Below are 57,671 nucleotides of genomic sequence, written 5' to 3'. Positions count from 1 at the left end.
CGTTTTCCCCTCTGAAAAGGGAAAAGGACGGTCTTTTGCAGACAAAGCTTCTGGGTGGGGACTACATCCCGAAGTCGGTCGGGGAATCGAAGGGACCCACCACGGTGATCGTGCGAGGACGCGAGGCCAGCAGCGCAGCCAGTTCCTGCACCTGGGCCGGGGTGACGGCCTTGACGCGGTCCAGGGATTCGTCGATGTCGTGGAAGACACCGGTGACCAGCTCGGCGCGGCCCAGGCGCGACATGCGCGATCCCGGATCCTCCAACGCCAGCACCATGCCGCCGGAGAGCTGGCCGACGGCCTTGCGCAGTTCCTCGTCGGTGATGCCGTGCGCTGCGAGCTTTTCCAGCTCTTCGGCCAGCAGCTTGATGACGCGCTCGGTCTTTGCCGGGGCGCACCCGGCATACATGCCGAAGTATCCGGCGTCCGAATATGCGGCGGAGAACGAGTAGGTGGAGTACACCAGTCCGCGCTTTTCGCGGATCTCCTGGAACAGGCGCGAGGACATGCCCCCGCCCAGGATAGCGTTGAGCACGCTCATCACGTGGCGGCGCTCGTCGGTGGCCACGATGCCGGGGCAACCCATGATGATGTTGACCTGCTCGACCGGTCGGCGGATCACGTCGATGCGCTCGGAGCCGGTGATTTCCACCGGAACCGTGGAGCGGCGCGGTACCGGAGAGGCGCCCTCTTCCAGTTCCCAGCCGGCGGTGCGCAGCGCGGCGAGCACCTGCTCGCAGACCTCGTCGTGGTCCAGGGAGCCGGCCACGGTGATGACCAGTTCGTCGGGGGTGTAGAAGCGCTGGTAGTGCTCCCAGACGGCCTCGCGGCCGATGCCGGTGATGGCCTCGGGGGTGCCACCGATCGGGCGGCCCAGGGCGTGTTCGCCGAGCACTGCCTCGACGAAGCGCTCGTGGGCCACGTCCCCGGCGTCATCAGCGTCCATCGCGATCTCTTCGAGGATCACGTCGCGTTCCTGTTCGAGCTCATTGGGGTCGATCACCGCGGAGGTGACCATGTCGGCAATGACGTCGATGGCCATGGGAAGGTCGGTGTCCAGCACGCGGGCGAAGTAGCAAGTGCTTTCCTTGGCCGTGGCGGCGTTCGACTCGCCTCCCACCTCGTCAAAGGCCGAGGCGATCTCCAGCGCGGTGCGGCGCTTGGTGCCCTTGAACAAGAGGTGCTCCAGGAAGTGGGTCGAGCCGTGTTGCCCGTCCTGCTCGTCGCGGGAACCCACTGCCACCCAGAAACCAATGGTGGCCGAACGCTGGCCGGGCATCGCCTCAGTCAGCACGCGGACGCCGCCGGGCAGCACGGAGCGGCGCACCAGCGCCCCTCCGGCTTCCCCGTGGACGATGGTGGGGTCTCCCGCCTCGATGGGTGCTGCGGTGTCGGAGACACCGCGCTCCCCTGCCTTGGCAGGGGTTGCTCCAACGCCGTCGAGCGGCAGGGGAATCATGACCACTGAGAATGTCCTTTGCTCTACACAGAAAATTTGGGGGCGGATCGCACCTTCAAAAACGCGAAACGCATTCATCCATTCTTCCACAGTGGCGCCGTTAAGCAGCCGAACTATGAGTTGACTCCCATTTGCGTACCTGGCGTGGCCACTACTCCCCCATGGCCTTGGCCGTTAAGAGAAAAATCCCGGCCCACCAATAAGGTGGGCCGGGATTTTCTAGCCTAGAAGACCAGGGACTGGTTACTCAGCAGCTTCGACGAGGTCATCCTCGGCTACAACCGGGGCAAGCGAGAGCTTTCCTCGATCGTCGACCTTGGTGATCTCGACCTGAAGCTTCTGGCCAACGGAGACGACGTCTTCGACGTCGTCGACGCGCTTGCCACCGGCGAGCTTGCGCAGCTCGGAGATGTGCAGCAGGCCGTCCTTGCCCGGGGTCAGCGAGATGAACGCACCGAAGGTTGTCAGCTTCACGACGGTGCCGAGGTAGCGCTCGCCAATCTCAGGAACCTGGGGGTTGGCGATGGCGTTCACCGCGGAGCGCGCGGCTTCTGCCGACTCCCCGTTGGTGGCGCCGATGAGGACGGTTCCGTCGTCCTCGATGGAGATATCCGCTCCGGTATCTTCCTGGATCTGGTTGATCATCTTGCCCTTCGGGCCGATGACCTCGCCGATCTTGTCGACCGGGATCTTCACTGAGATGATCCGCGGAGCGTAGGTGGAGAGCTCGTCCGGGGTGTCAATGGCCTGGTTCAGGACATTGAGGATGTGCAGACGGGCTTCGCGGGCCTGGGTCAGCGCAGCTGCCAGGACCGATGCCGGGATGCCGTCAAGCTTGGTGTCAAGCTGGATGGCGGTGATGAACTCGGAGGTACCTGCAACCTTGAAGTCCATGTCGCCCATGGCGTCTTCGGCGCCGAGGATGTCGGTCAGTGCCGCGTAGCGGGTCTGGCCGTCAACTTCGTCGGAGACCAGGCCCATGGCGATGCCGGCAACAGCAGCGCGCAGCGGGACACCGGCGTTGAGCAGCGACAGGGTCGCGGCACAGACCGAGCCCATCGAGGTCGAGCCGTTGGAGCTCAATGCCTCGGAGACCTGGCGGATGGCGTACGGGAATTCCTCGCGCGACGGCAGCACCGGCTGGATGGCGCGTTCTGCCAGGGCACCGTGGCCGATTTCGCGGCGCTTGGGCGAACCCACGCGGCCGGTTTCACCGGTCGAGTACGGCGGGAAGTTGTAGTTGTGCATGAAGCGCTTGCGCGTCACCGGCGACAACGAGTCGATCTGCTGTTCCATCTTGAGCATGTTCAAGGTGGTGACGCCCATGATCTGGGTTTCGCCACGCTCGAAGATCGCCGAACCGTGGACGCGGGGAAGAACCTCGACCTCGGCGGTGAGCTTGCGGATGTCGGACAGGCCGCGGCCGTCCATGCGGATCTGGTCGGTCAGGATGCGCTGGCGCACGACCTGCTTGGTGACTGCACCGAAGGCCTTGGAGATCTCGCCTGCGCGGGTCTCGAAGGCGGTGCCCTCTGCGGTGAGCTCGGCAACGATCTCGTCCTTGAAGGTCGAGGCTGCGGTGTCGCGCTCCTGCTTGCCGGCGATCTGGTAGATCTTGGCGAGCTTGGTGGCGGCCTTGGCTTCGACGGCTGCGTAGGCGTCGTCTTCGAAGTCGCGGAAGATCGGGAACTCGACGGTCGGCTTGGCGGCGCGTGCTGCCAGGTCAGACTGTGCCTCGCACAGTGCCTTGATGAACGGCTTTGCAGCCTCAAGGCCCTGGGCGACAACCTCTTCGGTCGGGGCCGTGTGGCCCTGTTCCTTGATGAGGGTCCAGGCGTTGTCGGTTGCTTCGGCTTCAACCATCATGATGGCGACGTCGTCGCCAGCGATGCGGCCGGCAACGACCATGTTGAAGACGGAGTTTTCCAGCTGGCTGTGCTTCGGGAAGGCAACCCACTGGGCACCGTTTCCGTCGTCAACCAGGGCAACGCGGACGCCGCCGATCGGGCCGGAGAACGGAAGGCCCGAGAGCTGGGTCGACATCGAGGAGGCGTTGATGGCCACCACGTCGTAGAGCTCGTCCGGGTTGATTGCCAGAACGGTGACCACGATCTGGACCTCGTTGCGCAGGCCCTTGACGAAGGTCGGGCGCAGCGGGCGGTCCATCAGGCGGCAAGCCAGGATGGCTTCGGTCGACGGGCGACCTTCGCGGCGGAAGAAGCTGCCCGGGATGCGACCGGCAGCGTACATGCGCTCCTCGACGTCCACGGTCAGCGGGAAGAAGTCGAAGCCTTCACGCGGGTGCTTGCCGGCAGTGGTTGCCGAGAGCAGTGCGGTCTCTTCGTCGATGTAAACCATGGCTGCACCTGCAGCCTGCTGGGCCAAACGGCCGGTTTCGAAGCGGATAACGCGCTTGCCGTACCGACCATTGTCGATCACGGCCTCTGCGAACTGAATTTCGGGACCCTCCATTGGGGCGTGTCCTTTCGATCAATATCCGCAGCACACTGCGAACAAGCCACACATGCGGTGCAACCTGGTCTTCGATCGAGACTCGCGCTCTTCTCTAATTAGGAGAGCGAAAGCCACTACCGAGGACCGCGACTGTCTTCCGGTGGGTCAAGTGCGCGAGGTGCGCGGATATTTCGTCTTGTTTCTGTGCTGGTCATGCGAAATTGCAAACCATACGTACACCAGCCTACCGGGTTAACTGAATCGGCGCAGTGAGGACCGGCACTGGACGATTCCCCGCATCCGTCGCCCCGCGCCGGGTTCGCCCCGGCATCGTATGCAATGACAGTTTGGGCCTCAAGGAAGTGGACCCGCACGGAGCCCCACGGTGCCGAGTCCTGCGTGGTTACCGCTTGTTCGGCGCACGGGGTACGACCTCGCACCCAATCCACATGCGCTGTTTGGCACCCACGCTGCTCCACTTCCTGGTTGCCCGGATTTCGCCGCGACGAGCCACCTCCGCTGCATACGGCGGACGTTGTCCAAGCAACCGGAGGAAGCGGTGGGTTTTCGGAGCAGCGCGGGAAAGGTCACGGGAATCCACTCGCTGAACGTTTCGGGGTTCGAGCTTCTGCCTCCAACGAGGAGGATGCCTCCGTATCGCCTGGTTTCTTCTTCCGGGTGAGAGTCACCGGGACTAGGATGCTGAGGAGCCCTCGGACAACTCCGGGTTCTCGCGGTCAAGCCCCCTGAGCCGGGCAGGCGCCGAGACGTTGGTTTTCGAATCCGACTCCGTACCCCCATGGGCTTCCTTGTGTTTTTTTCAGATCAGTTGCGCAGCTTCTCTGAACCCGCGCCGCATTCGGTCGAAACGGAATTGATGGGTCTGGACGATTCGTTGACTTCGCGGCACAGTTCATCCTTGAATTCGTGGCTGATCCTGCGTCGCGCCGATGGCATTGAGGTGCGTCCTCATTCCAGCAAACCCCACCAGTTCATGGCGTCCCACTGTCCGAAAGATGCGAAGAGGCCCCGGACACGGAACACTCCCGGGAGGAAAGGATGATGGTGCCCACGCGTCTTGCGGCTATCGAGCCGGCAGCGGGGAATCGCCGGCGGAGTCAGGCTTACGTCCTTAACGGAGTGCCGGCTCCTCTTCGTCCCCAGGGGCCGAGTTCTCTCCCGGATCCAGTTCCTGCTCCGTGTCGCCTTCCCGCCGATCCTCCAGCAGCACGAGCCGCTCGCCGTCCTGCCACGTTTCGGTCTCGGGCCCATCCACCGCCCTTACATCATCCGGACTGGTCGCCTCTTCGGCAAGGGCCTCGGCATCCACTGGGTCCAGCGGATCGAAAACATCACCCATGGTCGTCCTCCTACGTGGCGCTATTCCAACGCTTGATGGGATACCAACATAGAACCGGCAGGGCCCATACTCAAGGCGGCGCGGGGCTTGGGGCATTCGGCACGGTGGTGGGAGAGCACCCCCCCGCAGGGATTCGTTCTCCGTCTCCAAATCCAGGACCAGTCCGATGCCCGCAACATTCACTGCCTTGCAAGGCGTTCTGCAATCCGCCGCAACATCGCCGCATCCTCATCGCGGTGGAACGGGGTGCCGCCCTCGATGCGCCCCGGTTCCAGCAACTCCTTGTGTTCACGCATCCAGGCGTCTTGTCGGCTCATCCCCACCGCGTCAGCTGCCACCAAAATCGAAGAAACATCCCGGGGCGTTACCCGGGCCGCCATGACACGTCCCTCCAAAAGTTCTCATTAAATGATTCTTGCCCCATCTACTTGTCTGTGTTATAAAAAATCTACCTCCATCGATACAGACATCGAGGGGAGGGCAACAACCAGAGATGGCTCCAAATAACACTGTGAAGGAGTGCGATAGCCATGTTGATGCGTACAGACCCGTTCCGCGATCTCGACCGGCTTGCCGAGCAGGTTTTCGGGACCCCAACCCGGCCGGCGGCCATGGCCATGGATGCCTGGCGCGACGGTGATAGGTTCGAGGTGGAATTCGATTTGCCCGGCGTAGACCCTGAGACGATCGATCTGGATGTCGAACGCAACGTCGTGACCATCAAAGCCGAACGCCCGGCCCTGGACAAGGACTTGGACATGCTGGCCTCCGAGCGGCCCCGCGGCGTATTCAGCCGCCAGCTTGTCTTGGGCGAAAATCTCGACACCGAACACATCGAGGCCGGCTACGACGCCGGGGTGCTTCGCCTGCACATCCCGGTGGCCGAGAAGGCCAAGCCGCGCAAGATTGAAATCACGTCCACAAACTCCGATCGTCACGCGCTGAACACCTAGACGACCGGACAGCGGGAGTTGGCCTTTGACAGCTCCCGCAACGCCGGAACTGTCCGGCGGCCGCCAACCTATTGGGAAATGGGCGTGAGCCGTTACGGCCCGCCACTGCGCCCGATGGCGCAAGCAAGGGCGGCCCCACGGAAACGTTTTCGGCGCCGTTGGTCCCGGGCCGTGGAGCCCGGGACCAACGGAGTTCACCAAGGGCCACCCAGGGCGTTGCCCGGCTTGGCCGAAGCCTGACGAGCCGGCAAAGGAAGTACGGTGTTCGGTTGTGATCGGTGTTCCTGATTTCTACTCGATGCTGGGCTTGGAACCCCAAGCCTCCCCCGCGGACATTGCCCGCGCCTACCGGACCATGTTGCGCCGCCACCACCCCGACACCCTCCAACCAACGGCATCGCTGGAGGAAGCGAGGCAACATGGCGAGCGGCTGCGACAGGCCATGGAGGCCCATGCGGTGCTGGCCGATCCAGCCCGGCGGGCCCGCTACGACCGAGAACGCCACTGGCACCCAGTTCCTCCCCCGATCCCGGAGCCCTTCGGTGCCCCGTTTCTTTCGGTCTCCGCACCCGGGCTGAGGCCGGGTGGCCGAGATTCCTTGAGGGTTTCCACGCTTCGGTGGGATCCCCCGACCCAGACAGGGAGGCGCATCTAAATGAGTGCATGGCGACGGTACGATTCGCCGCTACTACCTGCGTTCCACGAACGCTTCGAGGAACGCTGGGGCAAGGGCAGCGCCCCGTTTCTGGACCCGGAAGTCTTGGACCAACCCATGCCGCGGGCCCAGTGGATCAACATCGATACCGGGGCCGCGCTGGCTGTGGTCCCCATCTGGGCACAGGACGATGCCCACCGAGCCTTCGCCTTGTTTTACTTGCCGCCAGCCGGGGACATCTGGCTGCTGCGCCCGGGCCTCAACGGATACGTCGAGTCCCACCACCTGCAGGACATCACCTTGCGCAACGACGCGTTCACCAAGGCCGTCAAGCATGCCGAATCCTTCCTCTCGGGCGCCACCGGACCTTAAGCTCGCCACAGCCAACGTCCGGCGAATTCAGGCAGTCGTCGCACCACCCCGTTCATGGTGAGGTGTTGTGCATGCATTCGAAGATGGAACGGATTGCCAAGGAAGCCCAGTTCCGGGTGCCGATGTCCCAAGGCGCGACGTCGGGTTTCGTCCTGGGACCAACAAGGGTCTCAAGAGAAGCCTCCGCACGGCTTTGGGGAGACGACGCGGCGGTGGGATTTGGTCCAGACTAGTTGGCGAAGCGGTCGAACTCGTCCAAGGCGGAGGCCAAGGCACCGGCACCCGAACAACCGAAGAACATCATCCGGCAAAGTTCGGACACGGCATGCGGCTTTCCCGCAGCCATGGTCGCTGCGTCCAGGTACGCTTCGGCACGCGCACGGTGGCGGCGGCCGGCCGGACTCAAAGACCCTTCGAATCGTGCAGCGTCCCGTGATCGGACGGCCTTTTCCAAGATCGCGTACACGATGGAAGTGGTGGGTGCCTGCGCGGGGACCGGTGCCTGGAAGTTGATGACATGCACGGGGCGGCTCCTGGGTGCGGTGAAATGAAGTTGATATTCGTTTTTCGGAAAGAGCCCCAGCGCCCGCCGTCATCCGATCCTAAAGCCACCTTCGTGCCATGTCGATGGTTCTGCCAACTGTTACCTGGGCAAACGACCCTGCACTTCCCGAACCGCTTCGGCGTGCCTGCCGCCCGAGCTGAGTGCATCCTTGGACCACACGGGCAAGCCGTGGACCACCATCGGAAATGCACCTCTGGTGGCTCGGGGGTCTGGTGTCTACGATGGGAATCACCGTTGCATCAGTGGTTGAAGGTGCACGTGGCATCAACCGTCCTTGGGGGACGGCCGACACAGTGATTGGGGAACGCAATGGTTGACCTGGCAAGTTTCGAGGACGCCCATTACCTCACCGTGGCCGAGGTGGCCCTGGCGATGCGCGTGTCAAAGATGACCGTCTACCGTCTGGTGCACGCGCAGAAACTCGCGGCCGTGAGTTTCGGTCGATCCATCCGAATCCCCGCACAGGCCGTGAAGGAGTACGTGGTGGCCGAACGCCGCGCTACGGCACCGGCAGCACGCACCGCGGTGACCTAGCCAGGGACGCAGCCGTTCGGGTCTTTCACTGGCTTATCATTGACCGGGGCCGTGAAACCACCTCAAAGGCGGCTGGCAGCATTCGTGGCGCGCCTTCCCGGGTCGGACGTACGGTGGACGTAGGTCCGGCAATGCCGACCCGCGTCTGTTCGGAACCGAAGAGTTTCACGGAACCAACCAATAAGGAGAAGCGCAATGCCGCTCTGGGTGCAGGCCCTGCTATGGGGAACGGTGGCGGGTGCTGCCCTCGTCCTGGGCGCGGCCGTGTCGTGGAAGTGGACGATGTCTTCCAAGGTCGTCTCCTCCATCATGTCCTTCGGGGCCGGCGTGTTGATCTCCGCCCTGGCCTTTGACCTGGTGGACGAGGCGGAGCAAGGCGGCGGCCTGTGGCCGACGATGGCGGGGTTCCTGGCCGGCGCATTGGCCTATGTCGGCGCCAACGCCCTGCTCGCCCGTCGCGGTGCCAAGCACCGCAAACGCTCGGGCGAAAAGCAACCCTCCGAAGACGGACAGCCGGGCAGCGGGACCGCCATCGCCGTCGGCGCACTGCTCGATGGCATCCCGGAATCCGTGGTCCTGGGACTCGGACTGGTATCGGGAGGGACGGTGAGCACGGCGGTGCTCGCGGCGGTCTTCATTTCCAACGTCCCGGAAGGCCTGTCCAGCACGGCGGGGATGAAGAAGTCCGGCCGCGGTGCCGGCTATGTCTTCGGCGTCTGGGGAGGCATTGCTCTGATCTCCGGGATCGCTTCCCTCATCGGCTATCTCAGCATGCAGAACGCCCCGGCCGAACTGGTGGCTTTCATCACCGCGGTCGCCGCCGGGGGTATCCTGGCCATGATCGCCGACACCATGATTCCCGAGGCCTTTGAGGAACACCACGTCCTCACGGGGCTTATCGCCGCCCTGGGATTCCTTACAGCCTTCGCCATCAGCAGGGCGGGAGGCTAGCAGCCCACAGCGAACAGCTCACCGGGCCACCCTGTCGCCGCCTTTTCCGTGCAGGGCCTATGGCGCCCTCAGCGCAGACCGCCACTTTTGCCGTCGCTTTCTGGCCATCATGGAAAGGTTTTCCTCTCAAGCCCCGTGGATGAGGGTTGTCTTGAAAAAGTGAAGGCTTCCAAGACACAAGAGCCGGGCGAAATAACTGAGGGCACCTTCTTATGCTTCAAGGACCCGCTTGTCTGAAGGTGCAGTCTCGTCCCCATGAGGATGGCCCGTAGGCCGATCCCCCACCGCGACAATCCACAACCAAGAATCTAGAATTCAAAAGCTGGAAATGCGGCTCGCCCGGAACCCTGGATACCCTGCCCGCAATAATGCCCGGTGAAGGTACTTCTAACGCCCACACTGATGACTTGGCACTGATCGCCTAATCGGCTTCCAAGTCATCGATCCCGGCCCGTTCGTTGCCATTGTCCTCCCACACCTTGAAAATATCTGAACCAACCGCCACTACTAAAGATCCATAAAGCGCTCCGAGTCAAAGACTCCCTCTTGGCTCAGCGTTGCCTCAGGCTGGTGCGGCACCACGGTGACAAAGCAACTCCACCAGATCACGTAGGGCTTCGGCAACGGTGACTCTGAATCTAGTTGGATGACTATGCATGATGCTGCTGATTGCTAGATATAGGAGGATCTTGATAAAGGACTCATCATTTCGAGAGGCAGGTAGAGATGTCGGATAGCGATATGCCAGAGGCTTTTCCTGATTTCGTTTCGGGGCCTACAGGTGACGCTACACCTGATGAGGACATCCGCAGATCTGATCAGGCGGAGAACCCGAGCAATACGGTTTTCAAGTACATTGGTCACGGCCATCGTTGGTACGACCCCGTCTATATCGTGCTTCAGTTCTTTCAGTATTCGCGGCTGGGAAGAAGACTGCCGACAGGTTGGCGTCGTCGTTTCTATTACATGAGCAACTACCTTGTTCAATTCAATGCGGTTCAGCGCATGCGCGCTGGAGGGGGCAGCAAACTGGATGGGCCCCTGAATTTGCCGGAGGATGAACATGTAACCATTCCTGGCATCTGGGTTGTTGATTACTTTCCACCGAGCTTGATTGATGATCTGGATAAGGCGATTAGGCACAATCATTGGGATTTTCGTCCCCACATAGGTATGGGCGAGTCCAACAAGGAGGAACTTACTAGTTCTCGGCGGGGCCAGGGTCGGGCATGGTGGCGGATAACCGACATAGCGCAACCTCGGAACGGGCACGGTGGCGCAAATGACGGCCGAGGAAAGCTGCCGCGCGAGTTCAGCGCAGTTGAATTGAAAGGTGTGCCAATCGGCGAGGGGATCACAGCGGTGATCGCCTTCTTCCCTCTCAGCAAGTCGGGCTCCGCGATCGTAGACGAAGTCTGGCACGATGCCCATGAACCAGCTCTTGCGAGGTCCAACGATCGTCTGGTGGTGGCTGAAGATAAGAGATGGGTAGCCTTCCGGCAAACTCAGGCAGCACGGGCCAAACTTCACGGTCTTGCACGCACGTGGTTGCAATCGCGTTGTCCTGGCGCCTTCGCTCAATCGCAAGAAGAGCAACCCGTAATGGATTTCCTGCTGCTTGATCAGTTCGATCCTTTTGTGGGGGAGAACGTCGATCGCGAAACGGAAGACTGCATGCGAGCCTTGGGACTAACCGAATCCAAGATGACTTGGCAGACGTCCCTCGAACTTCCGGGCCTGCTGCTGGAGCGGTCGAATCCGGAGTTTACACCGGCCTTGCAGGGGGGCCGTACCTGGGCGCTTTGGGGCAACCGCGACAGTACTATGGCCAAGAATCTAGATTTCAAACATTACGGAATATCAGATCAAAGTAGTGCTCTTGCACATTACGTTGATGACCGGATGGGTGACCTCGTTGTTCGCCTAGGTCTATCCGAGTTCTTGGATTTGCTCAAAGCAGAGAGCGCCCTCATGCGCGACGGGGCCCGTACACAGCACGGAAAATTTGGGCGAAAGGACTTAGAACGGCTTCGTCGGCGCTTTCTGACAGCCAGCCTGGATTTTTCAAGCATCGAACTTGATGTGAGGCAGTACAACAGCCGTCGCTGGAGGGACCGTGAAGCATTGTTCGTGCTTGATTACACTCCGTGGATGCGCAGAAGCGATGAGGAGGCCGGCTGTAAAACTCCTAAGCCCGTACAGGTCAATAAGGTTCTGCGCAAACGACAGAACAAGGCAGCTCGAGATCTCGTGGTTTTCGACCGTAGCTACCGGGAAATACTCTCCACGGTAGCCTCGATCGGGGCTTCAATTGATGCGTTCAAGATTCAGCGGTATGCAGTCTGGATAGCGGTCAGCTCAGCGATTCTCGCACTGGTATCCCTTTTGGTTTCACTGAGTAGGTCTTTCTGAGGTAATTAGGATCCCTGAGGAGGGCACGGCTGGCACTATCCACCCTTGATGGCCGAGGTCCAGATTGCTGGTAGTGCAGCTCCATTGGATAGGGAAACGCCGGATAAGGGACCCCGAACGCGAAAGATTCAGGACCTGCGATACAACTCTTAGCCGCAATGCGCTCACATAGGCTCGACAGAGGCCTTGCGATAAATGCCGGACCTACTGAACCGACAGCTCAGCGCGACGGAGGTATTGATATACCGTTTCCCGGCTCAGCCCGTATTCCTTGGCCAGCTGGGTCTTGGGAACCCCGGCAGCCGCCCGGGCAACCAACTCTTCAATCTTCTCCGGCCCCAGGGCACGTTTCCGTCCCTTGTAGACCCCGCGGGTTTTCGCCAAGGCGATGCCCTCGCGTTGGCGTTCTTTGATCAGGGAGCGTTCAAACTCAGCGAAGGCCCCCATGACCGAGAGCATCAAATTCGCCATCGGGGAATCCTCCCCCGTGAACACCAGCCCCTCCTTCATGAACTCGACCCGGACACCCTTGCCCGTCAAGGTCTGCACCACCGAACGAAGGTCATCCAGGTTCCGCGCCAGCCGGTCCATGGAATGAACCATCACGGTATCCCCGGCACGCGCGAACCTGATTAGCTCATCGAGCTTCGGTCGTTTCGTGTCCTTGCCCGAGGCGCGATCGGTGAACACCTGGTCCAGGGCGTTGCCTTCGAGCTGGCGCTGCTCATTTTGGTCCAATGTGCTGACCCGCACATATCCCAGCCGCTGCCCCACCATGGACTCCCCCAGCTTCTCTATCACTATCCATTGCTTGTCAGGTTAGAGTCTAAGAGCTTCGAAGCGCTATGTCCACAAATGAGAAATTGGACTCCAATCTGACATTCTTTGATATATGCAGCTGACGTCAGGCTGGGGTATACCCCAACCAGGCACAATAGAAATATGGCCGGGCCGAGATCGGGATCCCGGCCCGGCGTCAGCCGAACGGGGGGTGAACGAACTAATTGGCTGGTGCGGGGACGACCCCGACGCTCCATTCAAAAACCGGCAGGGTGCCATTGATGCGGTGGTCCCCGACACTGCGTTCCTTGTAGATGATCGGGTTGTGGGCGCTGATAGTCCGCGCGTTGCGCCAGTGCCGGTCGAGGTTCCGGTCGCGGTCCACGGACGAGGCGCCACCGACCTCGAACAGCCGGGTTGTTGCATCCAAGACGAGGTCGGCAACCACAATCAAGGCCTGCTGGGCGTCCAGTTCGGCCGCGGCCAGGGCTTGGGCCAATTCGTCCGGGCGGTCGTCGCCTGCCAGGCGCAACGCCCGCTGCACCGAGTCGACGACTGCCAGCACCGTGTGCCGTGCCGCGAACGCGTTGCTGGCCATCCGGCCGACGACTTGCTGCACCATTGCGTCGTCCTTTGGCAGGGCTGCGAGCCCGTGGCTGAATGAGCGTTTGCGGTCCCGGACGTAACCGGCGGCGTCGTGTGTTGCCGCCTCGCCGATCCCGGCCAGGCAGGCCAGCAAGACAAGTTGGAACTGGGCCGTCATGAACGTCTCGGCTTCACCTCCGAAGCGCAGAACTTCAGGGTGTACCAGCGGGACATTGTCGAAGCGGGTCGTGCCGCTGGCTGTCAGTCGCTGCCCGAAGCCGTTCCAGTCGTCGAGCTTTTCCACACCCGGGTGGGCTGCGTCGATGAGCGCGTAGACACATGCTTCGTCGCGGTAGCCGGCAGCTACCGCGATGTAGTCCGCATAAAGGGTGCCGGTGCTGTAGAACTTCTCGCCGTTGAGTAGTGCCCCGGCGTCATCGACCCGGGTGCGAAACCCACCGCTGAAGCCTGCGCCCGCCTCGGTGACCCCATTGCCGAAGACCTTGCCCGCGCCGGCTTCGCGCAGCGACCATTTGCTCACCTCGCCCTGCGGCGCGGCGAGGTGGTACTCAAGCAGCGAAATATGCGAGCGCAGGGCCTGCGGGATATTGGGGTCCGCCGTGGCCAGGGAGATCAGCAGATCGAAGAACTCGCGGTAGCCCACCCCGCGCCCGCCGAATTCCACCGGCACACGTAGGGCCGTGAAACCGGAGGCCTTCAGCCACTCCACCTGTTCATAGGGCAGCGCACGGTCCTGCTCGCGGCGGGCAGCGCCCTCGGCAATGGCGTCGAACAGCGGCTGGAACTCGTCAGCAAGGGTACTCATGCGGGAAATCTCCTGTGGCAGATGGGGGATGTCAACAATATGCGCACTTGTTTCGGTCACCGATGGCCATCGTGACGATCCATGAAGCAATATGAAGATCATTCGTCGCATGTGGCGTTTTTCGGGTCGTCATGAAACGAAACATGACGATTTATGCAGTCACGCTGCCGAACCTTCGACATGTGGAACCAAGCTTGATGAGGCGGCTTCACCGCCCGAGGCCGCGCACCCGGCCAGTGAACAGATATCCACGAAGGATCTCCCATGAACACCCCTTACCGACCCGCCGTGGCACCGGCCCGGACACGCAAATCCGTCCGGGTCCTCGCCGTCGTTGTGCTGGCCGCCGGATTTGTCGCAGCGCTGCTACCCGTCTTCCACTGGTCCCTCGGCACCGCTGCCACGGCCATGACCTATCTTCTCGGCACGGCCACACTCATCACGGTCGGCACCGTCGCCGTCTATCTTGCCGAACGCACTTCGCCGAGCGGCACCGGCCCGGAAGGGGAAGGCGAATGAACCTCGTTATTGGATATGGTGCCATCGCGCTCTTCCTGGCCCTCGTCGTAGTGGTCCTGGAACGCACCCGGGTCCGCTCCGCGGGCTTCAGCGACTACACCACCGGCGGGCGGTCGTTCGGACCATGGTTCCAAACCATGTCCTTCCTGAACACCTGGCTGGCCGGCTCCGTGTTCATCGCCTTCGCCGGGATGGTTGCCGGAGGCGGGATCATCGGCTACTACCTGGTGTTTTACTCCCTGTTGGCCCTTGCCCTGATGTTCTTCATGGCCAAGCCCGTCCACGTCTGGGGCAAGCGGTTCGACCTGCGCACGCAGGCGGAACTGCTGGGCTTCCGCTACAACTCCCGAGCGGTCAGGCGCACCGCCGGTTTCATCGCGCTGGTTGCCGCGTTCCCGTGGATCGTGTTGGGCATGCAGTCCTTGGGCCTGGTGTTCGTCCACCTCGGATTCGGTGCGGTTCCCGCCGTCGCCGCGATCGTCATCAGCATCCTGGTGCTCTCCTTCCGGCAGATCTGGACGGTACGGATGGGAATGCGCGGGGTCGTCATTTCCGACATGGTCCAGGGCATCGTCGCCTACGGCGTGGGACTGGTGGTCATCGTGGGAATGCTCGTCTACCTGCTGGTCCACGGCTACGGGTTCGACGCCGTGCCCGAGGGTTACTTCCTGCTGCCCGGCCCGGACAGCGATGCGGGTCCGTTGTACTTCTTCTCGTTGGTGCTTGTAGGCGCCCTGGGCGGCTGGTGCTGGCCGGATGTGTTCGTCCGCCTGTTCACCGCGCGCAGCACCGAGGCCATCAAGAAGTCCACCGCCATGTCGGCACCGATCCTCCTGGCCTTCTCCACCGGCCTGTGCACGGTGGCGCTGCTGGCTGCTTCCTTCCCTGGCGTGGCAGAGGACCCCAATGCGGTGTGGTTCACGGTCGCCGCAGTCGGCGGCCCGTTCCTGGTGGCCCTGGCAGGAGTGATCGTGTTGGCGGCGACGATGGGCAACATCGACGCACTGATCCAGGCCTCCAGTGCCCAGCTCTCCAACGATTTCACCAAGACCGTCCCCGGTGCCGAGGGACAGGGCGAGACGAAGATGGCGAAGATCGGCACCGCGCTGATCACTCTGGCCGCCGCGGTGTGCGCGTTGATCTGGCTCGATGCCCCGGCCCTGTACATGCTGGCGATCATCTCCTACGCAGGAATCGTGCAGCTGGGCCCCACGCTGTACTTCGGGCTTTTCTGGAAGCGCGGCAACGCGGTGGCCGCGGTGGCCTCCATGGTGGCAGGCATTGGAACCGCCGGGGTCCTGCAGGTCCTCTACCCCACGTCCGTGCCGTGGCTCGCGGGTGCAACCCCGGGTGTCGCCGGACTCGTGGTCAACGCTGCCGTCTACACGGCGTGCGCCTATCTGGTGCCATCCGGCGCCGAGGAACGACGGCGGGTTGAATCCTTGTTCGAGCAGCTCTCCGCCGCTGGCGAGGAGCCAACAGGAGCCACTGCCGCCACCCGGGAACCGGCGCTCGAATCCTCACGTTCCTAAGCCTCTCCATTCTGCCCGCCTACCTGCCCAGCCCCACCGGAAGGACCACATTCCATGCCCACCCCCCTGGCCTACAACGCCTTCGTCATGAACACCGCCTCGCACATCCAACATGGACAGTGGCGCCACCCCGAGGCCCGACAGGGCGACTTCAACGACGTCGAACTGTGGATTGGGCTGGCCAAGACGCTGGAGGAAGGATTGTTCGACGCGATGTTCTTCGCCGATGTGGTCGGTGTTTACGGTCCATCCGGCGGCGGGTACGAGGTCTTCGCCAAGGAGGGGCTGCAGATCCCTAGCAACGACCCGTCCGTGTTGATCTCCGCGCTGGCCGTGAACACCAAGCACCTCGGCTTCGCGTTCACCTCCAACGTGCAACAGGAACACCCGTTCAACTTTGCCCGCAAGGTCTCCACCCTGGACCACATCTCCCGAGGCAGGGTGGCCTGGAACATCGTGACCGGGCTGCAGGAAAACGGCGCCCGGAACTTCGGAACCGACGGGTTGGTGGACCACGACAAACGCTATGACTGGGCCGAGGAATACGTCGACGTCGCCTACAAGCTGTGGGAAGGCTCGTGGGATGAAGGAGCCCTGCTCAAGGACAAGGAGAACGGCGTGTTTTCCGACGCTTCACGGATCCACAAGATCAACCACGTGGGCGAGTACTACCGGGTCGAGGGGCCACACCTGCCCTCGCCCTCGCCGCAACGCACCCCGGTGCTGTACCAGGCCGGTGCCTCCCCGCGCGGACGGCAATTCGCCGCCGAGCACGCCGAAGCCGTCTTCCTGAGGGCCCCCTCACCCAAGATCGCCCGCGAGGGCATCGAGGACACGCGCCGCCGGGCGATACAGGCCGGGCGGCGGGCCGAGGACATCAAGTTCTTCCAGGGTTTCGCGTTCATCATCGGCCGCACCGCAGAAGAGGCACTGGCCAAGGCCGAGGAATTCGACGCCTACGCAAGCGCCGATGGCTATCTGGCCCACGCCAATATCGGCACCCGCCCCGACGGAAGCGTCTATCCACCCGAAACCCCGTTGTCTGAGCTGGAGACGAACTCGAGCATCGGCTTGCTGGACTGGATCCGCCGTGGGATCACGGACCGTGAGCCCACGGTCGCCGACATCTCCGACAGCCTCCTGCGCAACGGACGCATCGTGGGCACACCCGCGCAGATCGCGGACCAACTCGAGATTTGGCAGGACGAAGGCGGTATCGACGGGATCAACGTGATGAACTGGCGCCTGCCCGACTCCTACACCGAATTCAACGAACTCCTATTGCCCGAGCTGCAGCGCCGCGGCCTGGCCAAGACCGAGTATGTGCAGGGCTCGCTGCGCACCAAGATGTTCGGCGCGGACCGGTTGAACGAACGCCACCCGGCAACCCGGTACCGCGGAGCATTTGCCGAAGCAGTGGTGGAAGCGTAGGAATCAAGGGCGCAAGGACGCGCCGACGGAGCCCCTGGGCAACGCCCTACCGCGCACCCGTCCTGCAGGCAGCCTGACTGGCCAGTCCCGGCTCCAAGGTCTTGTCAAAGGTTGAATCCCCTATTTCCTAAGCAAGGGCAAACGAGACACATTGTTGAGAATTCAGGCATCCCCGAAATTCCGCGATTCCTGAATGCCTAGATTTCGGCGCTTCGACAAATGGACCGAAGTCTCGCCAAAGGATCCTTTGATGCGAATATGGACTAATCAGCGCACCGTTGACAGCTATGCGTTTGTATTCAGTCAAACTGTCACAAGCAAAGGTCGACCGTCCAGCTGCTGGGGGTTGGTTGTCCATGGCCAGGGATCGAAGCGTCCATCCAACTAGCCGGTTGGAGGTTCTGATGTCTCCAAGGAAGCACCGCTCCAAGGGTCGTCAGATATGGTCCCGGGAGGAAACTCTATCCAGTTAGGTTCTGTCACCCCACCGCCAACACTAAAGATCTTCCAGCCGATACCAGCATAAAAGACCAACGTTATGATCTGAGCCCGAATCTCGATGGCTTCGTCGCCCTGAGACGGATTTGGTGGATCTTCCTCACGAACGAGCCGGACATAAGCCACTTGAGGCGCCGGAAACCAGGCATGTGCTGCCATGCCATAATCATCCAGGTCTTTACCCAGTGACTGAATCATAGCGTCATCGAGAACGTCCCAGCCGGGGGATCTTTCCGCAAGTAACGGCGATAATTCAGCACGAGTAATCGGCGGTTCCTCGCGCCGGATGAGGTTGTGGAAAGCCAAAGCGGCCCAAATCGGATTGAAAGTATTCGAGGGGTCGCCGAGCTGACGCAGTCCTTCGGTGTCGTCTGGCCTAGGTTCGTTTCCGTCAGCGCTTTGCTCACCGAGCTTCCCTTCGAAGTCGCGATTCCAGCGGACTTCATTGACATCAGTAAAGGCGAGTTTTGCAACCGGGTCCGAGGGGAGCTGCAGGCCTCCTCCAAAACCTAACAGTCCTAGGGAAATATCCCAGGAACGATGGTGCCGGGAAGGAAGAACCGGAATTGAGTGAGGAACCGCCAACGGCCCAATCTGAACAACTGGCCTTCCGATACCCACTAATACCTGGACATTGAAGACAGGCTCGTTGCTCTCGTTGGCAAGGTGCAGGGTTCCCCGTCGCAAATAGTGCGTGCTGTCAGCGGAGGGTTCGTGTGTCGTTTCAATCCACGCCGATATTAATGACGCGGTACTGACCCTGTCCGACTGCTTTCTCTGTTTCCGCTCCGAAGCAAGCGCCGACTCTGCTCTGCGGGCCCTCAACCCCTCAAACAGCGCTAGAAAAATCGCAATCGTAACGGCACCAATGGTTCCAAACGCCTGCCATGCATCCCACCAGTCCGCTCCCCACACATCAGGCATATTTTCCTCTTCGCTGTGGGTATTTCCCCATATCGTTCACAATAACGGTTGGCTGCGTTCGGCAACTCCGGGCCGAAGTGCGGTTGCGCCTAACATACTTGGGTAGCCGCGACGCAAGACCAATTCTCCTTCGTTCGTCCCACCCTTCCGGAAGATGAGAGGGGCGAACCATTTAATCGTCGAGTCTGAATGCCTCGGAGACCTGGTCGATAGTGAACTGGTTGCGCAGCTTCGTAGCCGTGTTCTGGTTGGCGAACATACCGGGCTTCCAGAATCCCTGCTCACGGGGGACGGCGTGCGTCCATTCAACCGGCACAGCCCATTCCGCGACGTCGTCGTCTCGATCGCCGTCGTGGCGGTATGTCCCTGTCAAAGGAAGCGCTATCAATGCAGCCTCGCTGCCGTCATGCAGGACTGTGGTTTCGTCAAACCGCTTCGCTGAGCCAAGCACAGTGCCGACGCCGACATAACCAACCTTGGGGATGCAGGCAAAGACGCGCGATCCAGGGGTGAGGTTTTTCAGCGTCCGAGAGAACCACTTGTCACCGCCGCCGGAGATAAAGCCATATTTCATGCCGTCGGTCCACTGTCTGCCGTCAGGAGAGTCTCCGAACGAGACGTACCAGTCTTGGCCGTTCCATGGCTCGCGCGACTTCGTCTTACGTATTGCCCCGGTCGGGGTAATGGATTGTGCATCGTGCTCGACGAGCCACGTTCGGGCAAGGTATGCAGATCCATTGTCGTGGAAGTGTCGGAAGAAGACCACGTTGATGGGGATACCGAAGTCCTCGTTGAGGAACCGGACGATGCGCTCGGTCGCGGCATCGACGGATGCTGCAACGATCTTGAAAAACTGGGCTGCATTAACTTCTTCCGGCAGCGTACCTCCGAACTGTTCGACAAAGGCTTCCTCCAGCGCGATGCCCGGCCGATAAGTGGCGAAGATACTGATGACCTCGGCGCGGCCCAGAGCTGCTACCCAGGAACCATAGTCAAGAGTTTGTGCGGTGACATCGCGGGGCGTCTTGTCACGCTTGAGCTCGATTACATGGACTGCCGCGTTTTCGTCGATCGCCAAGAGATCTATGAAACCGCCATGTGCCGTCGGAACCTGTCGCCCGACAATAAGAAGGGGTTCGCCCAGCATCGCCGGATCGGATTCGATGTAAGACTCCAGATGAGCTTCCAGACCGATCGCCGTCGGTGTGATCCGAGTGAGCTTTTCGCCGTCGGCACGCCACAACCCCATTTCAACGCCCATCAGCCACGCTCCACGAATTGGTGGGTCGCATCGTCGTAACTGTAGTCAACGATGTCGCCGGAGATGATCATGTTGATTGCTTGGTCAATGACCTTCAACGGTGCGACAAACCATTCCGCAGGGTCATACCGTTGCCCTTTTCCGTCAACCTGGTTGATATCCAGCCGCACTTTTGCGAAGACGCGATGCAGGAGGTCCTCAAGAGCAGATACCTTGAGGTTGTAGGTTCTATAAGTGGCAACGATCTGGACCGGGGCCATCAAATAGGTTGCCTCTTTCTCGGCATTCGCGATCCGCTTTTCCACGGAACCGCGAGTGAAGCCAATCTTGTACAGGTTCTCCCTGTTCGAGATTAAGGGATCTTCACTGAACGAACGCAAGACGTAGACGTACCCGGTGGCCTCATCATCGGGGAAAATCTCGGCGGGACCCGCGTCCACGACGGCATAGCCATCCTGCTCCAGTAACTGTCCGGCCAGGGAACGTCGAAAGAGTCCCGACTCTGTGCCGTTCTCAAAGACCGTCCGGGTGCGTGGCTTGTACCGGGTCCGCACACCTAGAGCCGGCTGAGGATCCGTAATTTCCGCCACGAAAAGCATGACTCCGGAAAGAACGAAAAATCTCCCTTCCCGGATTGCCTGCTGTCCACCAGCCTCGGCAAATCTCATGAGCTTCGACGTGCCAGCCTTTAGCTCCGCATGCTTCTGCACAAAGAGGTGCTTATACTGCGCAAAGTCTTCGGACCGAACTCTCGTGGCCACTTCTTCCGGTGCAACGCGGCGCGCGCGGGCCGGCAGATCGGAGATGTCCAGCAACCCTGAATCATCGCCAAGCAGGTCAAAGTCATCGCTGTCGAGCAGGTCGTCGATCGAAGTTGGGGTATCGGGAATCTCCAGGAGGCCAGACTCATCCAAATGCTTTAGGGCGCCGCTCTTCTGCTCGTCGGCGAGGATCCCGTCAAGTCGGGCCCCGAGTTTGCGCTCGGCAATTTCACGGGTCGTCGAACTGGGGATTCTGTCGTGCATACGGCGGAATTCTACGATCTCAAGGAAGGCACGCTCCAGCCGGTCGTTGGAGGTCACTTTCTTCGGTTTCTCGGGAAGATCCAGCAGCCCGTCGACGTCGGAATCGATGATCCACTGCATGTCCTCCCCTGGTGCAGGGGCTCCGTTGTTGGGATTTTCTATCTCGGGGGTGCTCATGACTGGTCAACCATCTGTGTTGCTCGCTGGGCCGCGAGGAGCTGTTGCTTCTTCCTCTGCAGGAACAGCAGCGCTTCGGCATACCGTTTCTCGATCGGATCGTCGCTGCGTACGTCGGGCTTGCGACCATTGACCTTGTGCCAGATCTGGATCTTGGGCCACAGCACCCGGGCTTCCTCCTCGTTTATCTCTATGCGGGTGGCGGTGATCGTGTCGGAGATGATCCGCAGCACGCTCGGCGTGACCGACTTGCTCATGACCTCGAACGCACGCTGGAAAGGGTTAACGGAGTCGATAAGATTGATGTCGATGTCGTCGATGTTGACGAACTTTTCGGCCATCTTGATGAATCGTTTGTCGCCGACCTCACGGACTTCACCGTTCTTGATGACGGAGTCCACGACGACCTGCTGGCGTACCTCTTCGACCTGGGCGTCGTTGAGGTCGGGGTATCGCTCGCGGATGATCTTCGGGATCAGTACCTTGTTGGTCACCTCGGGGTCTAGGCTGCCTGCGGCGGCCTTGGCGAAGGTGTCGTCCTGCAGGATCGTGGCCTTGAGATCGTTCAGGTCGGTCTCGACGATCTGCTTGACCCGCGCGGTGGAGGGCTCCTTGAAACCCTTGATCCGCAGCTCGCCGGGCTTCGGGGCGTCGTCGTTGCCGGTCTTGGTCTTGAACGTGAAATTCGGTGCCAGCACCTGCTCCATCAGCAGTGAAGCGGTGATCGCCTTGAGGATGTTGTTCACCGAGTATTTGACTTCGTCGGTGGCCGCGTCGGGCTGGGCGATGAGGTTAGTGAACTGGGCATGCGCCTTGTCCGGGCTGTCGCGGGTGACGCGGCCGATGATCTGGATGACTTCGGTTAGTGAGGCTCGGTAGCCGACGGTGAGGGCGTGCTCGGCGAACGGCCAGTCGAATCCTTCCTTCGCCATTCCCAGCGCGATGATGATGTCGACTCCGTCGCGGTCTTTGGAAGCAACAGTGGAGAGATAGTGCTGGGTTTCGGCGCGCTTCCTTTGGTCCGCGTCGTCGACCAGGTCCGCGACCCGGAGGATCTCACCGGTGTCGCGGCGTTGGATCCGGATGATCCCAGTATCTTCGGTGTCGATGACCTCGCCGATCGAGTCGATGATGAACCCGACCTCTTCGATCTTGTCCTTCGTGGATTCACCCGAGTTCACGTTCGGGATGTGGAGAATGGTCTTCTTATCGAGATCAAGAACTTCGCCGATCGCGTCGGTATACCGCCCCTGGTAGAAGTGGTGACCGATGCCAAGCGACTTGAGGTGCTCATACCCATTGAGCTGGTCATAATAGTTGAATGTGACCGGAGTGAACTTCGCCTCGTCATCCGTGGAAAGCACAGGAACAGAGTCGCCACGGAAGTAGGAACCGGTCATCGCGACGATGTGCACGTCGGAGCCGTTCATGACGTCACGCAGCAGCGCCCCGAGCCGGTTGGCTTCGGTGTCGGCAGAGACATGGTGGAACTCGTCGATCGCGAGCACGGTTCCGTTGAAAACTTCGGGCGCGAGTTTCTCGAACGCGAACCGCAACGTGGCGTGCGTACAGACCAGCGTCGCGTCCGGACCCTCAAGGAACTTCATGAACGCGGCGACCTTGCCCAGAGAGGAGCCTGGTGTGCAGAGGTTGTGCTCCGGCTTGATCTCCCAATCAGCGAAGAATCCATGGGCAGTAAGGTTCGTCGAGGAGAATGAGGCGCCGATCGATCGTTCCGGTACCGCGACGATGACCTTCTTGCGGCCCTGGTTGTAGAGCTTGTCCAAGGCAACAAACATGAGCGCACGGGATTTACCTGAAGCGGGCGGCGCCTTGACCAACAGGTGCTGGGCATCTCGCTTGACGAAGACGCGCTGCTGCATTTCGCGCATCCCCATCGCATCCGTGTTCACCGACGCGCCCGTCTGGGCGTACGTCACATCAACAACATTGAGTGGCTTGTTCACTTCTTCTTGCTCCCCTTCGATGCTTCCGCTTGTGTCATCGCCTCATACATACCGAAGAGGTCCGACAATCTTTGCTCATCCAATTCATATCCGCGCTTGGAATAGATTGAGTCCACAATCGAATCCACATCAGCGTGCGCGGTTCGAAGATCTGCGGGCATGAGGTCTGGGTCATAGAGCTCAGCGAGTGTCTTTTCGCAGTGGTACTCACGCACGTCTAGTACTCGAAGCGCCGCAACTGTGAGTCTCTCCTTAAAGGAGTCGGAAAGTGGCGGCACCGGGAAAGTGTTGTAGACGATGTAGGCGCCGTACCGGTAGTCAGTCTTCATCCGTCCGCCGACAGCTGCAAGCCACGCCATGTGCATCTTCGACGTCAATAGGGCGAAGAGCCAGGGCTCAGCGTCGTACACGGCATTGGCCAGATCAGAAATGATCGTCTCAGCATCGAGAAACCCGATAGGAACATAATCACGGCGTTCGGAAGAGACGCGTGGCACGATAACCGATTCTGTTGGCCTGAATGAGTTCTGCTTGAACCGATTCGGGAATGCCGCATAGTCACCGGTCGTCGCCGCCACACTCTCGCGCCGCCATAGCGAAACAGATTCGAGACGTTTAGCGATCAAGGAAATTGCTTTCGCCTCACCCAGCTCACGGTCGGTGATCCACAGACAGTAGCGCTCGATGTCGTTGATGAACTCCGCGGAGCCAACGTAGCGCTTTACGAACTTCTCCGCGTTGGGGACATTCGCCAGAAGGTCTTTGCGTTCGTGCGGGTCGAGTATAAGATGCCCGCCGTCCTTTGGCATTGAGCCCAGAACCATACGAGGCATCGATGCACTTAGAGCGCGTGTTCGGCGGTAAATGAATACCGAGGGTGCATCAGCGAGATAGCCGTTGATGTTCTCCGCCTTAATCTGGAGGCCTCCGGTGAAAATGTACTTAGCGCTAGGACGGGTTACACGCAGGTTGATGACAACGACAGTCACCCCTGCGTTTCGTTTAGCGTTGTTCTGCCATTTGAACGAAGTGTAGGCGTACCCGATTTCGAGGCCCATCTCGAAGATCATCGGGAACATCAGGCCAACATGCTCGCCTTGAGAAACCGAATTTGTCGTGACGAACGCCAGCTCGGCCTTTGTACCCTTGATGTAGTCGGCTCCCTTTATGAACCAGAGTGCAATGTAGTCGAGATCCTTGGAGTATGGACGCTTCCCAAAAACGAACGGGTAATCACTCTTCATTTCCTTGTTCTGAGATTTTCCGCCCTTGTAAGGTGGGTTCCCGATGAGGTAGATCTCCTCGGACCCGTCATTCGGGCAAACTTGCAGCCAGTCGACGCGAGTGGCGTTGCCCTGCTGGATCCGCCCAGTCTCTTTCAGCGGAATCAACGGGATGGCGAGATTGAACTTTTCTTTGAACTCAGAGTTCATCTGGTGCTTGGCGATCCAGAGCGAGAGGATCGCTACCTCAACAGCGAAGTCGTCGATCTCGATCCCATAGAAATTCTCAATGTTGATCTTCGACTCGGCGTAGAGCACCTGGTGCTTGGCATCAATGTTGGTGAGTTGTTGCAGAATCGCGTGTTCCAAGCGTCGCAATTCCTTATAGGCAATGATGAGGAAGTTCCCCGAGCCACAAGCGGGATCGAAGATCTTGATTTTACTGATGCGTGCCAGGAGCGCTTCGAGCTTTTTCGGCGCGTTGTAGGCAGCGTCAAACTCTTCCTTGAGCGAGTCGAGAAAGAGTGGCTCGATCGTCTTGAGGATGTTCGGCACCGAGGTATAGTGCTGCCCTAGGTCCGAGCGCTTTCCAGGGGTGACGATCGCTTGGAACATCGAACCGAAAATGTCGGGGTTGATCTCTCGCCAGATCAGCGTGCCTGACTCAATCAGCAGGTCTCGAGCTTTCTTGGTGAACACCGGGACCACGTGGTCGGGGTCCATGGTGAAGAGTCGTCCGTTGACGAACGGGAAACCCGACAGGTAAGCAGGCTTGTCACTCGCATGCTCAGTGTCGAGAGCGGTGAAGAGCGCGGTGAGGAAATCAGCGACGTCGGAGCCGTCGGCCTGGGTGTGGGAGCCGACGGCGTTGGTGAACTGGCTCTCGGTGAAGATCCCGGTGTCTTCGGCAAAGAAACAGAACAGCAACCGGGTGAAGAAAATGTTGAGTCCATGGCGCCCGGGCGACGCATCAAGCAGATGCGGGTTCGCAGTCAGCAGCTCGTCGAAGAGCTTGCCCATTCGCTCGGCAGCCTTGACGTCGGCGTGGGCTTCACCAACGTACTGAGCTTTCTCCATGCCCGCCCAGGGCAAGAAGAACGTAACGTGCTTGTCGATCTCCCGGATCGGGATCATGAGGTTCTCGCCGGTCTTCGTGTCGACGGCGAGCAATTCGGTGTAGTCGGTGACGATGACGAAGCGGGTGTTGTAGCGCACCACGGTCGGCGAGGTCCGCAACTCCTCGATCACGGCAAGCGGGTCGCCTGTCGTTTCGTGGAAGTAGATGACGTTCTTTTGAGCAACTTCGCACGACTTGTCGTTGGCGACGTTGAGTGAGCCGTTGCGAAGTCGGGTGACGTTGCCTTGGGAGCGGCCGTAGGCGAGCAACAGCTCGAAGATGAACTCGCGGTCGTATGACTCGCGCCTGCCCAGCGGGGCGACGCGCTCCTCGATCGCCTTGAGGTTGAGCTTTACCATGCCACTCCTTCTACAACGTTCCTCATCACAGCAGTGGCCACGGACATTGATCGACTCATTCTCGTGTTTCACGTTCCGGCATTGCCGCCCCGCCGCCGCGCACCCAGTCGTCGACCTCGCTGACCTGGAACTTCCACAGGCGGCCAATCTTGTGGGCGGGCATGCTCTTTTCCGCGATCCACGTGTAGACAGTGTCTTTTGCCACGCCGAGGTGGGCAGCTATGTCGTCGGCTGATAACCAAGACGCGGTCACAGGTGTCCTCCCTTTATTACTCCACCCGAAAGCGGGCGCATACCTCGATTGTAACGGTCAGACCCGGTTAAGCCGGGTTTGACCGATCTTATGCAGCCTTCAAGGTGTCCTGTAGGGCTCCCAAGTCAACGTTGCCAAGAATATTGAGACCGGACAGGAGGCCATCAAGTTTTCTATTTACCCTTCAAATCAGCCAGAGAACCGCATAACCCATTTCGGCTTGGTGAGGTTTTGGTGGATTTTTTCAGTAGAGCATCTGCTGGCGCGCCATCGCTTCCTTGAAAAATATCAAGCGGACCCCGAAAGGCCGATCGTTTACGGCCAGAAAGCTTGCCACGCAGCCGCCCACGTAGCATCGGGATAGAAGGCAGCCAACAAAGCGGAGATGGACCCAACGATTACAGAGCACCACCCCCAGAGGGTGTAACTATCCTTCTTTAGTTCCCGCTCTTTAAGTTCCAGTTTTGCCGGGTCCGACTTTGCTTTACGTGTCTTTTTGTTGCTCCCACGAGGTGATTGCGCGTCTTGCAAGACCTTGTCATGATTCCTCTTGAACCAATAAAGGGATGAGGCACCAATCGCACCCAAGATACTGCCCAGGAGGATCATCCCGGCAGAATAAACGGTCCATGGATTCAATTCGCTCATTACAGTTTTTTCTCTATTCGTATTTGGACGTCTTTGATTCAGCGGTATGTGCTTCTCATTCTCAGCACGCCGTGCACCTCACTGCATGAACGCGATGACGATTTCCCGTTGGGTTTTGCCTTGCAGTGCCGCGTAGGCCTTGAACTCGTTGGCGAGTTCTTTGGGAACGTCGAAGTTCAGCCGTTTTTGCGGTGTTCCGTCTGCCGCCGGTTTTGCGCTCACCTGACTACCGCTTCCTTGGCCAGTTTGATGGCCAGGTCAATGTTGTTTGGGTTCAGGCCGGACCAGTGGAAGTCGTCGTCGACCACGACGACGGGGGCCTGGGAGTAGCCAAGTTCCTCTGTGACGTATTCCAGTGCCGCCGGCTGCTGGGTCTCGTTCACTTCGGTGAAATCCATGTGAGCCTCGGTGAATTTCTCCGCCGTCTTGCGGCATCCGAAGCATGCCGGTTTGGTGTAGATGGTGATCGACATTGCTCTGCCCTCCAGCTCTTTCGATGTACCATCACTCCACCCTCAAATGAGGGTCTAATGCTTTGCATTGATATTCCGTGGGTTTTTTCCGTTTTCCATGCCCAGTGAACGTCCGAGATTTGGTGCCTATTTTGGCCGTCAATGCCCGCTGTTGGACTCTGTTGCTGCCCAGGTTGGCCCGGTTCAGGAGGGTTGGCTTATGTGTGCCGGGTGCCGGCCGCGGCAGGTTATCGAGGCCCCCCGGGGCTTCGGTTGCCTTGCGTCGCCTATGTGCGGCGGTTAACCGAAGGATGGGACGTGGCAGCACGCTAGACGCGGTCCTGCTGCATCATGTCCCACACGTCTTGGCGCGCCGCGGGGAAATCGAACTCTCGGCCGGACAGCAGCGAAGTGACGTGTTCGAGAGGCCACTCGGTCAGCGTGCCGTAGCGAGCCGAGTAGATGCCCAACCGGTCGATGTTGTACTGGTTGGTGTAATCCAGCAGTGCGTAGCCCAGAAGCTGATAGACGTTATCCGGTTTCAGTACATCGGGGCGGAGCCCTGCCTTGTTCTTGGGAGCGAGGATGGTTTTGATGTCGAGCAGCAATCCTCCTGCTACAAGGTCACCTTCCGCGGCGATACGTTGGTTCGGGCCGGGTTTGGAGAGATCAAAGGTGGGGCCGAGGCTAAACGGACCGCTGAGTTTCGCCATGAGGCGTTCCTCTGTGAGCTCCTTCAATGCAACCAATTCCGCGACGGCTGCATCATCGGCTTGTTCAAGCATCATGTCCACGGTGAATTCGCCGCCATGCACCAGATCAGGGACGAGCGGGGCCCATGCCGCACCGGCCCGGTATGCACTGACGCAGAGCGCGAGGCCCCAGGCGGCCCGGGCGGCGAGATCACTGTCGGCCGACCGACCAACGATTGTCGCCAACTCGTTGACAACCTCGTGGTAATTCGTATTCAACGGAAAGAGGATGAGGGCCGACATCGGCGTCTCGTCAGGCTCGATGATCAGCCGGATGATCAGATCGAGAGCCGTGCCGACGTTGCTTGCGTTTGCTCCCATCGAGTCGATGGCGAGGTCGCCGGCACGGGCCTTGTATTCAGCCTGCAGTGGCTTCACATGGGGAAAGGTGCTGCGCAGGTACTGGCCAAGAGAGGTTTTGGGGTATTTGACGTCCTTGCTGAGGCGCCCTGTTGTGTTGTACATATTCAGACCATAACCGGGGGATGGTTCAACCCTGATGGATTGCCGGTAGCGTGACAGCAGGATGAAACATGTTTCTGGATTGGAGATCGTATGTTGACTCATTGGGCCAGTAATTTGAGCTTGGCTTTCCGTGAAGGTCCAGAGGCAGAAGTTGCGGCATCGGGTGGGGTAGATATTGGCACCCTTAGTGTCTTCATAGTCATAGCTATTGTGATCGTAGTGGTTTATATGACTAAGGCCGATAGCAAGGCAGCTAAGAAGCGTCAGGAAGAAGAGCAGGCGTTCTATATGAGGCAAGACGAACGGAATAGCCGCTCTAATGAGGCAGACGGTAATGATGGCAGGTAATCAGACCCTTCATCACCTGGACCATTGAGTGTTCTACCTCGGCCAGGGCGTCAAAGATCCCGAAGAGTAGCGTGCATTGAATTGGGGATCCATGTTCTGTGAAGTACTCGCACTGGAAGAGGTCGCCTCCGAGCTCAGGGGCAAGACCGAATTCGTCTCCCTGGACATCGAGACCACGGGATTGTCGCCCAAATCCGCACGCATCATCGAGATCGGCGCCGTACGATTCAATGGCTCCGGACGTATCAGCCAAAAACTGTCTAAGATCGTGTTCCCCGGATCCGGATACGTCCACTGGGGTGCACACATCCACGGCATCACCGAGGCAGAAGTCAGAAGAGCGCCACCCATCGCCGGCGTCCTGTCCGAACTCATCGCCTTCATCGGCAACCGAGTCGTGGTGGCCCACAACCTGTCCTTTGAAAATCGTTTCCTCACCGAAGAATTCATGGCAGCGGGCCTCTCCCCTGCCCCGTTTAGGGGTATCTGCACGTATCGCGCGGCGGCCCGCTTGGTCAAGGATGCACCCAACCACAAGCTCGCCACCCTCGCCGCCTATTTTGGCGTCAAACAAGAGACCGCCCACCGTGCCCTGGCCGATGCCGAGACCTGTGCCCAGGTGGCGGTCAAACTCGTTCGATCCGCCGAAGAACCCCAAGGCAAGAGCCCCCAGCCGGGCCCGGGCACCAAGCCGGCCCCCCAGCCGAGTCCGGGCACCAAGCTGGCCTCCCAGGCGGGTCCGGGCACCAAGCCGGTCCCCAAGCACCGCCACAAGTCCAAGTATCCGCAACCAAAGGGCCTCGACGGAGGGCCGTCGTGGAGTCCGAGCCGCGAACAGTTGGCGATCTACGATGCCTTCCACAGCGAGGGCGACATCAAGGTCCTGGCCGGCGCAGGAACCGGAAAGACCTCCACGCTCCAATATCTCGCCCAATCCACCACGGCCCCCATCACCTACCTGGCCTACAACCAGGCCATCGCCCGAGACGCACAGGGAAAATTCGGGCAGCACGTGGCCGCCTCAACCATCCATTCACTGGCCTTCCAAACCCTCAAGGCCCAGGCCCAGTCTCCCCTGCTTGATCGGCTCAACCTGGGTTTTGAACCTCCCCGGCTGATCGCCCAGCGCCTCGGGACCACGGACCGAAAACTGATCCAGGGGTTGGGCGGCGCGGACCTGTCCGCAGCATGCGGCCCCCAGGAACTTGCCCGGATGGCCATGGAAACCGTGGCCTACTTCTGCCAAAGCGACAGCACCCAAATTCTGCGCAAGCACGCCACCAAAAGCCTCGAACGCATGCCGGTTTCACTGCGCAAGGACGCCGGTCAGCTGGTGCTCCTCTTTGCCCAGGAATACTGGGACCAAGCGATCGATCCACGCAACCGCCACGTCCCCATTACCCATGACCACTACCTCAAGCTCTGGCTTCTCTCCAGGCCCAAGATCGGCAGCCCCGGGGGGATGCTTTTCGTCGACGAGGCCCAGGATCTCAGCCCCGCGGTGACGGGCTTCCTCAAGCGCCAGACCCACCTCAAGAAGGTCTTTGTCGGTGACTCCAACCAAGCGATCTATGGATTTGCGGGTGGAGCCGACGCACTGCCCTCCATCAAGACCCGGCACGAGCTGCCCCTCACAACGTCCTGGCGCTTCGGACCCGAGATAGCCGAAATAGCCAACAAGTGGCTCACCACATTGGGCGCCAAGCACTTCCTGCAGGGAAACCCTGGCCGCATCTCAACGCTCAAGAGTGCGTCACACCCGGCGGCACTCCTGACCCGTACCAACGAGGGTGCCCTCTACGAGCTCCTGGAGATGCAGAAGCGCGGTAACCAGGTAGCACTTCAAATGGATACGGCCCATGTTCTCGGTTTCATCAAGAGCGCAGAACACCTGAAGGCCGGACAATCGGCAACCCACCAATTTTTGCGGAACTTCTCCACCTGGACCGAGGTCCGTGAATTCACCCTCCGGGGACGAAGCGATTTGACCACGTGGGTTTCCCTGGTTGAAGGCCACGGAACAAGGTTCCTCGCCGAAGCCATCGCCAAGACCGTCCCCGTGTCCCCAGGCATCCCGGTGATTTCCACCGCACACAAGGCCAAGGGCCTCGATTGGGAGTCGGTGCAAATCTCCCAGGATTTTGAGGGGTCTGTGGAGATGGCAATGAAACGTGGGGGCGACAAAGCCGCGGCCGACGAAAGACGACTGGCATACGTGGCGGTGACACGTGCGCAGAGTTCCCTCGGGGCAGGGTCGCTGGAATCCCCTTAGCGCGGCGTATGGCGCTTCTTAGTTTATTTTTGTTCTAAGACGCCAGTACGTCGGGGCTAGTGGAACTCCCTGTCAATCGGCAGGGAGTAGCTGATGCGTTACTCCGGGGTCAGGTTTCGGCAGGCAGAGACTCGGCGTACTCTGTGGCGTTCTTGTGGTTGGTCAGCGTCTCGTATTCAATTTTGTCTCCGCGCGGACACTCTCTCCCGGCGCATCGCCCAGTCGGGGCCGGCCTTCATCCCCTCCCGGCATGGCCCGCCGGCGTTCACGCCGTGGCGCTGCTTGATCCTTTGGATTGGGAGCCGACCTCCTTGGTCTCGGGCCGGTTCGTGAACGGCGTACAGATCTCCTGGGCGTCGCCGGGGCGGAGGTCCGCACAAGGTAAGCAATCCCTGTGGGCGGCTGCCAACTGTACCGATCACGGATTCTGAAGACGGTCTTAAAGCGCGAACAGCATGTACTTTCGCTTCAGGACATGCTTTTCAGGATCAAGATGCTTCAGAGTATTTTGGGAGGATTCGTTAAGCAATATCCGCCACCTATCGAAAAAGTTTGGATATGAGTATGCAGGAGTCTGTTTCCAGGGCCATTACTACAGCGTCCAACGAGTGGCGCACGTCCCTGATTGACGTTGGTGGAAACAACCGACTTCTTTATTTCCGTCCGAATGCGTCGACGATACAGTTCGACGCAATGCCTGAATCGGCATCCGCCAAGCTCTATTCCGGCAAAACGGTTCGGCTCAATGAGCTCTTTGTGAATGCCGAATCTCTGCGAAAGGCGCAACGGGCCTGCACTGCGCTTGCCCGAAAGCAGCGCGAAGCCCAGGAAGAATTCGGGGTTCCCGTGGCATTCATGGCCGTGGGGACCGCCACATGGGATCCGACGGCAAGCGAAGCCATCATTGCTGCAGAAGCCGACCAAGCAGCAAATCCGGGAGAGGGAAACGCAAAGAAGCGAAACTACACGCTTCCCTCCGCCCCGGTGCTTCTGCGCGCGCTGGAACTTTCACGCAAGAGAGGTGCCCAAGACTCGTGGGAACTGCGTCTTGATGAAGACTTCTCACTGAATAGCGTGCTCGTACACGTCATGAATGCGGACCGCTTTCGCCTGGACGAAGAATCAATCCTTGACCTCGACAACGGATCCCCACAGAGTGCGAATGAAATGCTTAAGGCGATAGAAGCCGCGTGCAGGGATGTTGCTGATTTCAGAATCGAGTCCCATCACTATCTGGGCGCATTTACCTACCTGAAGCAGCCCATGGTCGCTGACATCGACAACCTTGAGGCTCTCGCATCGTCCGATCTCGTTTCAGCCCTGGCCGGAGATCCTGCTGCAGCTTCCCGTATCAGGGGCCAAAAGCTGGATCTTCGCGAGTCGGGACCTGATTACTCCCCGGTTGATGCCGAATTTCTTATTCTCGATGCCGACTCCAGCCAGAGCTATGTGATCAACGCTGCGGTTGGCGGCAGCAGCCTGGTAGTTCAGGGCCCCCCTGGAACAGGGAAAAGCCAAACAATCGCCAACACCATTGCATCGTTGGTGGCCGCAGACAAGAAAGTGCTCTTCGTAGCCCAGAAGCGGGCGGCCATTACCGCTGTCTTGGACAGGCTCAAGGGCGCGCACCTCGAGCATTTGGTGCTCGATCTATTTGCAGCTTCCTCGTCCCGACGCTTTGTCGCAGATGAGCTCCGAAATGTTCTGGAGTTGCAACAGAACACGGGTGTACCCGACGTGGCCGCCTTGGAATTCACTATGACGCAGTCTCGCGACCGTCTTGTGAGCCACAATGACGCACTTTCCAAGCCCACCCGAGGGTGGGGCGTTTCTGTTTCATGGTTGCGTTCGCAACTTCCCGGCATCCCGCCCGCTGCCAGGAGCCAGATCCGACTGCCAGCGACAACGTTCACCACATGGACAGCATCAAGCCTGACCGAATTTGAAGCGGCTCTCGATAATCTGTTGGAGCTCGGTGCCCTTGAACCGCAGTGGCACCTGTCACCGGGCTGGAATCCCCAGGCCGTGAACACCCGCGAGGCTGTTAGCAACGGAACCGATGTTGCTCGGGACATGTCCGCAACCGAAGTTCCCTCGCTTCTCGCGTCGCTGGCGAAAACCTGTGCGGACATGGGGGTTCCGTCCCCTTCCAAATGGCCCGAAATCGATGCCCTGGTTTCACGGATCGAAGAGCTGGCTGCTGTCCAGAATGCCGTTCCGGAAGCACTTTCCTTGGAACGCACCAGCGACGAACTTCACGGTCTGCTGTGTGCCACTGACAGGGCGTTCAAGAAGGCGTCCGCGCAACGATTTAGTTGGAAGGAACGACGCCAGTTCAACAAAAAAGCTGCAGCGTTGAACCCAGCCCTCGACCGTGCAGCGATTCACCAATGGATTATTCGGGCAGTCCACATTCGAGACACGTGGAACGGCCACGGCGTAGCTCAAGCAACACCTGACCATCTCCTTTTTGTGGACGCTGCAAAGTCGCTCCGGGGCAGGCTCGCCCGGCTTCAGGCAGCACTTCAGCACATCGATTTCGATGAGATGCTCCTCGCTGACCTGGCACCGTTCCTGCAGTCACTTGCAAATCACCCGGCGCGCATGAATTTCCCCCGCGCGTTCGATCTCGAAGCCCGGCTTTCACAGGCGGGGCTGGCGACTGTTGTCGGGAGCATCCGTGCCGACATGGCGCAACACGGACACCTGGGGGGCCGGCCCTCTGAGGTCCTGCGCTGGGTCGTGTACTCGTCGATTCTCGAAGATGCGGAAATGACCGACCCCGGGCTCGCTGGTGTCTCTGGCCGCGAGCTGGAGTCAGCGAGAAGAAAATTCATTCGCTCCGACATGGACCACATGGCTGCAAATTCTGCCCGCATTCGGCGCCTCGTCGCGGAGCGCCTAAAGACTGCCCTGGATCATCACCCAGAGGAACACGCCACACTCAAGACGGAACTGACGAAAAAAAGGAACTTTCGTTCCGTCCGAACGTTCTTTAGCGAGGCACCCACCGTCATCCGTGCAGCCAAGCCCGTATGGGCGATGAGCCCGCTGCAGGTTTCGAGGCTCCTGCCCGCTGAGCAGTGTTTTGATGTCGTGATTTTCGACGAGGCCAGCCAGATCAAGCCCTCCGACGCGATCCCTGCTCTGCTGCGCGCCAACCAGGCCATCGTTGCCGGTGACAGTCGGCAGCTTCCCCCCACCGAGTTCTTCAGCAAGGTTCTTGAAGACCTGCCGGAACTACCAAATGGAAACGGCCCAGATGAATCAGGCCCGGAGGAAGACGGCGCTCTGAATGCCGTTGAAGAACCGGCGCTCAAGCCCAGCAGGCCAACGGGTTCCCTTACGAAGGACGCCGAGAGCATCCTTTTCGCCATGGAGCGGCTCTTGGTGGGCCAGTCGAGGAGTCTTCTGTGGCACTATCGTTCCCGGGACGAAAGGCTGATCGCGGTTTCCAACGCGCACGTCTATAGCGGTTCGCTCACGACCTTTCCGGCTGCGGACGCACTTGATGCCCTCCGGCACGTTGCCGTCGAGCCCAGTGAGGGCATTGGCCAAACGACCAACAGTCCTGTTGCGGAAGTTGAAAAAGTCGTTCAGTTGGTCAAGGAGCACGTTCGAGAGCGTCCCACGGAATCACTGGGCGTGATCGCGTTCGGTATCAAACACCAAAACCGCATCGAGATGGCCCTCGATCGTGCCCGGGTTCAGGATCCTGAATTTGAAGCAGCCCTCTCTGGCTACGATGAGAGTTTCTTTGTCAAGAGCATTGAAAGGGTCCAGGGCGATGAAAGGGACGCCATTATTCTCACCGTGGGATACGGCAAAGGCATAGATGGAAAAATGCGGTACTTGTGGGGTCCGCTCCTTAAGGAAGGAGGAGAACGCCGGCTCAATGTGGCAATCAGCCGTGCCAGGCGCCGCATGACTCTCGTATCCAGCTTTACCCTGGACGACATCGCCGAGGACGCACATGCTTCTGCAGGTTTCAAACTCATGTACCGCTTCCTGCGCTTTGTCTCTTCCGGAGGCAAGGAACTCCATGGCGGACCGGATAACACCATGCCGCTGAATCCCTTCGAAATTGATGTCCGGGATCGGCTCACGGAGGCAGGCCTCCAGCTTGATGCCCAAGTAGGCGTGGGAGCCTATCGGATTGATTTTGCAGTTCGCCACCCTGATTTTCTCGGTCGGCACATTCTGGCTATCGAGGCAGATGGCGCTTCGTACCATTCGGGGCACGTTGCCCGTGAACGAGACCGCCTGCGACAGGATCTCCTGGAACGGCGAGGTTGGACTTTCCATCGCATCTGGAGTACCGACTGGTTCAATAATGCCGAAGCCGAGGTTCGAAAGGTCCAAGAGGCGGTAACGGCAGCCCTTGCCCATACACAACCTGACATAAAGGTTTCGATAAGCACCCCAGACCCATCGAACGTTGCTGAGAAAACCTGGAGGGTCATTGAGCAGTCGAGGACCAAGCCAAAACCACATTTCACACCCGGAAATCCGATACGAACCTATCCGTCCGGCGTGTTGCTAGACCTCGTGATGCATATCCGAAGCGACGGAAAAATCCGCAGTGCAGAAGATGAGCTTCTGGCAACAATGAAAGAACTCGGTTTCTCCTCCCGCGGCCGTAATATCGTCGCTGCCATCGAAGGAGCACAACGAAACGCCGACCTTCTGGAAAGCCGGCCATAGCCATTGCGCCTTACAGCCCCACCTGGCCCCTCCCTGAAACAATGCCGCCACCACTGTAAGTGGGCCATATGACAGGGTGCTTTCCTCCCGTCTCGGGCGAGCCACTACCCATTCAATAGTGGCACTTCCGTTGTTTCACCAGGGTGATATCTTGCCCTGTGCGCATCACGGCAAGAACCAACGGAGACGTGGCCTGCCCCTTGCATCGCCGTTCGCCCGTAAAAGATCGATCCCCCTGAGTAGGTTGTGGTCCAAGACAGTGGACCACAACCTACTCAGCTTTTTTGCTCAGAACGGTCACACGCTACTGCCGGCACCCCTCCTCACCGACGCTAGCAGTAGTAGAAGTCCCGTCCGCCAGGGTAGTAGCAGCGGTTCGGGGCCTTGCCGGAGGAATGCCCGCCGGATCCGCCGGAATCGGGGGCCGGACCCCACGCCACGACAGCCGTATGGCTGGTGCGCGAAGTGCTCGAATAGTGGGCACGTTTCGCGGCGACCTTCACGGTCATGTCGCTCCCCTCGTCGGCGGCACGCAGCTTGTAGGCCTTTTTGGTGGCCCCCTTGATGGCCTTGCCGTCGCGATACCACTGGTAGGAGTAGGACGTCGCCTGTGGCGAGGCAATTCCGGGCTTGGCGGTCAGCGTATAGCCAACCTTCTTCGTGCCACTGATCTTCGGCCTGCCCACTGACTTGAACGCCGTGCCGGCCGCCGTCCGCGCGGCGGTCGTGGCCGACCCCGTCCCGAAACCGTGACGCTTGGCGGACACCTTCGCCGTGATCTTCCGGCCGATATCCGTGGTGGTGATTTTGTACTTGGGCTTCGTCGCGCCCTTGATTGCCTTGCCACCGCGATACCACTGGTAGGCGTACGACGTCGGGGTGATGTTCCAGGACCCCTTCGTCGCCGTGACCGTTGACCCCCGGCGGATGGTCCCGCTGATCTTCGGCTTGCCCACCGGCTTGATCGCCGCACTGGACACCGTCCGCGCGGCAGTGGTGGCGGATCCCGTCTTGTATCCATACCGCTTGGCGGTCACCTTCGCCGTGATCTTCCGGCCGACATCCGTGCCGGTCAGCTTGTAGGTGGGTTTCGTGGCACCCTTAATCGCCTTGCCGCTGCGGTACCACTGGTAGGAATACGACGTCGGGGCAAAGTTCCACGACCCCTTCGTCACTGCGACTGCCAACCCCGCGCTGGCGGTCCCGCTGATGGTCGGCTTGCCCTTGGCCAACAGGCTGCCGCCGGAAACCGTCGTCGTCTCCCCTGCCCAGGTTGAGATATTGGTGTAGCCGTGCGCGAACGCCTCCATCGTCACGTACATCCGCTTGCCGGCATCGGCATGGGTCAAGGTGTATGACCTGCTGGTGGCGCCCTTGATCGGTTGCCCGTTGCGGTGCCACTGGAAATGGTCCAGATGGACCCCGGCTACATTGAATTTGCCATCCTTTACGGTGAGCTTCGCCCCGGTGCGCAGGGCCCCCGTGATTGTGGATTCAGACTTGGCCACTAGGTCCGCGGGGCTGACTCCGAACGTCTGGTAAATTCTCTCCACAGGCCATGCACCTTGCTTGGTGAAAACGGCACGCAGGGAGAATTCCTGGTCGTAGTGCTCCAAGCCGAGTCGCAACCGCGACGCGGTGGAAATCAGCTGCCCGTCCCCGACGCGGGTCCAGTAATAGTCGACATGGACGCCCGGACTGATGTGGCCGTCTATCTCCACGGTTCCACCGACAACGCTGCTTCCACCCACCGATGCATAACCTGGTGCTACGGGGTAAGCCGCGCAAGGCTTGACCTCCTTCTTGGTGCCCGCAGCGCGAGTCGTCACCGCACCGGTGTTGGAGAACAACGGCTGCGCAATGACTTCCACCCACAAACGGTGTCCCAGATCGACACCCTGGACCCAATATTCGTCTGTTCTGGCCCCGGCAATCGGGGTGTCATCGCGGTACCACTGGTAGACGAGTTGCGGTGCGGCCGTCGGCTCCCACTGCCAGTAGTCCCCGAGTTCTCCGGCGGTTACTGGCTGGTCCGGGCAGAAGAAACCTTTCGGATCCGGGTTTCCCTTGAACCGCATCTGGCTGCCGTCATCGGCTTCCACTGCGGCCGGAACCGCCGTTACAGCAATGGGAGCCGCTGCCGCGGGAGCGCCCAGGCCCATTCCCAGGCCCAGGACGAGGGCAGTGGCGGATATAGCCGCAAGTACGGTCTTGGCCCAGCGTGGGCGTACTTCTATCAAGTTTGGTTCCCCCAAGGATTGGGGACGGATCAACCGTCCCACGTGGTCTTTTCGGCCAGTCTACTGCGCGTCCGGGTCGAATTTGTGCCTTCGGACATGAGCATGCTCGGCAAGTCCACAAGGCGCCAAGATTTTAGATTCCATGGCCGGGGACACCAGTATGCCAGGGACCCCCACGACCACCGTCGGCATCGTCCTGTACGCCCACCACAACACCACGGCTACCACGGGTACGACGACGGATCGATGCTACGCCACAATTCCGTGCCATCGCCCGCGATCTGCAGACCACCAGATAAGTTTGGTCCATGCCGCAGAGAAAAATTGCCATTGAGTTTAGCGACGAGAATGTCACCGATGCCCGAGCACTGGCGCGAGCCATGCAATTTGTCTTCGAGGCCAGCCGCGTCGGAGACGGAACCGTCTACGTGGAAGGGTTCGCGATGAATCCGAAAGACGGTTGGCAACACGGGGACCACCGCATCGACATCGTGAAAAATCCGTAGAAAACTCACGTTGGATCTGGAGTGAAATGGGCATCAGCGAACGAAATATTCCCCTCCAATCGCCGATAACAGCACATATGAAATCGACAATATCGGCATCGTGATTCCTTCCTTTCCTGTCAACCCTGCTGAAGCGACGACAGCCGAGGAGCACTTACCGGTGCTCCCGCCTACCGAGGCTACGCGCGGTGACCTTACCGATGATGCTCGAGTTCTGATCGGACGGCTGGTAGTGGCGGGATCCCTCCCCGCTCCACGTTGTGTCCGTTTGCGCCACGTTGTGGGCCGATGTGTGGTTGCCGGGAAACGGCTCCCCTTCGGTCACAGTCATCGACGGCGGCCCACCAACGAAGGCGTTAGCGAGGGCTGCACTGCACCCTGTGGATCGGGGTCGACAGTATCGATGCGCCCATACCGGCCGGTCCGCCTGCAATGTGGATCTTCAAAAATAGCGGGCACGCTCGCATACTGGGTTGACAAGACCGTTTGCGTCACGGGCGGCCGAAATGCTGGACACGTCAACGCAGGAGTCCATCATGCGGTGAAAGCCCATCGGCGAGATCGAGGAAGAGAACAAGCACAGCGGATTGCACAAGTCCCTCGGACGCTGGCAACTGACCGCAATCGGTGTCGGCGGCATCATCGGCGTCGGCATCTTCTCCCTGGCAGGCCTGGTGGCCCACGGCAGCGGCACCGAACCCGGCGTCGGGCCCGCCGTCCTGATCTCCTTCCTGATCGCCGGGCTGGCATCCGCGGCCGCGGCCCTGTCCTAAGCGGAGTTCGCCGGCATGATCCCCCGCGCCGGCTCCGCCTACACCTACGGATATGTGGCCCTCGGGGAAATCATCGGCTGGTTCATCGGCTGGGACCTGATCCTGGAATACATTGCCATCGTGGCCGTGGTGGCCATCGGCATCTCCGGCTACTTCTCCGCCTTCCTCGCAGGCATCGGCCTCAACATGCCCGACTGGGCAGCCTCCACCGCCGATGAGGGACGCGGCGGCATCGTCAACTTCCCCGCCATCGCCGTCTGCGTCCTGGTCACCTGGATCCTCTCCCGCGGCTTCAAGGCCTTCGGACGCTTCGAACTGGTGGCCGTCGCGATCAAGGTCGTGTTGATCTTGTTCATCATCGGACTGGACATCTTCTACATCGACACCGGGAACTACAGCCCGTGCATGCCTTCCGGATTCGGCCCCGTGATGGCCGGAGCCGCGACCGTGTTCTTCGCGGTCTTCGGCTACGACGCCATGAGCACCGCGGCAGAGGAATCCACCGACGACAAGAAGCACATGCCCAAGGCCATCATCTTCTCCTTGGTCATCGCCATGCTGCTCTACGTGGCCGCCACCCTGGTGCTGACCGGAATGCAGAACTACTGGGACATCGACCCGACCGCCGGCTTCGCCTCCGCGTTCAACGGCGTGGGGCTCGGAGTCATTGCCACGATCATCTCCGTGTTCGCGGTCCTGTCCATCCTCACCGTGATGCTCACCTTCCTGCTGGGTGTCACCCGCGTCTGGTTCTCCATGAGCCGCGACGGGCTGCTCCCGGGCTGGTTCTCCAAGACCGACCGCCACGGAACTCCCCAAAGGGTCACCTGGATCGCCGGCATCGCCTCCGCACTGCTGGCGGGAGTCTTCCCGATCAAGGCCGTCGCCGACCTGACCAACATCGGCATCCTGGCCGCTTTCGTGGTGGTCTGCCTGTCGGTGATCATCTTCCGCTACAAGAGGCCCGAAGCCCCGCGGACCTTCCGGCTCCCCTTCATGCCCGTGGTCCCCGCCTTCGGCATGTTGGCCTCCGGGTTCCTGATGCTGCAGCTGCACTGGGAAACCTGGCTCCGCTTCGTCGTCTGGCTGGTGATCGGCCTGACCATCTACTTCACCTACGGACGCAAGCACTCGCTCATGAACCCGGACAGCCCCCGGCACGACGAGCGCGTGGTGCTGCCGCACTCGGAATCTTGATCCTTGGCCTGGTGAACTAAGTCTTCGGTAAACGAAGGATCTGTGGCTTCGATGCGTCCTCTAGTTATGAAATCCTGCAGGGTAAGAGTGGACGCTCCCCGACGTGGGAAACTGAGGTGCAGGTAGTTTGCGCATCATCTCGTTCAGTTTTTGAACTCTTTCAGGACGTGAATACCTGTAGTTAGCGTTGAAGGCATTGACATGATGCTGGAGATCTGCCCGTTGGAGATACAGCCGATAGAGCTGGCCTTCGTCGCCACCGTGACGAATTCTTGCCTTAAGGCTACGTATCTCCGACAGGAGAGAATTATATTGCCTTAGCTGCTCGTCATAATATGGGCTGTAATCATCTGCTACCGAATTTTGGCGCTCAGCCGGCGGTTGGCTCAACGTTTTCGGTTGCAGTTTGTTCTTCAGATCTTCAAGGCCCTTGAATGACTCCTGATCTATGTTTAAGATAGTCCACCCCCATTGGTATGAAGCGGTCAGCTCGATGTCTAGTAGCCTCACCGCATGCGTCCAGCATCTGTCCGGGCTCATGTGAAATCAATAGTCGATTGGCACGCGTATTGACATGGACACGGCCTATTCGAAAGGGTTGGCCAGCAAAGCACCCCGACCAATGCGCTTGTAATCCAGTGTGAGAGCCCCCATCATCGACAGGCCAGCATATGGCACTCCCGGGTTCTGGCAGGAAACGGGTAATGGTGCATTGAGGCCCACCCAGTGAAACGTACGTTTGTTGGCTAGCGTCACACCGGAAAGGATGCGATGCCGTCTGCGGAAGCCACTGCGCCTAAACATGTTGAGCGCAAACAAATTCCCCGGCATTCTGTGTAAGGAACTAGGGAATCTCAATCAACATTCGAGATGCATGCAGAAACACCAATCGGCGCACAGTTGCTTCGTATCCCTCGAAGCATGGTTTTGCCTCCGGCGTCCTTCCCACCCCACCTCGCGGTAACGCCATCTTCTTCGCGCTGGTCATCGCCATGCTCCTCTACGTCGCCGCGACCCTGGTGCTGACCGGCATGCAGAACTACCGGGACATCGACCCCACCGCCGGATTCGCCTCCGCCTTCAACGGCGTGGGGCTTTCGGTGATCGCCACGATCATTTCCGTGTTCGCGGTCCTGTCCATCCTCACCGTGATGCTCACCTTCCTGCTGGGCGTGACCCGGGTCTGGTTCTCCATGAGCCGCGACGGACTGCTTCCGGGCTGGTTCTCCAAGACCGACCGCCACGGAACACCCCAAAGGGTCACCTGGATCGCCGGCATCGCCTCCGCGTTGCTGGCGGGAGTCTTCCCCATCAAGGCCGTCGCGGACCTGACCAACATCGGCATCCTGGCCGCCTTCGTGGTGGTCTGCCTGTCCGTGATCATCTTCCGCTATAAGAGGCCCGAGGCCCCGCGGACCTTCCGGCTGCCCTTCATGCCGGTGGTCCCCGCATTCGGCATGCTGGCCTCAGGGTTCCTGATGCTGCAGCTGCACTGGGAAACCTGGCTGAGGTTTGTGGTCTGCCTGACGAGCGTTGTACAGCCTTAGTTTCAATAACGGCACTCCCTGTTGGGCAAGATCGAGTTGATGCATCATAGGCTCGATCGCCATGTAGAAGATGTAGTCCCTTGCTATATGCCGATTGGTGATTTTGGACGACTTCCTGATCCCTGCGAACAAGTTGACTTCTTAGTTGCTTGAAGCTCGATTAGATGGAAAGCTTAAAATACTCGTTGATTCGCATTCGCCATGGTGCGGGATTAGTCTAGGAATCACATTCGTCCACGAGCTCAGATCGCCGGTCAACGCGTTCATGGCAAAAGGTTCGGATTGGGGCAGCAGCCCGAACGACGTCCTAATCGGCGGTTGGCAAGGATTATTACCCCGGGCGTCGAGGCCTACCTGCCAGGACGCCTTCTCCCCTCCAGAGCGTCAGCCCGCGCCTGCCATCCTATCGAGAGTTGGCAAGTGAGCACAGAGCGTCAACCGTCTTCTGGATAGCGTCTTGCGAGAGAGTGGATAACGGTACATTCGGCTTGCGGCTCGCAAATCTGCTGGATCTAAGGTTTGAAGCTACTTCCCGAAGCGCTGGGATTTCGTTCAACTGGCGGAGAAACGAATCCCGCGAGACAGCGTCCGGGGATTCCTCGTCAGACATTTTTGACATTCGAGCGAGGTTGAACTCCACTGATGTTCCCTGACCCGTGAAGTAAAAGAAAGACACTGTGCCTAACCTGTGGTTTCTTTTGTCGAATAGAGGCAGGCTTCCCGCGGGGCGCACCGCGGTGGAACCTCTATACGATAAGCCTGCCGCAAGGGCGGCTGTGAGAAAGAAATTGAACCGTTCAAGATTCCTGCTGTCATGTTCTTCCAGCCATGAGCGGTATGTGTCTTCATCCCAGTCAATCATGTCCCTGCTGTTCGGGGCGGACTTGGCTTCGGCTAGCTCTTGCCCATACACATGTGGAATAAGTATCTCGATTGAACCTTGTCTTAGTCGAGAATATTCAACTGCGATTACCGAGGTCCCCGAGCCGGCGATAGAGTTGAGATACTCGATCATCCTCTTCATCGCAGGGTTGATGATGTCAATAGCGAGGACGATGCGAAACCTTCCGTCCGCAAGATTCCGTGCCAATGACTCTCTCATCGAGATTCCCCCGAACTCTTCATCTAAGATCAGAGGCTGGGAAGTGCGAGTCCGCCATTTTGAGGCAAAGTCATCGACATCCATCTTCCACAGGTGAGCCGCATAATCGAACATTTGCCCGACGACTTCTCGCCTGATTTGGGGATTGGAGGCCAACTTGCATTCGACCAGCGTTAGCTCTCCCAACGAGTCCACAACGACAATGTCAGCGGGACCAGCATCAGACGGGAACTCACGGCACGTTTTCGCGGCCGCACTAACCCCCGGAATGAGCTCCGGGTGAGCGGCTAGGATCTCCTGCAGCTCAGATTCCAAGGCATAACCATTATCAGACGGTTCAAGCCACGTTCCATCATCCTGACGAATCAATATTCCACTCATGACTGCATTCACGTCCTCAGAACATACGATCCAGGAAACCCGGTAAACGTTCTTATCGCTCCTTCCCCCCAAACATCTCAATCTGGAACTTACTGGTCAATACCTCACTGTGAGTTGAATGTGAAAGTCACCGCGGAGAACTCCGGCTTTCACCATCTGCAACGAAACCCTCATGACCAGCTCATCGGGTCTCACCTTCGATTTGCGCGACCGTCAAATTCCTTTGGCGGCTAAGCCACGGCCTCGGCCAACGGCCTCCATGTCCAACTCGGTGAACCATTCCCCGAGGAGTGGTGATCGACCGGTTCCCGGTGGGTCAAGCCGATGGCGTCGGTGACGACGTCTGCCAGTCGCCCGTTTTGTTCGTAGGATTGCCGCTGCCGGTCGGCGCCTGTTCCGTTGCCAAGGACCCTTGTAAGGCCTTCCTCGACATAGGCCTCGTCCCCGGACTCGACCAGGGCGTCCCGCACATGGTCGTGGAGGGCGGAAATGACGTGTTCTGCGGTGTCCGGCCTGTGGGTTGCGGGGTGGAGCAGTTCGCCGCGGATACCCCACCGGCTGGCCATCCAGACACCTTGGCGCAGGACGATGGCCGGAACCCTGTCCGGTTCCACTCCCGCTTTCCACTCCCGGGCGGCGGTCTCCACCAAGGCCCGCACCAGCGCTGCGATCAGGACGGTGTCCCTGGGATCAAGGCAGACATCGGACACCCTGATCTCCACGGTGGGGTGCCGGGCGGAGAGACGGGCGTCAAAGTCCGGGTTGATGACCACCCCGGTCGCTGATATGACCGCCACCAGCGCGTGGTAGGCCCGCGCCGACCCGAAGACCTCCATCGGACCGGCGGAGGACCACCGGTTCCAGGCCTGCGTGCGGAAACTGGCGTAGCCGCTGTCCTGGCCGTTCCAGAACGGTGAATTCGAGCTCAACGCCATGAGCGAGGGCAGCCAGGACCGGATGCGATCCAGCACGGCTACGCCCTCCTCGTCCGAGTCGACGGACACGTGGACATGGAGTCCGCACGTCAGCTGCTCGCGCGCCGTCAGGGCATACTTTTCCACCAGGGCGTCGTAGCGTTCGTTCCTGGTGGGATGGGGCGAGACCGCCAGCGGAGAGGTGGCCAGGGCGACGATCCGCGCGCCCGCCTTTCGGGCGAGCGCGTCGGCATAGGCGCGCCCGTCAAGGATCTCCTCGGCGAGACCGGCCAGGCTGCCGTGCGGGTGCGTGATGACCTCGAGTTGTTCCTGGTGCAGCTCTGCGGAGAGCATCTGCCGGGCAGAAGCTCCTGTCGCCCGCGAGCTATCACCGTGGAGGCCCATCACCTCCGCGGACAGGGGCAAGGGGACGCCGTTGACGGGGTCCACTATCAGGAATTCTTCTTCAACACCAAAGGTACGCACCTGCTAAGTGTGGACCATTAAATCGACAGCGGATTCCACCCCTGGATGCCTGGACGACAAGCCGTCGCGGGTCCGGCGCCTGGACGATGAAATACTCCATGTCCAAGACAAATAGTCCCTCCACCAAAACTAAGCACCCGGTGGTAAAACAGGTAGCAGGAACCAAGAACCGGGTAGGACGACTCGCCCGATGATTTTCGTCCGCGCCAAGGCTCGACACCACGGATTCGGCCGCCTAGAGTGTGCACTATCGATTCGGCCACCGTGGCCGCATTTTCATTGTCCTTGGGGGGACCAATGCTCAATCCGTCGAATCACTCTGCCTTCACGCGCCGTCTGGCCGCCGCCATCGTCGTGCCCGGCATCCTGACCAGCATGCTGCTGTTCGCTCCACAAGCAACAGCGGCCCCAGGCTCCAGCGGCACGGCCGCCGGCATCTGCACGGGTGTGGTGAACCAGTTGGCCCACCGCGGTTCCGTGCAAGAGAACCTGCTCAAGGCGGCTTCCAAGAAGAATGCCGACATCATCACCCGGCTCCAGGGCGAGCGCACGCAGTTGCAGGCCAACGCCGACAGCCTGACGGCCCAGATCGCCGAAACCGATTCAGCCATTGCGGCGCTGGACGCAAAGGGCCTGGAACTTGATGCGCAGCTCAAGACTGCCGGTGATAACCTCGCAGCAGTGCAGGCCGAGCAAGCCACCACCAACGACGCCGTTCTCGCCGCGCAAGGCGCGCTCGAGGAGCTGCAGGCGCAAAAGCTGAGCACCGAAAACCAGCTGGCACCGCTGCAGGAAGCGGAAGTGCTGGCCAAGGAGGCCGCCGCGCAGTTGCAGCGGAGCGCCGATGACGTCGAGGCCCGGATCGTTGAGAAAAAAGCCCAGATCAGCGCCGCGGAGGTCGAACGAGCAGCACTCGAGGCCGCCGCAACCGCGGCAGCAGAAGCGCTTGCGGGGAAAAACACCGAGATCGCCCAGGCGGGGCGCGAGCTGACGGAACTGTCCGACACGGCAGAAGCTGCCGCGGCCGCCGTTACCGGCGCACAGCAGGCCGTCAGCGACGCCGAGGCCGAACTGCAGGACCTTGAGGGGGCAGGCACCGCCGCCCAGGCGGAAGTCGACGCCCAGGTGGCCAAGATCAGCGACGCCAAATCGACGCTGGCCGACGTTCAGCGACGTGCAGCCGACGCCGCGGCCGCTGTCGTTGCCAAGAACGCCGCGATCTCCGCAGCCAAGGACGGACTGACCTCGCTGCAGACGGCAGCGCTGGACGCCGCCGAAACACTCGCGGCCAAGAACACGGCGATCGCCACTGCGCAGGCGGAACTCGACACCTTGCGCTCCGCTGCCGACGGCGCTGCCGCGGCGGTTAAGGCCAACAGCGACAAGCTCGCAACAGTGACGGTGGAAATCGCGGCACTTCAGCAGCAGGTCACCGCGAAGAACGCCGACATCACGGCCAAGCAGGCCCAGCTTGCGACGGCGCAGCAAGAGCTCGCGGCGTTGGCCGCCGGCAAGACCAAGCTGGAAGCCGAGATCACGGATCTCACCAAGCAGATCTCGGACATCAAGGGCAACAGCCCCGAGAAGACGCGCCTGCAGACACTGCGGAAGGCCAAGCAGGAAGAGCTGACCGCAGTAGACGCCCAGATCCTCAGCAAAAACGCCACAATCGCCGGGTACCAGGGAGACCTGACCACGCTCCAAAACGCGGTCAACACCCTCAATTCCCAACTCCAGTCCAAGCAGCAGGAGAGCAGCGCCCTGCAGCAGCAGGCGGCGCCGCTCCAGGCATCCCTGACCGCCGCCAATGACGCCGTCTCGACGAAGCAAGCCGAGATCGCCGCGCTCAAGAACCAGATCCCTGCCCTCCAGGCGGCCGTCACCGCAGCCAACGGTGCCGTCACCACCAAGCAAGGCGAACTCGCCGCACTGCAGGGCGAGCTGCACACGCTTGAGGCAGCCTCGGCCGACGCCGGGGCAGCCTTCACCGCGCAGCAGCAGGTCCTGGCGGACCTCGACGCAGCACTGCCAACGCTGACCGAGGGCCTTGCCGCCAGCCAGGAGGCCATCGCCGCGCAGAAGCTTGTCCTTGACGGGCTGAAAGGCGATCTGGCCGGTGCCACTGCTGCCAGCGCTGCCGCGCAGTCCGCCGTCGACAAGAAGGCCGGCGAGCTCCAGGACCTGCAGGAGCAGTTGCCGGCCCTCGCGAAGGCAGTACCCGACGCCAACGCCGCGGTGGCCGAGAAGCATAGCGAGATCGCGTCCCTCAATGGCGACATGGACCAGCTGGTGGCGAACCTCACCGGGCTCAACAGCCAGATCGCCACGAAGGAAGCCGAAGTTCTCGACCTCCAGACCAGGGTGGCTCCGCTCTTGGCGCAGCTGAACGGGCTCAACGGAGAAATCAGCGCGACCGAAACCCAGTTGAAAGACCTGCAGGCACAGCTGACCAAGCTCGACGTCCAGGTGACGAACGCCCAGGCGGAGCTCAGCACCCTTCAGGCCAAGAAGGGCGCAAACAAGGACGCCATTGCAGCGCAGAAGAAGACCGTCATCGGCCTGCAGGATCAGCTCGGCACGGTCCAGAACCAGATCCGGGCCGTCGACGGGCAGATAGCGCTCGGGGGCTGCGTCGCCTGATCGGGCACCCCGCAGGTCCGCCCTGCCGGGAGTCGCCGCCGCGTGAACGGTGTGGATGGACGGGAAGGGATCGGCCGCAACGGCCGGTCCCTTCCCGGGTTACCGGCACGGCTGACCATCACAGGTTTGGATGGTTCCGGCAGGAGCGCTCTCCCGGGGCCACCCATATCGGGACGCCGGTGGTCGCCACAAGGGTCGGCTAAGTGATACCCACCAGGGCCGGTTATTGGGCCACCGACGGGGTTTGCTCGGCGAAGCCTTCGCCGGAGTACCTCGCCTTCGTGGCCGTCGTGGCCATCGGCATCTCCGGCTACTTCTCCGCCTTCCTCGCCGGGCTCGGCCTCAACATGCCCGACTGGGGCGCGTCCTCCGCCGACGAAGGCCGTCGCGATCAGGACCGTGTTGCTCCTGTTCGGCCTCGCCCGGGGCATCTTTTACATCAACACCGGGAACTACAACCTGTTCATGCCCAGCGGAATCTGCCTCGTGGTGGCGGGAGCCAGGCCTTTACAAATATTTCGGGAGGACCCGTGCGAATTTGTCGCCCGTAGTCACAAGCCACTCTACGAGTTCTTGCGCTTGAGCCTCGTCAAGAAAGTCGCCGTGACGGCTGATGACGAGCTTGGAAGCCTTGCGGTCCGGCTTGTCGTCCCACTCCAGCGCAAAATCGAGGTCGGTTTCGATGGTCTCGCGCTGTGCCAGCAACTTTGCATAAAGATCCTTGTCGTGGGTGATCCAGAACAGGGTCGTGACAATTTTCCTCTGAGAGTTGACCAAGAGTGAGACATGCCCGCGGGAATCCCCTACGCTGACGTCGTACCAGTGTTTTCTGGTGGGCTTGCGCCATGTATCGATGTTGTTCGCGTTGACGAGGCCGTAGTCTCGAACTCTCTCGAAGAATTCAAGCTGGGCATCCTTGACGGACAACTTGTTTCCTGCCTTGGAGGGTAGTTTGATCTTCTTTCGTCGTGCAGAGATCGCTTCCTCATCTACGTCGAGCCCCGCAGCTTCCGCAAGTTCCTCGGCACCCATGAACTGCGCGGGATTCGCGTGCCCTTCCGCATCGAACTGGAGGCCTTCTTCTTCAAGCACCGCCCGGGGATCGTCCGCTCGGTCCGGCTCGGTCCAGCGGAAACCGGGCGAAATCGTCCCACCGCTCTGCAGAACCCGCCAGGCGTTGGCCATCGGGAAGTTCGCGATTATCGCAGCCAACGGCTGTGCCCAGGTGCCGGCCACGATCGCTACGTCGCCGTATGTAGTCCAGCGCCCTGCTGGGATTTCGGCAACTATGGTAGCAATTTGGATGCGAGTCTCCGACGGTTCGTCGCCCACAGCCACGACGTTCTCGTCCGGGCCGGGCCACAGCTCAATAATCTTTTCTGCCAATTCAGAGCTACGAGTGTTGATCTCGCCGACTCCCCATGTCGTGTGCGCAGCGATTGATTGGTTCATCGACAGGCCGCTGATGGCCAGCATCTCGCGCTTCTCGTCGAACGGCTTGTTGCTTAGCTCGCTGTTGTACCCGCTCAAAGTGAGATTTCCGAGTGTATGTACGATGCGCTCGTGTTCGTAGTTGATGTCAGCGTCAGCGCTCAAATCCGCGGCGAACATGTCCCGCACGGAGTCAGACATTGTCTGCGGCAACACGTGTTCGATTGTCAGGTGCTTTGGATCCAAGCCGACAATTTCCTTGGGGCGGTAGGCCTCTTCGAGCCACTGCAGTATGAGCTTTTTTTGTGCTCCGCGGCCCTGCCAGTAGAAGGCGACAGTCCGGGCAGCCTCACGAACTTGTGCATCGGTCGCGAAGTACTTGCGGCCGCGGGACAAGTATTCACGTAGTGCGATGTCTATCTGGTCGGCATCGCTGATCGAACCGACGGCCTGGAGCAGTGTTCGGTTCAGGTTTGCGGTGGCACGCCCGATCACGACCCGGCGCACGAAGTACGACTCCAGATATGTCAGCGCGCGCACAACGTCACTATCGGTGACAGTGCCAGCTGCACGTCGAGCGAGGATCTGCATAACTACCGGATAAGCAGTCGTTGAACCCCAAGCCTTGATCCTGGTTAGGCGACGGCTTATCTCGGCGTGCTTCTCGCCAGCGGGATTGAGAATCGTTGCGAGCACGTCACCCAGCTCGGCTATGCGGATCACCTCGGCCTCCACCGCGTCGATGGTCTTGAGCTTGTCAAGCCGCTTCTGCTGTCCTACGTAGGTATCTGACTGCTTCGCCCGTTCGTCACGCTGAGCGAGGTCCAGCCAAAACAACAATTCAAGGTTCTTGGAGTCGAGCTTCCTCTCGAGCGGAAGCCAGATGTTCTCGTAGACAGTCTCTGCGCGGTCCCCGAGGCGCATAAACAAGTAGTTCTTGAGCAGGTCACTCTGCGTTAGCTGAAGCCCGGTGTTGTTGAGTGACTCGAAAATGCGGTGCGCGTTGTCGGATGGCTCCACCGTGACGACGACGAGCGCGAGACCACGTACGATGGCCGCTTCGAGAAGCTCCAAGTCATGTGGATCGTCCGGATCGTCAGCTGCGGCGATTTTCGATCGGAAGAATCGGTAGGCACCGCCAACCGCATCCTCACCGCCGGCTTGCGGCGCACGGTTGAGCACCGCCAGGTAGGGTGCCCGATCCTTCTGCGTTGGCATCACCTTAAGAGGCTTACCGCTGTCGTAGACGTTGACTAGATACTGCGCGTCAATACCGCTTGCCCGATCGAAATCTCCGGTCTCGATCAAGTGGTCGCGGAGCGCAGCCAAAAGGAGGGTCAGCGTAGTCAGGCGTTGCTGGCCGTCAACAACGAGGAACTTGTTGACGCCGATGGCACCGAAGTCAGGACTGCTCGCCAACACGAGGGAACCGATGAAGTGAGAGGCCTTCGAGTCTTCGGCGAGAGTTCTCTCCAGCTCGACGATATCCGTCCAGATCTGTTCGAGCTGTTTCTTCCCCCACGAGTACACGCGTTGGTAGAGGGGAACTTGGTACTGCTTTTTACCTTCCAGAACACCGGCAAGCGTCCCGTTCTCCGCGCGAACCACACACGCCTCCTGATACTTGGTAGTAATGGAACGAGACTACAGGGAACGGTCGCGGTGTGCCTCGACACCGGACATAGCCCGCCCAGCGGGCAGTCCATCCATTCCAAACCAATTACTGCAATCGAGCCGTGGTACGTGACAAGGCGCGGTGGATATAAGCCTGCGGTCAGTCCGCACCTTGAACGTCCGCTTCGCGAGCTTCTCGGCGAGACTGCCGAGACATCGTCCTTCATCTCCAGTTCCCGCCTGAATCATCCTCCGAGTTTCAGCTCGGGCAACGCCTCGATGACGACGTCCTCTGTTGGGAATGCAGGGACAGCGAAGTTGCCGGCAGCAATCCGTAACTTGACCTGCTCAAGCTCTTCCTTGAGCAGGTCAACGGTGGCACGGTACTTTTCATAGTCCGTTTTACGGCGCCTGGCTACGAAGAAACTAATGCGCACGGCGATAAACGCTATGGGGCATCACACCAGTAAGGCTGAGCCGGACGAGGCAAAGAATTCGAGTGCTAACAGGAAGAGCTTGCTTGAACGCCAGAAAATCGTTCATCCCGCCTACCACTGCTTGCAGAGCAGAATCGAGCGGCGCCAGATGCTCCCCCACGATTGGTGTCTCGGCAAACGACAGAGCGCTCAGCGATGGTTCACCTCCGGCAGCCCATCGCGAATCACCAACCTGGTTTAGGACGTAGACCCCGGCACCAGCGTTGAGTGCCGCGAAAAGCATGACAGAACCAACCGCAGACCAGTGAAGGCTGCGCCAGCGCAAGATGCCGGCCACGAGCAAGAATGCGGCGGCGATACCCCAAGGATAGACGTGCAATTGGTTGCGGCTAATGGTGCCCAGTAGATCCAATTGCTTCCCCTGCCCCTTGCCGTTGGAGTCAATGCTTACTCCGGCTCCAAGCGAGGCCATCCCAGCCGTCCTCGGAATGCCGCGGAAGTCACTGTTGCAGGGCACCGAAGCCGGCATGTGTCTTGACCGCGTAGTTTTCGCGGGGCCGCCAGCACCAGTGCGTTACCTATGGAGAACGCCACCGCCCGGAGTAAGCGTCTTCTGCCATCGAGGAACGCATGAATCTGCCGGGCATCCGTCAACGGCTAAGGTGGACCCTGGGTCACCCGGTTACATCGTCGGCGGGTTGTCCAAGATCGGGCGACCTGGCCAGGCGCCGAAACCTTCTGGGAGGACCTGCCATGCCCGAAACTCCGCTCGACACTGTCGACATCGACGACGCCGATGGAGCCGACCAGAAGATCGTCGAGGATGAACGAGCCAAAATACGGAAGTTCATCACCGGGCTGAGCCCAGACGACATCAAATCCGGTGGATGGTTCACTAAGCTCTGTGGCCAGGCACTTGGTTCCTACACGGAAAAAGTCACATGGCAGTACTTCGAGGAGCGATACGCGGGTGTGCCTGCGGATGCCATTGTCGATCAGCGTATTAAGATGGCCAGCCGATACGCCGCACTCGAAGGCGGGCTCTCAGCAGGTGCCTACACGGCAGCAATTGTCGCGACTATGGGAAGCCTCGGCGGCGCTTCACCGGCGACGGTGCCGGCCGCCGTCGGAACCATCATGGTCGATGTCGCGTTCATTACCCAACTCCAGCTCCGTCTGGCCTACGACGTCGCGGTCCTTTATCGGATCCCGCTTGATGTATCGGATCCCGAGGACATGTGGAAGCTGATCCGGGTGGCCTTCACCATCAAGAGCGGGGAAGTTGTGAGTGGGGGCGTGATCAAGGCTGTCCCGGCCATGATGCGGCCGCTGATCAAGCGCTTCTATTCAAAGGGGATCCTGAACGCCGCAAAGGGGCTTCCCTTCGTCGGCAAGTTCCTGCTGCAGCGCAATGTCATCAAGATCGGCATCCCGCTTGTTGGCGTTCCGATCGCGGTGGTGCTGAATCGCTATACGACGTTACTCGCAGGGCGCCACGCTCAAGCCGTGTTCCGGAACGAAGCGCGCGTGATCGAACTCGCCGAGAAGCTGAGCGAGCGGTGTCAACACCCACAGTTGATGCTGTGGGTCTCTTGGCTCGTCATCATGGCGGATAACAAGATCTCCGACGACGAGGCCCTACTGTTCCGGCACCTGGTGAGGGTTGTCCGCGATCATCATCAAGTGTTCGATGAGCAACTCGCTCAGCTCGTGGATATCGATCCGGACGACGTCTGGCTGCGCTTCGAGGCCGTAGCCGGGGATCTGAACGACATCATGGACGCAGCCAACCGGGTGGCCACCGTTGATGGTCCCGTCAATGCGCTGGAGAAGGCGATGATCGCCGAGCTTCGGGATAGGTCTGCCCGGACCTGACACCGCCTTTCGTGGGCAGGAGGACCGGACGACTCGTGGCCAAGACACCCTGCTTATTCCGACCGCGGGTCTTTGAATACACATTCAATCAACTAATGGGCTGAACCGACGGCTCCACTTCGCCCAAAACCGAAACTTCCTATACTCCGCTCTGGGATTGCCCCTCTAACGATCTGTGCCACGCAGCAAGTCTTCGAGGCGCCCCGCCTCCGTTGGTGCTCAAGCTTAGACGATCTCCTTCAAGACCACGGATTCTGCTCGGTATACCAACAGACATCGCGCACTTCCGCACGAACAATAAGCCAGAACCCGAACGACACTTCAGGGAAGCCGCCGCCCTAGTATCCTGTGAACCCAGGTCATGCTGTCTATATTTGCAGGCTGAGCAGGTGGTAGCTTAGTGTTTTGCCATGCCCGTCAAGAGTTGGCGAACCCGTGACGCCGCCGCCGAGCACACCCGGTAGTTCGTAGACAATTCCGGGCAAGTTCGGCAAATCTGTGCGGCGAACGAGTCCGGTAACGAGCTGACCAAAGTGCGACGAAACCCGTTCCACAGTCAGGTTCTTGACCAGGTAGTCGTGGGCGGCTGCGTCACGCGGGAAAACCGAAAGAATCAGAGTGTCCCCTTTATCTCCAGTTCGCACATCGGCAAGGTCATCCACGCTCGTGCATCGGACGGGTTCGGTCATTTCCGGGCCTCCAGAATGTGAACTTCGGTGGAAACGAGATGGCGTGGAATGAGACAGGACCGGATGGCCAGCACCTCGGACCGGGAACGCCGCGCCCCTCCGCCACCGGCCGGCCCATTGGTGTAAAGGCTTTCAACTTCCCAGCCAACGATGTCCGCGGCATCCTCCGTGGCAACCCGTGCCGTTACTCGGAGCCGCACTTCGTGCGCAGAGGGATTGGTGTCTAATCCCCTGAACGCGGCACCTGCGCCGATAAACTCCACGGAGATGCAATCCTCGGGGAAGCCGTGAACGTCCTTGAGGCGTTCGGCCACGACTTCACCCGCCAATTGCGCCCGGTCAAACGCACGTGGCCCTGCATAACTCATTTGTCCCTCTCCGAGCCATCCTCCGCGGAATCCAAGGGTCACCTTCAAATCCTGGGGACGCGTCCGTCCGGTTGCCCCGGAAACCGCGACCCGATCGTGGCCAAGGTCGTCGAAGGAGACCTCGCTGAAGTCGGCCGTGACATCGGGCGTCAGATACGCTTGCGGATTCCCTACTTCATAGAGCAGCTGTTCGGTACAGGTCCGGGCGGTGAGGGTGCCACCGGAGCGCTCGAGTTTGCCAAACACCGCCGACCCGTCGCTTCGAACGTCAGCGAACGGAAATCCGAGATGTGCCAAATTATTCACGGGTTTGGTAACCGGGTCAGCGTAGTATCCTCCGGTGAGCTGTCCGGCACATTCGAGGAGATGCCCTACCGCCGTGCCTGCACCAAGCATGCCGTAATCGTTCCAGTCCCAGCCGTATTCGTGTATCAGAGGTGCCAAATACAGCGATGGGTCTGCAAGGCGTCCGGTAATGACGACGTCGGCATCCTCTTCAAGCGCAGGAACGACCGCGTCAGCTCCAATATAGGCGTTCGCTGAAACCAGCTCATCGGCGTGTTCGGACAGGTGCTTTCCCGTTTCCCACACGACGGGGTTGTGTCGACGTACGGCATCGAGGACATCGTCACCCGTGACACCGGCGACTCGTACCGTTCGCCCAGCAACCTTGGAAGCTATGCGAGCGACAAGTTCCGCGGCAGCCAGAGGGTTGGCCGCTCCGGAGTTGGTCACGATGGTGGTGCCCGAGGAAGTGGTGTGCGGAAGCACAGCGCGCATGCGAGCTTCCAAGAGCGGGTCGTAGCCTGACTCGGGGTTTTTCAGACGACGGGCTTGGCTTGCAGCGATGGTTCGCTCTCCCAGGCATTCGAAAATCAAGTAGTCTAAGAGGCCGTGTTCGGCCAACTTCTGAGCAGGGTCGATCCTGTCTCCCGCAAAGCCGGCCCCTGCGCCCAACCTAATGCTCCGTGTCTGGCCGCTCATGACGCCACCAACGGGATGACACCGGTGGCCACGGCAATGGCGAACATTCCAATGCTGACCAGCCATGCCCATCCGATCAAGTGGCGAATGTGGCGGCCAATGTCGACGTTTGCAAGCCCAACAAGGAGGTAGAACGCTCCGGTCAGAGGGCTGATCGGGAATCCCACGGTTTCTTGTCCAATCACTGATGCCTGCGCCAAGTGCATCGCGCTGACACCAAACTGCTCTCCAACACCCACCAAGACGGGCAACACCCCGAAGTAGTATGCATCCGGGCCGAAGATCAGGCTCATTGGTACCCCCAGTACGCCCACGATCAAGGGAAGCACTGGCATGACTTGCGAAGGAATGACGTCGGCGGCACTATTCGCCATTGCGTCGATCATTCCGCTTCCTTTGAGCACTCCAAGCAGTACACCGGCTGCCAACAAGGTACTTGCCATCAGCATCGCGCCCTTCGCATGGGCGTCGAAGCGTGCAGTCTGGGCCTTCAGCCCCGGATAGTTGATGAGCAGCGCAACGATGGCGGCGATCATGAAACACATTTCGGGCGGGGCAATAGCTGAGATGAGGGCAACCATGGTCGCGACCATGACTATCGCATTGACCCACAGCAGTTTCGGGCGTCGGAGCCCTTGCCCGACTGGATCAATCTCAAGATCGCCGGATGTTTCAAGATGCATGACAACGGTCCCGCGACGGTCTGAGCCTCCGTTACCAGCGGCCAACTTCCTGCCGCTCCCTGCCTGCGCCACTCCCTCGCTGATCCGAACGCGCGCTGTCGACTCTTCCACCTCAGCTGAGACATCACCGGCGGCAAGCCGTTGAAGGCGACGCGCTTCCCTGCGTCCGAGTAAGTAGGCGACGGCCAAGGCAAGGATCATCCCCCCGATCTGTGCCGGAATCAAGGGGATCCAAATCTCATTTGCGTCAACGCCGATAGTGGTGGCCGCTCGCGCCGTGGGCCCACCCCAGGGCACGATATTCATGACGCCGGCCCCGAGACCCACACACGTCGTTAGTACCAAACGGCTCATTCCAAGACGGTCATAGACCGGCAACATAGCCGGTACCGCGATCAGGAAGGTTACGGCACCGGCGCCATCGAGATGCGCGACCATCGCCAGCGCCGTAGTTGCAACCGTCACGGTGACTGGAGCATGGCCTGCAAACTTCACGATGCGGTTGACTACCGGGTCAAAAAGTCCCGCGTCGCGGAGAACTCCGAAGAAGATAATGGCGAAAACAAACATTGCCGCGACTCCAACAACGCCGCCTAGCCCGTCCTTAATGAGGACCCCGACTTGGGTTGCTGAGTTTCCCGCGACGAATGCAGCAACGATTGGAACTCCCGCAAGAGCGACGACGGCAGAGGTGCGCTGCGTCAGCAGAAGCACCAGAATGACGGCAATGGTGGCAAAACCAAGGATGGAAAGCATCAGTGGATTCCTTTCTATTTGCTTCAGTGTGTCTCGAACCACTTTCCGCCGTCCAACATCAGTTACAGATAGCCTTATGCACTATGAGCATTAATTTGGGAGTTTCGCATCTTCGCTGCATCGTCGCCGTCGCCGACTGCCTCAGTTTCACTGCTGCTGCTGAAGCGCTCAACATAGGGCAATCTTCATTGAGTCGAACGATCGCTGAGGCCGAGCGTCGGCTGAAAGTCAGGTTGTTCACGCGTACGACCCGGAACGTTGAGGTCACTGGGGACGGGCGCGAGGTAAGCACGTACGCACGTAGAATGCTGGCCGCATTCGACGACGGCCTCCATGACATCGAGGGCTTCCTGACTGGCGACCGCGGTTCAGTGACGGTGGCCTGCCAGCCCTCGATCGCCGCGACGTTTCTGCCGCCTCACGTCGTTGCTTTCCGAGAAACCCACCCCGAAGTGGGCTTGTACATATGGGACGGTTTGTTGGAAACCGCCCTCATAGCAGTGAGAACAGGCGAAGTGGACCTCGCAATAGTCGCCACATCAGGCCCGTTGTCAGGATTGCAGCAGGAACGGATTGGCCTCGATTCGTTCTACTGCGCCGTCCCCCGCACGCACCGCCTCGCCGACAAGGACCATCTGGAGTGGTCCAATTTGTCAGGTGAACCCTTTATTGCCTTCGGAACCGACAGCAGTATCGAAGCACCCGTTCGACGGGCTTTGGAGGACGCTGAGATCGAGCTCGGACCAGTGGTACAGGCTCAAAACGTGGGTGCCGTGGCAGGGCTGGTTGCCGCCGGCCTGGGTATCACGGCCGTGCCCGAACTGGTCCTTCCAATGATTTCTTTCGCTGGACTGGCACACATTCCACTCCGCCCTACAGTGCAACGCAAAATATCGATCGTTCAGCTCCCCGGCCGGCGCCAAACCTCTTGCGCGCAGGCGTTCATCGATTCAATCAGGAATGCGCCGTCCGATTCAGGTATGCAGGCACGGTGAGCTCACAGGGATCGATTACGTCATCAATCCTACTTGCTTCCGCATCGAGCGAGGCCTCAGCCTTCATTCCCGTCATGGATCCACGTGCGGTGGCGTTCGTTCGAACGAACTCTTAACACGCCGTTGAACGACGGTTTTTCCACAAAATAGTGTTTGGAAGCCTGCCCTGCCTGAGTAGAGCATGTGTCCAGACTTGAGTAAAACGCGCCCTCGGCCATCG

General features: G+C 60.1%; 43 protein-coding genes and 3 pseudogenes. 18 read left to right on the top strand and 28 right to left on the bottom strand.

Annotated features, from left to right (window positions below):
* Positions 1-61 precede the first annotated feature (61 nt).
* The 5 genes and pseudogenes from FPY90_RS20530 to FPY90_RS20510 all read right to left on the bottom strand — a co-directional run bounded on the left by FPY90_RS20530 (position 62) and on the right by FPY90_RS20510 (position 5,653).
* Positions 62-1,465, bottom strand: a complete 1,404-nt coding sequence (locus FPY90_RS20530) for a M16 family metallopeptidase (protein ID WP_498683082.1) — start codon at positions 1,463-1,465, stop codon at positions 62-64.
* Positions 1,466-1,702: 237 nt separating this feature from the next.
* Positions 1,703-3,931, bottom strand: a complete 2,229-nt coding sequence (locus tag FPY90_RS20525; protein WP_498683080.1) for a polyribonucleotide nucleotidyltransferase — start codon at positions 3,929-3,931, stop codon at positions 1,703-1,705.
* Between the two features lie 700 nt (positions 3,932-4,631).
* Positions 4,632-4,870: pseudogene (locus FPY90_RS20520) on the bottom strand (transposase); the annotation flags it as partial.
* Positions 4,871-5,045: 175 nt separating this feature from the next.
* On the bottom strand, positions 5,046-5,273 hold the full coding sequence (locus FPY90_RS20515; protein WP_498683079.1) for a hypothetical protein: 228 nt from the start codon (positions 5,271-5,273) through the stop codon (positions 5,046-5,048).
* A 179-nt stretch (positions 5,274-5,452) separates the two neighbouring features.
* On the bottom strand, positions 5,453-5,653 hold the full coding sequence (locus tag FPY90_RS20510) for a MerR family transcriptional regulator (RefSeq protein WP_498683077.1): 201 nt from the start codon (positions 5,651-5,653) through the stop codon (positions 5,453-5,455).
* Between the two features lie 150 nt (positions 5,654-5,803).
* Here FPY90_RS20510 and FPY90_RS20505 point away from each other — a divergent pair, with 150 nt between their 5' ends.
* From FPY90_RS20505 to FPY90_RS20495, 3 genes are all read left to right on the top strand, one after another.
* The gene (locus FPY90_RS20505; RefSeq protein ID WP_498683074.1) at positions 5,804-6,226 is read left to right on the top strand and encodes an Hsp20/alpha crystallin family protein; all 423 of its coding nucleotides are present in this window, start codon (positions 5,804-5,806) and stop codon (positions 6,224-6,226) included.
* 298 nt (positions 6,227-6,524) lie between these two features.
* On the top strand, positions 6,525-6,881 hold the full coding sequence (locus tag FPY90_RS20500; protein ID WP_498685641.1) for a J domain-containing protein: 357 nt from the start codon (positions 6,525-6,527) through the stop codon (positions 6,879-6,881).
* Positions 6,882-7,253 (top strand): hypothetical protein, encoded by a 372-nt coding sequence (locus FPY90_RS20495; RefSeq protein ID WP_498683072.1) that lies wholly within the window; start codon positions 6,882-6,884, stop codon positions 7,251-7,253. It abuts the gene before it with no gap.
* A gap of 229 nt (positions 7,254-7,482) precedes the next feature.
* Here FPY90_RS20495 and FPY90_RS20490 read toward each other — a convergent pair whose 3' ends face one another.
* Complete coding sequence (locus tag FPY90_RS20490; protein WP_498683070.1) at positions 7,483-7,776, bottom strand: hypothetical protein; 294 nt, start codon at positions 7,774-7,776, stop codon at positions 7,483-7,485.
* Positions 7,777-8,127: 351 nt separating this feature from the next.
* On the opposite strand from FPY90_RS20490, the gene FPY90_RS20485 reads away from it, so the two are divergent.
* The 3 genes from FPY90_RS20485 to FPY90_RS20475 all read left to right on the top strand — a co-directional run bounded on the left by FPY90_RS20485 (position 8,128) and on the right by FPY90_RS20475 (position 11,715).
* Complete coding sequence (locus tag FPY90_RS20485; RefSeq protein ID WP_498683069.1) at positions 8,128-8,352, top strand: helix-turn-helix domain-containing protein; 225 nt, start codon at positions 8,128-8,130, stop codon at positions 8,350-8,352.
* A 195-nt stretch (positions 8,353-8,547) separates the two neighbouring features.
* The gene (locus FPY90_RS20480; RefSeq protein ID WP_498683066.1) at positions 8,548-9,303 is read left to right on the top strand and encodes a ZIP family metal transporter; all 756 of its coding nucleotides are present in this window, start codon (positions 8,548-8,550) and stop codon (positions 9,301-9,303) included.
* A gap of 726 nt (positions 9,304-10,029) precedes the next feature.
* On the top strand, positions 10,030-11,715 hold the full coding sequence (locus tag FPY90_RS20475) for a hypothetical protein (RefSeq protein ID WP_498683065.1): 1,686 nt from the start codon (positions 10,030-10,032) through the stop codon (positions 11,713-11,715).
* A gap of 204 nt (positions 11,716-11,919) precedes the next feature.
* Here FPY90_RS20475 and FPY90_RS20470 read toward each other — a convergent pair whose 3' ends face one another.
* Together FPY90_RS20470 and FPY90_RS20465 are read right to left on the bottom strand one after the other, a co-directional pair.
* The gene (locus tag FPY90_RS20470; RefSeq protein WP_498685640.1) at positions 11,920-12,492 is read right to left on the bottom strand and encodes a recombinase family protein; all 573 of its coding nucleotides are present in this window, start codon (positions 12,490-12,492) and stop codon (positions 11,920-11,922) included.
* Positions 12,493-12,715: 223 nt separating this feature from the next.
* On the bottom strand, positions 12,716-13,906 hold the full coding sequence (locus tag FPY90_RS20465; protein ID WP_498683063.1) for an acyl-CoA dehydrogenase family protein: 1,191 nt from the start codon (positions 13,904-13,906) through the stop codon (positions 12,716-12,718).
* Between the two features lie 264 nt (positions 13,907-14,170).
* Here FPY90_RS20465 and FPY90_RS20460 point away from each other — a divergent pair, with 264 nt between their 5' ends.
* From FPY90_RS20460 to FPY90_RS20450, 3 genes are read left to right on the top strand one after another with little or no spacing between them, the layout of a single operon-like run.
* The gene (locus FPY90_RS20460; RefSeq protein ID WP_498683061.1) at positions 14,171-14,425 is read left to right on the top strand and encodes a hypothetical protein; all 255 of its coding nucleotides are present in this window, start codon (positions 14,171-14,173) and stop codon (positions 14,423-14,425) included.
* Entirely contained in the window at positions 14,422-15,957 is a 1,536-nt protein-coding gene (locus tag FPY90_RS20455) for a sodium:solute symporter family protein (RefSeq protein WP_498683060.1), read from the top strand. The genes FPY90_RS20460 and FPY90_RS20455 overlap by 4 nt, the downstream gene beginning before the upstream one ends.
* A 54-nt stretch (positions 15,958-16,011) precedes the next feature.
* Positions 16,012-17,388: an LLM class flavin-dependent oxidoreductase gene (locus FPY90_RS20450; protein WP_498683058.1), complete on the top strand. Its 1,377-nt coding sequence runs from the start codon at positions 16,012-16,014 to the stop codon at positions 17,386-17,388.
* Positions 17,389-17,772: 384 nt separating this feature from the next.
* Here the strand turns inward: FPY90_RS20450 and FPY90_RS20445 are convergent, their stop codons facing one another.
* The 10 genes from FPY90_RS20445 to FPY90_RS20400 all read right to left on the bottom strand — a co-directional run bounded on the left by FPY90_RS20445 (position 17,773) and on the right by FPY90_RS20400 (position 28,611).
* Positions 17,773-18,810, bottom strand: coding sequence for a hypothetical protein (locus FPY90_RS20445; RefSeq protein WP_498683057.1), 1,038 nt, complete (start codon positions 18,808-18,810; stop codon positions 17,773-17,775).
* Between the two features lie 172 nt (positions 18,811-18,982).
* Positions 18,983-20,071 carry a DUF8606 domain-containing protein gene (locus FPY90_RS20440; protein ID WP_498683055.1) on the bottom strand — a complete coding sequence of 363 codons (1,089 nt, stop codon included), beginning with the start codon at positions 20,069-20,071 and terminating at the stop codon, positions 18,983-18,985.
* Complete coding sequence (locus FPY90_RS20435) at positions 20,071-21,273, bottom strand: GIY-YIG nuclease family protein (RefSeq protein ID WP_498683054.1); 1,203 nt, start codon at positions 21,271-21,273, stop codon at positions 20,071-20,073. The genes FPY90_RS20440 and FPY90_RS20435 overlap by 1 nt, the downstream gene beginning before the upstream one ends.
* On the bottom strand, positions 21,270-23,240 hold the full coding sequence (locus FPY90_RS20430; protein ID WP_498683052.1) for a DEAD/DEAH box helicase: 1,971 nt from the start codon (positions 23,238-23,240) through the stop codon (positions 21,270-21,272). Before FPY90_RS20430 ends, FPY90_RS20435 begins: the two co-directional genes overlap by 4 nt.
* Entirely contained in the window at positions 23,237-25,939 is a 2,703-nt protein-coding gene (locus FPY90_RS20425; protein ID WP_498683051.1) for a DNA methyltransferase, read from the bottom strand. The genes FPY90_RS20430 and FPY90_RS20425 overlap by 4 nt, the downstream gene beginning before the upstream one ends.
* Positions 25,940-25,994: 55 nt before the next feature.
* On the bottom strand, positions 25,995-26,144 hold the full coding sequence (locus FPY90_RS20420; protein ID WP_498683050.1) for a helix-turn-helix domain-containing protein: 150 nt from the start codon (positions 26,142-26,144) through the stop codon (positions 25,995-25,997).
* Between the two features lie 363 nt (positions 26,145-26,507).
* Entirely contained in the window at positions 26,508-26,840 is a 333-nt protein-coding gene (locus tag FPY90_RS20415; protein WP_498683048.1) for a hypothetical protein, read from the bottom strand.
* A gap of 78 nt (positions 26,841-26,918) precedes the next feature.
* Positions 26,919-27,062 carry a hypothetical protein gene (locus tag FPY90_RS20410; protein WP_498683046.1) on the bottom strand — a complete coding sequence of 48 codons (144 nt, stop codon included), beginning with the start codon at positions 27,060-27,062 and terminating at the stop codon, positions 26,919-26,921.
* Positions 27,059-27,313, bottom strand: coding sequence for a glutaredoxin family protein (locus tag FPY90_RS20405; RefSeq protein WP_498683044.1), 255 nt, complete (start codon positions 27,311-27,313; stop codon positions 27,059-27,061). The genes FPY90_RS20410 and FPY90_RS20405 overlap by 4 nt, the downstream gene beginning before the upstream one ends.
* Before the next feature lie 308 nt (positions 27,314-27,621).
* Positions 27,622-28,611, bottom strand: a complete 990-nt coding sequence (locus FPY90_RS20400) for a hypothetical protein (protein ID WP_498683043.1) — start codon at positions 28,609-28,611, stop codon at positions 27,622-27,624.
* An 18-nt stretch (positions 28,612-28,629) separates the two neighbouring features.
* Between FPY90_RS20400 and FPY90_RS20395 the strand changes: the two genes are divergently transcribed.
* The 3 genes from FPY90_RS20395 to FPY90_RS20385 all read left to right on the top strand — a co-directional run bounded on the left by FPY90_RS20395 (position 28,630) and on the right by FPY90_RS20385 (position 35,833).
* Positions 28,630-28,857, top strand: a complete 228-nt coding sequence (locus FPY90_RS20395; protein ID WP_498683041.1) for a hypothetical protein — start codon at positions 28,630-28,632, stop codon at positions 28,855-28,857.
* Positions 28,858-28,948: 91 nt separating this feature from the next.
* Positions 28,949-31,129 (top strand): exonuclease domain-containing protein, encoded by a 2,181-nt coding sequence (locus tag FPY90_RS20390; RefSeq protein ID WP_498683039.1) that lies wholly within the window; start codon positions 28,949-28,951, stop codon positions 31,127-31,129.
* Positions 31,130-31,687: 558 nt separating this feature from the next.
* Positions 31,688-35,833, top strand: a complete 4,146-nt coding sequence (locus FPY90_RS20385) for a PDDEXK-like endonuclease domain-containing protein (protein ID WP_498683037.1) — start codon at positions 31,688-31,690, stop codon at positions 35,831-35,833.
* Between the two features lie 332 nt (positions 35,834-36,165).
* On the opposite strand, the gene FPY90_RS20380 is transcribed toward FPY90_RS20385, so the two are convergent.
* Entirely contained in the window at positions 36,166-37,935 is a 1,770-nt protein-coding gene (locus FPY90_RS20380) for a hypothetical protein (RefSeq protein WP_498683036.1), read from the bottom strand.
* 446 nt (positions 37,936-38,381) lie between these two features.
* On the opposite strand from FPY90_RS20380, the gene FPY90_RS20375 reads away from it, so the two are divergent.
* Together FPY90_RS20375 and FPY90_RS20370 are read left to right on the top strand one after the other, a co-directional pair.
* Positions 38,382-38,579 carry a hypothetical protein gene (locus tag FPY90_RS20375; protein WP_007270310.1) on the top strand — a complete coding sequence of 66 codons (198 nt, stop codon included), beginning with the start codon at positions 38,382-38,384 and terminating at the stop codon, positions 38,577-38,579.
* 551 nt (positions 38,580-39,130) lie between these two features.
* Positions 39,131-40,549 (top strand): annotated as a pseudogene (locus tag FPY90_RS20370) (amino acid permease).
* Positions 40,550-40,609: 60 nt separating this feature from the next.
* Here FPY90_RS20370 and FPY90_RS20365 read toward each other — a convergent pair.
* A complete protein-coding gene (locus tag FPY90_RS20365; RefSeq protein WP_498683035.1) occupies positions 40,610-41,089 on the bottom strand; it encodes a hypothetical protein in 480 nt (159 codons plus the stop codon).
* A gap of 425 nt (positions 41,090-41,514) precedes the next feature.
* Between FPY90_RS20365 and FPY90_RS20360 the strand changes: the two are divergent.
* Positions 41,515-42,063, top strand: a pseudogene (locus FPY90_RS20360) (APC family permease); the annotation flags it as partial.
* A gap of 436 nt (positions 42,064-42,499) precedes the next feature.
* Here the strand turns inward: FPY90_RS20360 and FPY90_RS20355 are convergent.
* Positions 42,500-43,579 carry a PDDEXK family nuclease gene (locus FPY90_RS20355; protein ID WP_175475501.1) on the bottom strand — a complete coding sequence of 360 codons (1,080 nt, stop codon included), beginning with the start codon at positions 43,577-43,579 and terminating at the stop codon, positions 42,500-42,502.
* Between the two features lie 230 nt (positions 43,580-43,809).
* Positions 43,810-44,943 carry a glutamate--cysteine ligase gene (locus FPY90_RS20350; protein ID WP_498685639.1) on the bottom strand — a complete coding sequence of 378 codons (1,134 nt, stop codon included), beginning with the start codon at positions 44,941-44,943 and terminating at the stop codon, positions 43,810-43,812.
* A 333-nt stretch (positions 44,944-45,276) separates the two neighbouring features.
* Between FPY90_RS20350 and FPY90_RS20345 the strand changes: the two genes are divergently transcribed.
* The gene (locus tag FPY90_RS20345; RefSeq protein ID WP_498683034.1) at positions 45,277-47,619 is read left to right on the top strand and encodes a coiled-coil domain-containing protein; all 2,343 of its coding nucleotides are present in this window, start codon (positions 45,277-45,279) and stop codon (positions 47,617-47,619) included.
* A 507-nt stretch (positions 47,620-48,126) separates the two neighbouring features.
* On the opposite strand, the gene FPY90_RS20340 is transcribed toward FPY90_RS20345, so the two are convergent.
* The 3 genes from FPY90_RS20340 to FPY90_RS20330 form a co-directional block, all read right to left on the bottom strand.
* Positions 48,127-50,658 carry a DUF4268 domain-containing protein gene (locus FPY90_RS20340; RefSeq protein ID WP_498683032.1) on the bottom strand — a complete coding sequence of 844 codons (2,532 nt, stop codon included), beginning with the start codon at positions 50,656-50,658 and terminating at the stop codon, positions 48,127-48,129.
* Between the two features lie 251 nt (positions 50,659-50,909).
* Positions 50,910-51,101: a hypothetical protein gene (locus tag FPY90_RS20335; RefSeq protein WP_498683030.1), complete on the bottom strand. Its 192-nt coding sequence runs from the start codon at positions 51,099-51,101 to the stop codon at positions 50,910-50,912.
* Positions 51,091-51,573, bottom strand: coding sequence for a hypothetical protein (locus FPY90_RS20330; RefSeq protein ID WP_498683028.1), 483 nt, complete (start codon positions 51,571-51,573; stop codon positions 51,091-51,093). The genes FPY90_RS20335 and FPY90_RS20330 overlap by 11 nt, the downstream gene beginning before the upstream one ends.
* A 281-nt stretch (positions 51,574-51,854) precedes the next feature.
* Here FPY90_RS20330 and FPY90_RS20325 point away from each other — a divergent pair, with 281 nt between their 5' ends.
* Complete coding sequence (locus tag FPY90_RS20325) at positions 51,855-52,976, top strand: tellurite resistance TerB family protein (protein ID WP_498683026.1); 1,122 nt, start codon at positions 51,855-51,857, stop codon at positions 52,974-52,976.
* 368 nt (positions 52,977-53,344) lie between these two features.
* On the opposite strand, the gene FPY90_RS20320 is transcribed toward FPY90_RS20325, so the two are convergent.
* Genes FPY90_RS20320 through FPY90_RS20310 form a run of 3 tightly spaced genes read right to left on the bottom strand, consistent with a single transcriptional unit; the run spans position 53,345 to position 56,456 of the window.
* Positions 53,345-53,665: an AtuA-related protein gene (locus tag FPY90_RS20320; RefSeq protein WP_498683025.1), complete on the bottom strand. Its 321-nt coding sequence runs from the start codon at positions 53,663-53,665 to the stop codon at positions 53,345-53,347.
* Entirely contained in the window at positions 53,662-55,017 is a 1,356-nt protein-coding gene (locus tag FPY90_RS20315; protein WP_498683023.1) for an acyclic terpene utilization AtuA family protein, read from the bottom strand. The genes FPY90_RS20320 and FPY90_RS20315 overlap by 4 nt, the downstream gene beginning before the upstream one ends.
* On the bottom strand, positions 55,014-56,456 hold the full coding sequence (locus FPY90_RS20310) for a CitMHS family transporter (protein ID WP_498683022.1): 1,443 nt from the start codon (positions 56,454-56,456) through the stop codon (positions 55,014-55,016). The genes FPY90_RS20315 and FPY90_RS20310 overlap by 4 nt, the downstream gene beginning before the upstream one ends.
* Positions 56,457-56,539: 83 nt before the next feature.
* Here FPY90_RS20310 and FPY90_RS20305 point away from each other — a divergent pair, with 83 nt between their 5' ends.
* Positions 56,540-57,451, top strand: a complete 912-nt coding sequence (locus tag FPY90_RS20305; RefSeq protein WP_498683020.1) for a LysR family transcriptional regulator — start codon at positions 56,540-56,542, stop codon at positions 57,449-57,451.
* The last annotated feature ends 220 nt before the right edge of the window (positions 57,452-57,671 follow it).

Origin of the sequence: Arthrobacter sp. C2 (assembly GCA_024207135.1) — a bacterium.
Taxonomy (GTDB): Bacteria; Actinomycetota; Actinomycetes; order Actinomycetales; family Micrococcaceae; genus Paeniglutamicibacter.
The sequence above is the reverse complement of the archived record's forward strand: the minus strand, read 5'-3'. Positions and strand labels throughout refer to the sequence as shown.

Bases quoted from the DNA above. Each gene is read 5' to 3' on its own strand.
- FPY90_RS20375 (WP_007270310.1), top strand. From the start codon at position 38,382: ATGCCGCAGAGAAAAATTGCCATTGAGTTTAGCGACGAGAATGTCACC.
- FPY90_RS20480 (WP_498683066.1), top strand. From the start codon at position 8,548: ATGCCGCTCTGGGTGCAGGCCCTGCTATGGGGAACGGTGGCGGGTGCT.
- FPY90_RS20390 (WP_498683039.1), top strand. From the start codon at position 28,949: ATGTTCTGTGAAGTACTCGCACTGGAAGAGGTCGCCTCCGAGCTCAGG.
- FPY90_RS20465 (WP_498683063.1), bottom strand. From the start codon at position 13,906: ATGAGTACCCTTGCTGACGAGTTCCAGCCGCTGTTCGACGCCATTGCC.
- FPY90_RS20385 (WP_498683037.1), top strand. From the start codon at position 31,688: ATGAGTATGCAGGAGTCTGTTTCCAGGGCCATTACTACAGCGTCCAAC.
- FPY90_RS20525 (WP_498683080.1), bottom strand. From the start codon at position 3,931: ATGGAGGGTCCCGAAATTCAGTTCGCAGAGGCCGTGATCGACAATGGT.
- FPY90_RS20500 (WP_498685641.1), top strand. From the start codon at position 6,525: ATGCTGGGCTTGGAACCCCAAGCCTCCCCCGCGGACATTGCCCGCGCC.
- FPY90_RS20305 (WP_498683020.1), top strand. From the start codon at position 56,540: ATGAGCATTAATTTGGGAGTTTCGCATCTTCGCTGCATCGTCGCCGTC.
- FPY90_RS20435 (WP_498683054.1), bottom strand. From the start codon at position 21,273: ATGAGCACCCCCGAGATAGAAAATCCCAACAACGGAGCCCCTGCACCA.
- FPY90_RS20345 (WP_498683034.1), top strand. From the start codon at position 45,277: ATGCTCAATCCGTCGAATCACTCTGCCTTCACGCGCCGTCTGGCCGCC.
- FPY90_RS20485 (WP_498683069.1), top strand. From the start codon at position 8,128: ATGGTTGACCTGGCAAGTTTCGAGGACGCCCATTACCTCACCGTGGCC.
- FPY90_RS20440 (WP_498683055.1), bottom strand. From the start codon at position 20,071: ATGGGCGTTGAAATGGGGTTGTGGCGTGCCGACGGCGAAAAGCTCACT.
- FPY90_RS20495 (WP_498683072.1), top strand. From the start codon at position 6,882: ATGAGTGCATGGCGACGGTACGATTCGCCGCTACTACCTGCGTTCCAC.
- FPY90_RS20515 (WP_498683079.1), bottom strand. From the start codon at position 5,273: ATGGGTGATGTTTTCGATCCGCTGGACCCAGTGGATGCCGAGGCCCTT.
- FPY90_RS20505 (WP_498683074.1), top strand. From the start codon at position 5,804: ATGTTGATGCGTACAGACCCGTTCCGCGATCTCGACCGGCTTGCCGAG.
- FPY90_RS20445 (WP_498683057.1), bottom strand. From the start codon at position 18,810: ATGCCTGATGTGTGGGGAGCGGACTGGTGGGATGCATGGCAGGCGTTT.
- FPY90_RS20405 (WP_498683044.1), bottom strand. From the start codon at position 27,313: ATGTCGATCACCATCTACACCAAACCGGCATGCTTCGGATGCCGCAAG.
- FPY90_RS20470 (WP_498685640.1), bottom strand. From the start codon at position 12,492: ATGGTGGGGCAGCGGCTGGGATATGTGCGGGTCAGCACATTGGACCAA.
- FPY90_RS20510 (WP_498683077.1), bottom strand. From the start codon at position 5,653: ATGGCGGCCCGGGTAACGCCCCGGGATGTTTCTTCGATTTTGGTGGCA.
- FPY90_RS20365 (WP_498683035.1), bottom strand. From the start codon at position 41,089: ATGAGCCCGGACAGATGCTGGACGCATGCGGTGAGGCTACTAGACATC.
- FPY90_RS20310 (WP_498683022.1), bottom strand. From the start codon at position 56,456: ATGCTTTCCATCCTTGGTTTTGCCACCATTGCCGTCATTCTGGTGCTT.
- FPY90_RS20320 (WP_498683025.1), bottom strand. From the start codon at position 53,665: ATGACCGAACCCGTCCGATGCACGAGCGTGGATGACCTTGCCGATGTG.
- FPY90_RS20330 (WP_498683028.1), bottom strand. From the start codon at position 51,573: ATGGCCTCGCTTGGAGCCGGAGTAAGCATTGACTCCAACGGCAAGGGG.
- FPY90_RS20415 (WP_498683048.1), bottom strand. From the start codon at position 26,840: ATGAGCGAATTGAATCCATGGACCGTTTATTCTGCCGGGATGATCCTC.
- FPY90_RS20460 (WP_498683061.1), top strand. From the start codon at position 14,171: ATGAACACCCCTTACCGACCCGCCGTGGCACCGGCCCGGACACGCAAA.
- FPY90_RS20315 (WP_498683023.1), bottom strand. From the start codon at position 55,017: ATGAGCGGCCAGACACGGAGCATTAGGTTGGGCGCAGGGGCCGGCTTT.
- FPY90_RS20325 (WP_498683026.1), top strand. From the start codon at position 51,855: ATGCCCGAAACTCCGCTCGACACTGTCGACATCGACGACGCCGATGGA.
- FPY90_RS20425 (WP_498683051.1), bottom strand. From the start codon at position 25,939: ATGGTAAAGCTCAACCTCAAGGCGATCGAGGAGCGCGTCGCCCCGCTG.
- FPY90_RS20400 (WP_498683043.1), bottom strand. From the start codon at position 28,611: ATGAGTCAACATACGATCTCCAATCCAGAAACATGTTTCATCCTGCTG.
- FPY90_RS20455 (WP_498683060.1), top strand. From the start codon at position 14,422: ATGAACCTCGTTATTGGATATGGTGCCATCGCGCTCTTCCTGGCCCTC.
- FPY90_RS20475 (WP_498683065.1), top strand. From the start codon at position 10,030: ATGTCGGATAGCGATATGCCAGAGGCTTTTCCTGATTTCGTTTCGGGG.
- FPY90_RS20355 (WP_175475501.1), bottom strand. From the start codon at position 43,579: ATGAGTGGAATATTGATTCGTCAGGATGATGGAACGTGGCTTGAACCG.
- FPY90_RS20450 (WP_498683058.1), top strand. From the start codon at position 16,012: ATGCCCACCCCCCTGGCCTACAACGCCTTCGTCATGAACACCGCCTCG.